Below are 57671 nucleotides of genomic sequence, written 5' to 3' on the forward strand. Positions count from 1 at the left end.
CAAACAACTTCGAAGTCAACCATCTGGTTTTGCGATCGCTGGAAAATCGATGACGTAAACGGCATACCGGCCTGACGGCCACCCCGATAGTCAAGGCGGCTTTCGAAGCCGATGTGTTTTTTAGGGATCGTCAGGCGCGACTCTCATCGTGGCGCGAAGGCTTTGTCTTCAAGAGACGNCGAATAGATTTGAGCAAGCCAAAAACAACATCGAAAACCAGCATTGCAAAAATGGGGGCGACCATAGATTTTGACTAACAACAAGCAAGAAGTGATGGAAGTGTTGACGGGACCGGAGCGCCGGCGGCGGTGGTCAGCCGAAGAGAAGCTGACGATGGTGCGAGAGAGTTTCGAGCCGGGTAAGTCGGTCTCGATGGTTGCACGCACCGTGCTGCCTTGGCCTTTTTGTTAACGGCACGCTTCGGTGATCCCGGAGGCACAATGCAGAGCTGATGACCCGCAGGACGAATTGACGATCCGGGCGAGGGATGAGTTCGAACGGCCTTGCCCTCAAAGGGCGGCGCGGCCGTATCACGGACCCGCTCAGTGTACTTCTGTCAGAACTTATGGCGGATGCCGACTGCGGCCAGTGCCTGCGTATCCGAACCGGAATTGACGCCGTATGAGCCAATTGAAGCGTTAGCAGCAATCACGCGTCCGGCGGCGTTGAGCGTCGTGCCACTGGACTTCTGATACCCCGCTAACGCATACAGGTCCGTGCGTTTTGACAGGCGTAGTCGTAACCGATATTGAACTGGTTATAGCTTGCCGAAGCAGCGCCGTCTGATTTCGTATAGTTGTAGCCGAACGCAGCGCGGGAGGCCGGCGTGAACTGGCACGCCACCAGTAATGCGACGGAATTGAATTTCTCCGTTTCTCTGAACGTCGACCGGGTAGCGACCGTATTGCATGTTGCTGTACGACAAACCCAGCGTCAGTGAGCCCAGCGTATAGCGCGCTCCAACCCGCGCGATCTGTATAGACCTTGCCGAGGCTTAGCCGCAAGCCCGCAGCGATGTATTTGCACTTGCGACCAGCGTCGTCTGGCAATCTGACCGCTCCTACGAGAGGGACGGCGTCAGTACACCGCCGATCTGCAGAGCGATCTGAAGTGCCGCAAACGCGACGATAGCGATGCTGCCGAGCAGAGCCACCGTTCGCTGCAAGTCCGCGACGCGGGGAGCATGACGTAGTGCAAGGCGCCCAACGCCGCGGTTCAGGCCGGATGCACAAAGACCGACAAGCGTGACCGTCACCGTGACGCCCAATGCCATAGCCAATGTGGCTGAGACGCCTGCCTCGGGCACGTGGGCGCCTACCGAAACGACGAGCACAAAGATCGCTCCCGCACACGGCAGCATGCCCGCGCCCAGCCCGGTCAGGCAGATCTGCAACAGCATACCGTTGGTCTTCAGGACGAAGCAGCGCTACCGTAACTGCCCGAGGTACACGACCTGCCATGCCTCGTGGAGCGTGGCTATCTGCTCCGCTCACTGGTGGTCAGCGTGCTCACGAGCGCATCAATCTGCTCAAGCGACAACCAGGGATATCGACAAAAAAAAACGGCAGTGCGAGACGCGGCTCGACCTTTTGTATCATGGCTGGCCCGTGCGGCGGACATTTCCTCGAAGTTGGCACCGGTTCGTCGGAGACGCCTCCATACCGCCTTTTTCAGCAGGCTCGTAGCCTAACAGTCATAGGCTCTCGCCATTCCGTCGCCGCTCGTATCCCCTGGAGCTACATTTCGAACAGTTTGACTAGCGGCCCGGTCAGTAGGATGAATCCTCTGGCGGGATGGTTGCGACCACGCTGCGTCTTCCGCAGACTCTCTTCCGCCTCGATCAATGGACATAGCCTGCGATTTCTGCTCGCTTACCAGCGAATGAATCGCAATTCAATGAACAGGAATTGCTACGTTGAAAATCAGCACCATGATTAAGCCCACCACAGCCACGATGGATTGAACCACTGAGATGGTTGTGGTGGCTTCGCCCATGGTCATGCCAAAGGATTCCTTGACCATCCAGAAGCCGGCGTGGTTTGCATAGTTGAAAAACAGCGAGCCGCAGCCAATGGACAAGGCCAGCAAAGGCAAGCTCAGGCTGGGATCGGCGCCGGCCAGCGGCGCGAGCAAGCCGGCTGCGCCCACGATACCCACGGTGGCTGAGCCGGTGGAGACGGAGAGCAGCATGGCGATCAACCAGCCCAGAATCAGCGGGGGAAAGGCAAACTGCTGCGTCAGATGCACGATGGCATCGCCAACCTTGGCACTGGTCAGCATTTGCTGGAAGGCGCCGCCTCCGGCGATAATCATGATGATGGAGGCGATGGGCTTGAGACTCGTGCTTAGCGCGCCGCGCAGCTTTTCGGTATCGCCTCCGCGCGCGATGACCAGAGCCGCGATGGCGAACAATACACCCAGAAACATCGCGATCAAGGGATCGCCCAAAAAGCCGGCCGCATGCAGGACCGGATTGCCCTTCGGCAGCACCATTTCAGCGACGGCGTGAACCAGCATCAAGATCGCGGGTAGCAAGGCTGCCAGCACGCCGAGCCCGACGCTGGGCCGCGGGCCACCGCTCGCCTTCTCGGTGAGGGTAAACTGATCCAGCAAGGCCTGATCGGGTTTGGTGCTCATGCGCGGCGAAATGAATGCGCCATAGAGCGGACCGCCCAGAACCATGGCCGGAATGGCGGCGAGAAAGCCATACAGCATGGTGGGGCCCACCGAGGTTTTAAGGGTGGCGATGGCTGTCAAAGGGCCCGGGTGGGGCGGCACCATGCCGTGCATCGCGGCGAGAGCCGAGATCACCGGAACGCCGACGTACACATAAGCCGAGCCTTTGAAACGAGCGTGGTTTTCCAGCTTGCGCGCCACGCTGAATATCAGAGGCAGCATGACCACCAAACCCACCTCGAAAAACATGGGAATGCCCACCACAAAGGCCACCAGCATCATGGCCCAAGGGATCATTCGATCCGAAGCATGCCTTAACATGGTTTCGGCGATTTGCTCCGTGATGCCGGCATCGGCAAGAATCTTGCCCAGCATGGCGCCCAGTGCGATCACGACCCCCACCGCGCCCAACGTTTTGCCCGCGCCGTTAATCAGGTGCTTGACGATGCTTCCGGGCTCCATGCCGGTTGCAAAGCCCACGCCAATGGAAACGACAAGCAGGGCTAGAAGCGGGTGCATCTTGAGGCGCGATACGATGAGCGCGACCAGCACCAACACGCTGACCAGCGCGGTCAACAACAGCTGTATATCTAGATGGGTCATAGACGAATTCAGGTCGATGGTGAAAGGGCTGTTTTTGGGGACAGCGGCAGTTATGTTGTTACCGCTACGAACAACGCATTTTTGATGGTGCAGATCGCTAGCGGATCTCCGCCTGATAGATGAATTCGCTGGCGGGTCCGCGCGAGCGGCGCCATTCGAGCGGCTGTCGGTCATAGCCGTACGCAAGACGCTCGATTACGACAGCCGGCGTACCCGGCTCAATGTGTAAGAGCCTTGCGTGTAGCGGGCCAACGGCCTCGACGGTCAGAGTTTCCGTGGCGGACGCCACAATCTGGTTGCACTGCGCCTCGTACACCGGATACAAGAGGTCACCGACTTCGCTCAGGTCCATTTGTGCAAACGCCGCAAAACGCACGTAGGGCAACCAGATTTCCTCAACGAGTATCGGCACGCCGTCGATCAGTCGCACGCGCGACATCTGAATCACGCGCGCGCTATTCGAAATCTGCAATATCGCAGCGACAGCCAACGGTGCGTCGACCACCTCGCGGCGCAAGATGCGGCTCTCTGGAATGCGGCGTTCGCCGTGCCGCGTCTGGAAGCGGAAAAAGCGAAATAGGGAACCGTCTAAGTTCGCTCGCCGCACGAACGTGCCTCTACCCTGAAAGCGCTCAAGCAGACCTTCCGCTACGAGCAGGTCGACGGCCTTGCGGACTGTCCCGATGGCCAGGCCGTAGCTTTTGGCGAGCGCCTGTTCCGTCGGAATTGCCTCACCAGGGCGCCAATGGCGAGCCGCGATAAGAGCGACCATCTCCTCCCGTAAGCGCTGGTAACGGGGCAATCGATTAGCGGCGTCCATCGCTGCCTCCTTTCAATTCATATATATGATTTCACATTTACGTCGTGTGCGGAACGGGGATAACCCTTGGTTACTCCCTTGATCGGCGGGGTTGTTGACGCTCGTAGCCAGCAAAGCGACCCAATTTGACGTATATATGAATTTGTCCGCGACGGATTCAAGGCCGGCGCCATGGCTGCCGAGCAGGCTGCCGTGAAGGGCATCAGCTGGCGGATGCCCCTACTGACCATGATGTTCCCGATAGCTACGTTCGCCGACGCGCTTAAGCGCGCCGGCGCGGCGGTTGCTGCTGGGTTGTCTACAACGACCGATCGCCCACGGAACATCGCGCAGCCTTACTCGCGGATGGCCAGCCGCCGCTGGGTTGCTGACCTGCTTTTGGTCTCGATAGGCCGGGCGGATGTGCCGTGCGCCACGACGACCTTGTCGACGCCAACAAGTGCGCCCGCGGGAGATGCGGAAATACATGGAAGGTCACCCCCCTCTCGGCCAGAAAGGGGCATTCGTCTCGCCCGCCATTTGGACATTCGTACGACCGCTTCGCTTCGTGAACGGCTGTTTGACCACCGACCATATGCCTCGCATCATCCGCCGGGGCCGACATTCGCGATAGCGCATTCTAAGCCGCGTCGGACGACCGTTTCCAAGACGATCGATCTCTCGTTTTCGATCCACTTGGGAAGTTCAATCGATCAACAATTCACCCACGACGTCTTCTCCTGAGTACGCACATCGCTGAGGAGGGGCGGTTCGCAACGACGAGCTTGGGGACGGTCAAGATGTGTTGACTACCCCATACGCGCAGTGAGGCTAGTCGCACAATTTCATCGTTGGCCGCCGTCAGCCACTTGTAGTAGCCCGAGATCGTCCCGGCTAAGATCCCTAGCGCCTCGAACTCCTGACTTGAATGTTTATCGTTTGCTTGACTGGCCTCGATTTCGACGTATTTGATTCGCTGCACATTCATCGTCGCGACTGCGGTTCCCGCTTGCCAGTCCGAATGAAGCATCAGGTAGAAGGCGATCTGCTTGTCCTTCTCCTGCGCGATCTCGTGCCCTTCGGAAAAGAAGCTGAGGGCGCTGATCGTGAAAATCGCTTGATTGTCGTCGCGGAGTAAGCCCGGGTGGCCGGGGTCCGCGTGGACGCGGCCAACAAAGGGAGGCATAGCTCACGAAGGATCTCGCCCGGCGTGTCTTTGTAGTAGAGGTTTTTTGTCGCTAGCCGGGAGCGCTGCCTGTATATCCTTGGGTAGCTTGGCTCAGTCGGTTTGATGCCCGGTGAACAGACGGAAGGCTTTATGTTGAAGGTGAAATGCGCTGGCGTGCGCTCTGCCCAAAGCACCGAGTTGGAGGGGCTCGGCATCGCGTAATTGCTCGAATCCACCTCAACCAACGGAAACTGCGTAGCGTAGAACCGCAACCGGGCCTCAGCACTGTGCAGCCAGGAGGATAAAAGCGCTTGCACGTGATCAGCGTCGGGTAAGTCCAACTTGCCGTTCCGACCGAAATAGTCATTGGAGTCTCCGTGTCATCAATAGTGTCGATGCACGCGGCGTCCTTGATCCTCGAACTACGGATCAATGCGAACCTGCACGACCGTCAGCCTGTTATCGGCGCTTCTTTGCATTGTCTCTTCCTGTCGCGCGCAGCCTTGGTCAGTCGGCATCCTTTAACATCGCACGGCTCACACGGGCCCGCGCACCCGTTGCGGTCCTGGCGGCTCCTTGCGGCGTGACCTGCACCGACCTTGCGATGCTGATCGTCCGGACCTCAAAACCAATCTTGGTCCTGAACGTCATTGCTTTGCCCGATCCCTGCCGCTGATGGGCGTTGCGTCCGAAGCGATCTGAGCGCGCGCGTATCCGCGCTGACATCAAATCCACGGGATTCACCATTGACGCCTGTGACCCTTGCGGCAGGCCAGGCTGACGGGGAGGTAGTGCCCGAAGTGGACGGGCGAATGCGCGAAAAGACGCCACTTGGGGGCTCTGATTGCCAGTTTGCGGCCGGGCGATTGCCGCTAAGTTTCAGCAATCGACATGCGGTTTGCGATGAACCAGGCATAGCTGCGGCGCGTTAGTAGGAAAACTAGCCGGCGCGTGTGCGTTCTGGCGGTAGCGCCATAACCCCACGACCGTCGCTCTGGCTCCGCCCGCATTTTCTACGGTGTGTGGTTTAACACTCTTTAATAGTTCTTTTCTGGCGGCTTATATATCATGCGCGAGTTCTCGCGAATCAATTACAAAATCTTTCCTCTGGAGTGCTGCTTCTGGCCGGGTACGGAGCGTGAGCTTCACATGTCGAGCCATGGTAGGCGCCTCCCCGAGGCAAGCAATCTCACGTCCGCGAGCGCACGAAGACCTACCCGTTCTCAGAAACTGCGCTGACGCATCAAGTACGTCGCGCTTGTCGCTAAAAAACGGTCTTTAACCGAATCGCATATTTGAGGGCGGTGGCGGCTAATAAGAAGCGTAGCCAACTACTGTCAAGGGGGAAACGCATGACCAGCAAATTAACGAGCTGTCAGTCTCGTGTCGGTCCACTGGATCGAATGCCGCAACCCTTGGGGGGAAGCGCGCTTCTGTGCCGCAACGAAGTGCGATCTGTCTTGCCGCGCTTGCGTGTATTGCGGCCGACCATCCCGTCATTGTCTTACGCCAATTGCGCGACGTCGAACAACGCGACGACTTGCGACTCGAGCACGCCGTCCCGGTGGACGACCACCATTGGGACCCGACCGACCCCTGCTTCAGGTGCCGCAGTAATAGTGGGTACAAACGCCCACATTGCAGTGGGCGATATGCATGGCGTCCTTTCGTCTTGTTGTGCAAAAAACCGGACGCTACCACCCACTCGGAATTCAACAAGGGCCATTTTCGAGTCTCAACTAACGGCCATAACCAACCTATGACCCTCCGAAGAAAACTTCCTACTCCTATTGGTCTGGCGATCCTGGTCCTCGCGGCTCCTGCGTACGCGCAATCTTTACCGAATGCAGGTTCGCTCCTGAACCAGCAGCAAATCGCCCCGCAACCGCGCGCACCGCAATCGACAACCCCGGAGGAAGTCATTCCGTCCGAAGCTGCACCGGGCGCAGCCGAACCGGAAGTCGGCCCGAGCGTGACGCTGAAGTCCATCACCTTCAACGGTGACAAGAGTGTGGCGGATGCAGAAGATCTGCAGTCTGTTACTGCCTCGATGGTCGGCAAGAAACTGACCCACGCGGGCTTGCAAAAAATCGCAGATACGATCACCCAATATCTGCGCGGACGAGGCTACGCACTCGCTTACGCCTACCTCGCACCCCAGGACCTGACGGCGGGCGATCTCGTCATCACGATCGTGGAAGGCCGTCTGGAATCGGGCAAGGATCGCGTAACCATCCATGGCAAAACGCGCAGCAGCAACGAACGTATCGCTGCTATCGCGAACGCGGCCCTTCCGACCGATCGCCCGCTGAAGAAGGAAGACCTCGAACGCGCACTTCTGCTCATCAACGACCGTCCGGGCGTGAGCGCCAAGGCTATCCTGCAAAAGGGTGCTCAACCGGGCACCAGTAAGCTTCTCGTTGAAACGACGCCGACCCCGATCGTCAACGGCCAACTGTCGATCGACAACTATGGCAACCGCAGCACGGGCATCGAGCGCGGCACGGCAACGTTCTTCGTGAATGATCCGCTCGGTCTGGGTGATCAAGTCACGCTCGGTCTGAGCAAGAGCCAAGGCACGGAAGTCGCCAACCTCGGCTACAGCCTGCCGCTGACGCCCACTGGCCTGACCCTGTTGCTGGGCGGCTCGTATCTGCATTATCGCGTGGTTCAGGAGGCTTACTCGGCCCTCGACCTGCGCGGTTCGGCTGTGACTGGTTCGGTCGGTTTGAATTACCCGATCATTCGTACGCGCACGCAGAACCTCAATGCGACCGTGATGTACGACTACAAGTATCTGAAGGACAGCGCGCTTGACGTGAGCCTGAGCAAACGCAAGCTTGACAACCTGACGTTCTCGCTGTCGGGCAACCGTTACGATGGTCTGCTGCAAGGTGGTGTGACGGAAGGCCGGGCCGCAGTGACGTTTGGTCACGTCGATCTGTCGGGCAACCCGGTCGATCAACTGGCGGACTCGATGACGGCGGGCACGCAAGGGACGTTCACGAAACTCACTGCGAACTTCGACCGTCTGCAAACCCTCGACCAGAACTGGAGCGTTTATGGCGGTTGGGCGGGTCAATTGTCGAACACGAACCTCGACAGTTCGGAAAAGTTCCTGCTCGGGGGGCCGACTGGCGTTCGCGGTTATCCGGTCGGTGAAGGTTCGGGCGACGAAGGCTGGATGGGGACGGTTGAACTGCGCCGCTTCGTGAATATCGGCGTTCCGTCCGTCAAGGTTCAAGCGCTTGGATTCGTGGATGTCGGCCAGATTCGTTTGCACCACACCGGTTACGCCGGTTCGCAAATCAACGAAGGCCACACGAACAAGGTGACGTTGACCTCGGCAGGTCTGGGCGTGAACGTGTGGAGCGGTCGCTGGAACGCACACGCGGCTGTTGCACGGACGATCGGCCGCAATGATGGCGCTTCGCTGGCGGGTAACAACGCCGATGGCCTGGATACCAGCTGGCGCGCGTGGCTCCAACTCGGTATGGCTTTCTGATCGATTCTAAAAGGACCTCAAATGAAGAAAGCATCACTGAATCACGTCTATCGGCTGGTATGGAATACCACGATTGGTGCATTCGTCGCCGTAGCAGAGAACACGAACGCTCGCGGCAAACGCAGCGCACGTAGCGCGGCCCTGCTCGCAGTCCTCGGTGTCGTTGCCGTGGCAGACGCAGCGTACGCAGCCCCGCCGCTTCCGACTGGCGGTCACATCGTGGCGGGCCAAGGCTCGATCACGCAAAACGGTTCGTCCATGACCATCACGCAGAATTCCGGGAAGATGGTCACGAACTGGAACGGCTTTGACATTGGTCAAGGCAATTCCGTCACGTTCGCACAACCGAACAGCGCGGCCGTTTCGCTAAACCGTGTCATCGGCGGTAACGGTGCCAGCCAGATTCTTGGCAACATGAACGCGAACGGCCAAGTATGGCTGATCAACCCCGGTGGCGTGGTCATCGGCAAGGGCGCGACCATCAACGTCGCGGGTCTCGTTGCTTCGAGCGCGAACATCAGCGACAGCGACTTCCTCGCGGGCAAAACGAAGTTCACCGGAGCAATGGGGAACATCGTCAACCAAGGCAAGATCAACAGCCAAAGTGTCGTCGCCCTGATCGGTCAGCAAGTCACGAACCAAGGCACCATCAACGCGAAGGGCGTTGCGCTTGCAGCCGGGCAGGATGTCAATCTGGACTTCGACGGCGACGGTCTGGTCAGCGTTCAAGTCACGAAGGGCGCTCTCGACGCACTGGTGAGCAACGAAGGTCAGATTTCGGCTGACGGCTCCGCAGTGGTCCTGACGGCGCGTGCTGCTGACGCGGCTATTAGCAGCGTCGTCAACAACACTGGCGTGATTGAAGCGCGTTCGCTGCAATCGAAGAACGGTCGTATCGTTCTGGACAACGACGCAGCAAACGGCAATACGACCGTGGCAGGAACGCTGAATGTCTCGTCGGCTGACGGCGTGGGCGGTAATGTGGTGATCGAAGGCAAGACCGTCGCGATCGACAATGCGGCGATCAAGGCGGATGGTGCATTGGGCGGCGGTACCATCAAGATCGGTGGTGGTCTCCGCGGTGAAGACACGACGGTCAACAATGCGACGACGGTCACGACGGGCAAGAACGTCGTTCTCTCGGCAGACGCCACCCAAAAGGGCGACGGCGGTACGATCGTGGCCTGGTCGGACGGCACAAATGCGTTCTCGGGCGAGATTTTCATCCGTGGCGGCAAGAACGGCGGTAACGGTGGTTTCGCTGAAGTCTCGGGTCTCGGTAGCCTGACTTATAGAGGCTATACCAATGGCTTGTCCGCGCACGGTTTGACTGGAACCCTGCTTCTTGACCCGACGCGCATTGATGTTTATGGCGGCTCCGATCCCAATGGCGGGACAAACGTCACGGGTGCTGCCGTTTATGAAAAGTCGCTCGAAGCCCAAGATGTGTCGGTGGTGTTGTCGGTAAACGCCAAGGGTAGCTCCACGATCACCAATGGTATTAGCGATGGCGCAGGTGCAGGCGTTATCGAGTTTCACGACCTGAATGGTAATGGTGGTGACGGCAAGATCACGATGAAGCCCAATGTCAGCTTCACGGCTCAAGCTGATGGCGGGGTTAATCCCTCGAACTCGTCCAATGGATTGGATACATCGAATAGAATTTTATTCGATAATTCGCACAACACCCTTGAAGTTTCGGGAACCGGTCACATCCTCATTGAGGCAGGTGCGCTCGGCGGTGGTGCCATCGGTAATGGGGGAAATGATCCGACTACCAATCGGGGCGTATTCAATCTGATCGCCCACGGTGGCTTGGACGCAACTGGCAAATCCACATCCACGAGCGCTTACGACAGCACCAATTGGGCGGGCGTGAATACGGCTACGCCGGGCGCAGGGACGATTACGCTTCTGGGCGCAGACGGTCTCGCCATTTCTGGCGACCTGACGACGTATTGCGGGTACGTCTACCTCCATGCTGATTCGGATCACGCAGGTGGCGGCAATCTGGTGGTCAGCAGCAAGATCAAGACCAACGGCGGCGATTTTAACTACGCTTGGGGTTTCAGCTCGGGCCAAACCGCCACGTTCACCTACGGTAGTGCCGTCGATCTGGTCTGTACCGATGGTAGCTGCTCTCGTCAAGCGGGCACGTTCCGGGCTGTTCCGGATGCAGGGGGTCCGGGTGGAACGAAACCCGCCAACACCACGATTCTCGGCGGTGATCTTAACGTAGGCGGTAACGTCAATACCTCTGGTTGGGAGATTCACGGCGGCGCTACGATCAAGACGGACAAGGACAGCACCGTCACGCTCGACTCGGGTACGAAGCTCGACCCGTCGGTTCTGGACAGGACCGGCGCGGCAACGACCACCACGGGTCTCGTCGGTCTGGAAGGTGGCACGATCGCAATCAGCCACACGGGCGTGACGGGCCTCACGACGACCGGTCTGCAACTGAAGTCGGCCGACAAGGGCACGAACATCTTCGTCAGCAACGACCAAGGTGTGGTCCTCGGTAACGGCACGGTCAACCGCGACGGTTCGGTTACCGGCAACACGACTTCGAGCACGTTCCTGAGCGCAAGCGATCTCGCTTATCTGCAACAGCAAGGCACGCCTTCGCTGGCGATCGGCAGCACTGATCATCTCGGTACGATCGAAGTCGGTCACATGGATGGTACGTCCTCGCCCTTCACCTTCAACGCATCCGGTCAAGTTGGCCTGATCGGTGGCACGGCTGTCGTGAATGGTGCGGTCACGAACAACAACGGTTCCGTGTTCATCCAGGCAGCGGATTCCGTTGACCACAACACGGCCAATGTCGGCAGCGATGCAAACGCAGACCAAACGGCAACGAGCACGGGCCGTGGCAACGTCGTGATCACGCAGAATGGCACGGTCACGGCCAAGACGAACGCGATCCTCGCAGCAGCAACGGCAGACCACAAGTCCACCGACGTGGAAGAGTCGCAAGGCGGCAACTTCGTGAACGACCGTGGCTCGGATGCGATGACAATAGGGACGGGCGGTCGTTGGCTCGTCTACTCCACGACGCCGGACAAGGATGTCGGCCGCGATCTGGACGTCGATTTCAAGGTCTATGAAGCCACGTATAAGGAGTCGGACGGCACGTACAAGAACGTCAACGGCGGATGGGTCGGCACTGACGTTGCATCGCTCGATGACCGTGGTCAACCGGACCTGAATGGTGCCATCACCGATCCGGTCGGCAATCGTGCGGACCTCGTTCAAATCCTGAACGGCGACCAGGCGGGCAAGAACGGTTACCTGTACTCGCGTTCGGCAGTCCTGACCGGTAAGCTTGTCGGCAGCGTCACGAAGACATATGACGGCACGACCGCCACGCAAACGAACACGACCGTTGTCACGGATGCCAATGGTACGCAAACGGGCAACACGGTTACGCTCGGTAACGTCGCGGTCTCGGGCCTGATCGGTATTGACGGCGACAACGTTCCGCTCGCAATCCTGAATGACGCGAACCTGGCGAACGCACAATTCAGCGACAAGAACGCAGGTACGGACAAGACCGTTACGCTGTCCGGTGTGAAGCTGGGCGTCGCGCAGAACCAAGGCAGCACGAACCCGGACGGCTCGAAGGTCGTGCAGGTCTATGGCTACCGTCTCGCGGAAGACACGCTTTCAGGTGACATCGGCACGATCACGCCGAAGGCCCTCACGAGCGTTACGACCGTGGACGGCAAGGTCTACGACGGCAACACGGCGACCACGGCTCACACGACCGTTACTGGCGTTATTGCTGACGACAACGTGAGCGCGGCTGCAAGCGGCCAGTTTGCAGACAAGAATGCGGGCGTCGGCAAGAATGTGACGGTCACTACGTCGCTGACGGGCAACGACGCGGGCAACTATGTACTGGCCTCGGGTTCGCAGGACGCAACGCTGCAGATGACCGCCGATATCAGCAAACGCGCAATCACGGGCACGGCTGCTGCGCAGGACAAGGTTTACGACGGCACGAACCGTGCGGACCTGACGAACGTGGCACTGAACACGGCTGGCATTGTTGAGCACGATGACCTGTTCATCTCGGGTAATACCGGTTCGTTCTCTGACAAGAATGCCGGTGCGGGCAAGTCTGTTGTCGGTTCCGGTCTGTCGCTGGCTGGTGCAGACGCACAGAACTACGATTTGACGACGACGGTCACGGGTGCTTCGATCACGCAGAAGACGATCACGGCAAGCGCTACGGCCCAGAACAAGGTCTACGATGCGACGACCACGGCCACGATCGGTGCAATCACGCTGAATGGCACCATTAACGGCGACAACATCGATTCGACTGCGACGGGCGCTACGTTCGAAGACAAGAACGCAGGTACGGGCAAGGCTGTCCACGCAACGGGCCTCGGTCTGACGGGTGCCGACGCCAACAACTACGTTCTCGCGAACGACGAGGTTGCGCACGCCAACATCGATTCGAAGGTCATCACGGCTACCGCGAACGCAAAGGACAAGACCTATGACGGCAACGTCACGGCTGACCTGAGCAACGTGAAGCTGCTTGGTGTCATCGGTAACGATGTTGTTGCCGCAGACGGCACGACCGGCAAATTCGACACGAAGAACGTCGGGAAGTCCAAATCCGTCAACGGCGAAGGTCTCTCGCTCGTGGGTGACGACTCGGGCAACTACGTTCTGGACACGAACCACGAAGTCGCTACGGCAAACATCACGCCGAAGTCGATCACGTTGACGGCTACCGCATCCGATAAGGTCTACGACGGCAATACGGTCGCAGACCTGACGAATGCGCACGCCAACGACGTCGTGGCAGGCGATGATCTGCGTGTGGACGGGACGGTCGGTACTTTCGCAGACAAGAACGCAGGCAAGGGCAAGTCGGTCAACGGCAGTGGCTTGACGCTCGCAGGCGAAGACGCGCAGAACTACGTCTTCGATAACAAGGCGGAAGTCGGTAAGGCTGCGATCACGCCGAAGTCGATCGAAGCGTCTGCGAAGGCCGATAACAAGGTCTACGACGGCAACACTATCGCTCAGCTGTCCGACGTGAAGCTCTCCGGTCTGGTGGACGGTGACGACATCCGTGCAGAAGGCTCGAACGGCGACTTCGACAACCGCAACGCAGGCAAGAACAAGTCGGTGAACGGCTCCGGTCTGGTCCTGACCGGCAACGACGCAAATAACTATTCGCTGGACACGTCGAAGGAAGTTGCGAAGGCTGACATCGGCCAGAAGGTCATCACCGCGACCGGTTCTGCGGAGGACAAGTCGTATGATGGCAGGACGGTTGCAGCAGTGGGCGATCTGGCGCTACATGGAGTGCTTACGGGCGATCAGGTCTCGATCGTCGGCAATACCGGCAGGTTCGACAACAGCAACGTCGGCACGAACAAGCCGGTGAACGGCGAAGGTCTGTCGTTGGCTGGCGCGGATGCGGGCAACTACATCCTCGACACGTCGGCTGTCGTCGCGCAAGCAGACGTTCGCCCGGCCTACAATCCGTCCGTGCTCGTTGCTGACGCCACGGGTGTGAACGGTACGGCGCAGGCCACGAAGAACGCAGGCAAGGTCGTCAGCGACCAGGCAATCGCGAAGACGGAAGTTCCGGCGCTCATCGTTGGGCTGCCGGTGACCCCGGCTCAACGTGGCGATGCAGTCGATATCGCTGACGGTGCGCTCTCGACTTCGGTCCTGCGTATGGACGGCAAGGCGAGCCTGGGGCTGAATGACGAACGTGAAGAACGCGCACAACGTAATACGCTCGTTGTGTTCCGCTCGGATCGTCCTGAAGCACTGGACAACCGTGGCACGTTCCACGTGGTCGATCGCGGCAACGCCATTGAACTGGAAGGTACGCCGAGCCTGAGCGACAAGACGCCGGACCTGAAGGGCAAGGGCAGCGACTGGAAGAATGGCACGGTTGTTCGTGCAGACGGCGCGGTGACGGAATACCGCGTTCGGATGCTCAACGACGGTACGCTTGTCGTCATCGTCCCGAACGGCGTCAACGACAGCGACGAAATCGCTGCGAGCTACGGTCTGGCCGTCGCGAAGAAGCAACTCGGTATCGGCGTCAAGGCAGTGAAAGCCGTCGTTATCGAAGCACGCAACGGTAACGGCGCGAGCAACGCCTGACGCTGTAACCGCTGAAACTTAGCGGTCCCCGAAGCCCGGCGAGAAATCGCCGGGCTTTTTCGTTTGATTTTTTCTCAAATGATGAACGGGAAATTTGTTGGCGTTCCGGGGCCGACAGAAGCGCAGCGGAGATCGCTGGTCAGCCGCACACGACGCCCGAACAGTTCATCGAAGAGCATCGCCTTCTCTTGACGTAAATGTCACCGCCGGCAGACGACCCGGAGCGCTGCTGCGTCGTAACCAGTTGACCGAGCGTATCGGTGAGAGGATTTCGGCATTCGCGGCAGGGGTCCTCCCGGACCGAGCGATCGGGCACCAAGGTGTGCGGCGAACCACTGGACGCGTCGCGCAAACATGGCGAAAGTGGTGCGCATAGACGCCCGTTAGGCATCAGAAAGCGGCCATTGCGGCCTTGCTGGCCCGATGGCGGCTACGGGTCGCATGTTGTCGATTGAGATCGAGAGAGGTCGAGCCGACGATGCGGATTGCATGAGGCAGTGCGCGGCCAACTCCGGCCGTTCGAACGAACTTCCATGACTGTCCGCTTACGGAAGGACTTGAGCCGTTAGTGTCTGGCGGTGTGCGAAACTTCTGGCGGCACAGCACACATTTTTTGTGCGGCGTCGACGGCAAACAAAGTCCTACGGCGAGTCAATCGGTCTACAGTCACGCTGTCACTACGATCGGTTCACAGGGCGCTAACGCGACGTTCAATGGTGACCTCAACGATGGGCTGCAACTGCAGCGTCACCTAGCGGACTGGCGTGCCCATCACCTTCATTACCGCGACCGACGATGAGACTGTTCGTGGGAAGGCTCTAGCGCGAGGTGCGGCGGGATACCTGAAAAAGCCGTTAAATAGCGCCCTATTAATGAGGGCTGTACAAATGGCACTGGGACTACCGGATCCCCGTAAAGCGCCACATCCCTTGGTCGCCTCAGTACCCATAACGGGGCTGCGTCCACTTCAGGGTTCTCTCCCGCTCGAAATCCGTGGCAACTGGCGCGTAAGATGGGTGCATTAGCCACTCCCATCACACCGATTTGCCGAGGAGACGCATAGATGCGACTTGCTGACTTCATCTCGCGGGACATGGAACGGATTCTGGCGCAGTGGGAAGCATTCGCAGCTACGCTCCTGCCAGCGGCGGAAAATATGGGGCCGCTGGCCTTACGCAACCACGCGCAACAGATTCTGCAAGCCGTGGCGAAGGATCTGCAGACTTCGCAAACCAGGGAAGTGCAACGCGAAAAATCAATGGGGCAAGCCCCAGAGCTGATGGAGGCGACCGAAACTGCTGCCGAGACTCACGCTGTCCTAAGGGCACAGGCCGGCTTTAACATTAATCAGCTCGCCGCTGAATACCGTGCACTGCGAGCGAGCGTGCTTCGCCTTTGGATGGACGATTGCGCGCCCGAGGCGCCTGATCTGAACGACATGGTGCGCTTCAACGAAGCGATCGACCAGGCACTTGCCGAATCTGTCTCCTTTTTCAGTGGACACGTTGAACAAAGCCGAAACCTCTTCTTCGGCATGCTGGGCCACGATATGCGCAGCCCGCTTCAGGCGATACAGGTGACTGCGTCCTACCTGGCGGCGCTGAAGGCCGGTGAGAAGGTGTCGGACGCTGCGACCCGTCTCATACGCAGCGGAGCCCGAATGCAAGCGCTGCTTGATGACCTGAGCGATTTCAGCCGAACCAGACTGGGTCTCGGCATCAACGTGACGCGCACCAATATCAATCTGGCGGACATCGTGACGGACGAGCTGGACGAGTTGCGCGCAGTTCATTCAGACCGGCAGATTGACTTACATGTGAGTGGTGATTCGCAGGGAGTCTGGGACGCAAAGCGTCTGCAACAACTGCTCCAGAACCTTGTACTCAACGCCATCAAGTACGGCGGACAGGACGCGCCAGTACGCGTGGAGGTGACCGGCTACTCAACCCATGTCTGCATCGACGTTAGAAACCGCGGACCTGCCATTGAACCTGCAACGCTTGGCTGCATGTTCAATCCCTTAGCGCGGGGGCCGGACCATCAAAGCAAATCCGACAAGGGAGAAAGCCTCGGACTAGGCCTGTATATCGCCAGCGAAATCGCCAAGGCCCATCACGGTTCGATCGAAGCGCGATCCAACGAAAGCGAAACTTCCTTTTCCGTGTCGCTCCCGCGCGAATGAGACCATAACAGGGCGTTGATGGCTCATTGCAGAGGAAGCTCGAACCGCGCCATACGGGTGTCGCGGTCACCTGTTGCCATGAAAGCGGTCATGCATCTAATGAGGTCTGAAAGTCCGCTTCGGGTCGGACTGGACCGGCCGCGATTCGTCACGGTTCGGCCAGACGGGGCCGTTCCGCGGAGGCGGTTCGACGGAGAAGGTCAGATCGTCGACAACGAACGGGCCGGTCCATTTTCGCCATAGATGTATTCCGAGGAGAACATGCAAGCTGATTACGCATTCCCGATACACACTGCGTTGCATGGCTATCTAAGCGCGATTGGCCTTCCTTGGAATTGAACTGGAGTTCATCAGGTTACTCGATGGCGATGTCGGCACCAAGTATGGATGGATCGGCCGCTCAGGCGACTGTTCTGCGCTGATTTCTTTCAGTTCGGAGCTCTACGTAGTTCCGGTGGAAGATGTCGTTCAACTTGAAGTTGTGCGAGTATGCCCCGCAAAGGGACCTGGTGGCTCGTGGCTGCAGGTGCGGTGCCGAAGTAAAACATTGCAGAATGAGCTCAAAACTCTCACGATCTGCGAGGCGGAAGGGCCTGACGATCTGAGTGAACTTGCTGCGACGATAGCAAGCGCCATCGGGAAGCCATTCGCGTTGCTGCCTTACGCCTCCGACTGCTAAACGTGCATAATCGACGAGCGACATGGTGGAGAGCATCACGCCGAAGGACGAATCGAGCGTGCTCATCACGGTCACGTCGAATGGACACACGGGGATTTACATCGAGACCATCGACGACTTCCGCTCGCTGGCAGGCGCCTGATAGCAAGCGCCATTCGATGCACGCGCTAACACGGCGGGCCAGCAGGCGGGCGCGTAGCAGCGCCCGCCGCGACTTTACTGCTTGATGCCTTCGGCCTGAATGTGCAGCGTGGTCTGCATCTTGAAGCCGTAGGTCTTGCCGAAGTCGACGCCAAAATCGTCGCGATTGAACGTCGCCGTGGATTCCGTGCCGCACACTTCGCGCTTGAGCATCGGATTCACGAAACACTTGAACGACTCGATCTTCAGGTTGACCGGCTTCGTCACGCCATGCATGGTCAGCGTGCCGATCACCTCCACCGGCTTGTCGCCGTCGAAACGGATTTGCGTGCCCTTGTAGGTAGCGGTCGGATACTTGGCGACATCAAAGAACTTCTCGCCGACCAGTTCCGAATCGAGCTTGTCATTGCCGATATCCACCGAGCTCATGTCGATCGTCACGTCGACCGTGCCGGTTTTTGCCGCGCGGTCGAGCACCACGCTGCCGCTGCTTTTCCTGAACTTGCCGCGCCAGATCGACAGGCCGCCGAAGTGGTCTGTTTCGAAGCTCGGGTACGTGTGCGTCGGATCGAGCTGGTAGGTGTCGGCGGCCATTGCGTTAAACGACAATGCAGCGGCGAGAGCGCCGACGGCGAGCAGGAATTGTTTCTTCAAGATGTTCTCCAGGTTTCGAAAAGTGCTGTGACGGTTAAGTGTTTTTGCTTTGATATTTCCAATTACTTTTTGGAAGCGACGAGGTGAAATTTGATGACGACTTCGTCCGCGACCACCGACGTGTCTTTCCATTCGCCGGTACCGACATCGAACTGTGAGCGTTTGATCGGCAGGGAACCGTCGAACGTCTGCGTCGAACCCTGGCTTGCAATCGTGACGGGCACCACCACCGTTTGCGATTTACCCTTGATGGTCAGCTTGCCGGTGATCTTGTACTGATTGCCGCCCGCTGGCGCAATCGCGCTGGAAACAAAGGTCGCGGCCGGATACGCGGCGCTGTCGAACCATTCCTTGCCTCGCGCCTGCTTGTTGTAGTCGTCCGCGCCGAGGTCGTAGCTGCCGGTGTCGATCGACACGTTGGCGCTTCCTGCCGCCGGCCTCGCCGGATCGAACGACAGTTGCGCGGAAAACTTTCTGAACTTGCCGTCGACGGGCACGTTCATCTGCTTCGTCGTCGCAATCACGGTGCTTCTGGTCGTGTCCACATCGGCGTGCGCGAGGCCCGCGCCGAACAGCGAAAGGGCGGCGACGCCGGCGAGAATGGAGCGATGGAATGTACTTTTCATGGTGATACGCATCCTATCGAACCCGTGTGCACGGATTGGGCACAGCGGGGAATTTGACTGCCAACAGGCCGTAGTGAATCGGCGCGAATAGCTGTTTGTTATTTAAGGGAGGGCATCATTCCCGCGAGCGGTTCGTCGCGCGCGGAATGTCCGTCATGATCCAACCGGGATAAAAGCCGCCGACGACCAGCGGGGCAACCAGCCAATCCAGGGCGATTGCAGCGCTGTGGTAACGGCCGGCATCGATCGGAGGCCATGTGGTTCATAGTCGCTGGTCGTGCGTTGTCGTCGTGACTGCGAATAGTAGGCATGTCAATCGACCCTGAATAGACGGGCGCAAGAGAACAGATCGTTTTACGGGTGACCTTAATGCCGCCCAGGCTCGCCCTTTGCAACGGTCAGGAGAACCGGGGCGTGGCCCTGTTGGGTTATCCTGCGCACCGGGCCTCGCCCACATGCAACCATCCATTCAGGGCTTTCGTTGTGACTTCGATTTTCCTTTCATGGGGTATCGCCGCGTTCGCGACGGCCGGCGTCATCGCCCGTCCTTTCAAATGGCCCGAGGCCGTGTGGGCCGTGGCCGGCGCGCTTCTCCTAGTCTCGTTCGGGCTGCTGCCCGTGCCTCTCGCGATGGAAGCCGTCGGCAAGGGAACGGACGTCTATCTGTTCCTGTTCGGCATGATGCTGCTTTCCGAAGTGGGGCGCCGCGAAGGGCTGTTCGACTGGGTCGCGGTGCTTGCGGTCAACCATGCGCAAGGTTCGCCGCGCAAGCTGTTCATGCTGGTCTACCTGGTCGGCGTGGTCATCACTGCGTTCCTTTCGAACGACGCCACCGCGGTCGTCCTTACGCCGGCTGTGTTTGCCGCCGCGAAGAAGGCGAAGACCGATCCATTGCCGCTGCTGTTCGTTTGCGCGTTCATTGCAAACGCAGCCAGCTTCGTGCTGCCGATCTCCAATCCGGCCAACATCGTGCTCTACGGCAATCACACGCCCGCGCTCGCACCGTGGCTGATGCGCTTCGCGCTGCCGTCGCTGCTGTCGATCGCCGCCACGTATGCGCTGCTGCGCTGGACGCAGCGCGAGGCGCTTGCGGGCGTCTGCGAGGCGAACCTCGAACCGCTTCGGCTGTCTTCGAGCGGACGGGTGGCGCTTGCGGGCATTGGGGTAACGGCCGTCGTGCTGCTCGCAGTGTCCGCGTTCGACATTCAGTTGGGTCTGCCCACCGCGATACTCGGCGCGGCAACCGCGCTCGTCGTGCTGATCCAGGAGCGCAAATCACCACTGCCGATGATCCGCGAAATATCGTGGAGCGTCCTGCCGCTCGTCGCCGCGCTGTTCGTGCTCGTCGAAATGCTCGACCACACCGGCGTGATCCGCATGCTGGCCGCGTTGATGCAGGCGGCTGCGGCGCACAATGAAGTCAGCACCGCGGGGTGGGCCGGCGCAGCCATCGCAATCGCCAGCAATCTGATGAACAATTTGCCGGCCGGCCTGATCGCGAGTTCGACCGTGATGCAGGCGCATAGCCCGGAGCGCGTGATCGACGCGCTGCTGATCGGCGTCGACCTCGGGCCCAACATGTCGATCACCGGTTCGCTCGCGACCATTCTCTGGCTCAATGCAATCCGCCGCGAAGGCGAGGACGTGAGCTTCATGAAGTTTCTGAAGGTGGGCATCGTGGTGATGCTGCCCGCGCTGATGCTGGCACTCGGCGCGCGCATCCTGATCGGCTGACGCGCACGCTCGTCACGAGGGCCGCCGCGCGCGCGACGCTGAGCGGCCCCGGGTGCTTTGCCCGCTCAGCGATGCCCGTTGATTTCCGGCGCAATGGCGGCGTGATTGAGCAGCGCCACCAGCGACATCCCGCCGACTGTATTGCCCACGAGCGTCGGCACCAGAAAGCGCAAGAAGTAGTCGTGCAGGCTCGCGTCGCCGCTAAAGAACGCGTAAGCCACCTCTGTCGATCCCGCGATGATGTGCGACAGGTGGCTGACGGCGACCACATAGGTAATCAGCAGCACGGTCAACAGGCGCCCCGAGCGGGCGCTCGGCAGCAGCCACACCATCAATGCGATCAGCCAGCCCGCGAAGACTGCTTTCACCATCGTCGGCAGCATGTGCTCCGAGCCGACCGCCGCGCGTGACACCTCACTGAATGCATTTACCACCGAGGGGGCGAACACATCGGGGATGCGCAGCATCGCCGCGAAGATCCATGTGCTGATGAGGTTGAAGACGAGCACGACAGCCCATAGGCGCATGGCCTTGAGTAGCGTGAGCGGATCGCGCCGCGTCAACACGGGCAGCACCACGGTCAACGTGCTCTCGGTAAAAAGCTGCTGCCGCCCCATGATGACCAGCACGAAACCCATCGAATAGCCGAAGCTCGATATCAGATGTCGCCACGACGTGTCCGGCAAGCCGGCTTCAAGCACGGCTTGCGTGAGAAACGAAAAGCCCATCGACAGCCCCGCGGCGAGCGACGACCAGATCAGCGCGCCAATGGTCCGCTCGAGCGCGGCTTCGCCCTCTTCACGGACGATCTCATGCAGCACGAGCGCATGCGGCGCGGTGTGGTGCGCCGCCTGATCCTGCTCGCCTTCGTTCAGATGCGGCGAGTCGGCGCCGGCGTCTTCGGCGCGGGGCGCGCCGTTGCGGGCGGTCGCAGCGGGTGCTTCCTGTTGCGGGTCATTCGTCGCTCCGGTCATGAACGGCCGTCCTTCGAGCGCGGGTCAGGCGCTTCGCAGACGGCTTCTTCCGATTCCCGCAGTGCGCAAAGCATGGCTTCGAGACGCGCTAGCCGGGCTCGTTGCGCAGGCATCGGCGACGCGCGAGACAAGAGGCGCAGGCGGTTTTCCCAATACGACAGCGGGATGCTGCCGTTAGCCGAGACCCGCCCCAGCACAAATTCGAGATGGGCGATCTCCCTGTCCAGATTCTGGTAGCTCATCTGACGTATCCAGCAAAGAGGTGAACGACAAAACGGCTCCGGCACTACATCCGTGGGTGAGCAAGTAGTGTTCCCCAATTCCTGGGACAACGGGAATTCACCAGGCGTTCTTGCCGTCAGCATGTCGTATGCTCAAACAGCAGTCAGTGTTCCTATCGGTCTGTGCGATCCCGCGGTGGCGCGAGGTCAGAATTACGCAAATCGCCGCCGAATGGCAGCAACCAATGATTTCATTCGATGTCGCGCTGCGCCCTCACGCGGCGATATACGGCGGCACAGGAACACGCGGGAATACGCTGGAACACGCGGCGATAGACGGCAACAGACGGCCGCGCCCGGCGCATCCACTGCGGCCGGCGATTCATGACATTGAACGACATAACTCTGCAATTGCTTTGCGGCACCGGTTCCACAAGAATTCGACCTGTCATTGAACGGATCGCGGCATAAGCAGGCGACGCTCGGTGCCTTATCGAAGGAGTCAGTCATGAAAAAGTTGCTCGCCGCCGTCCTGCTGTGCTGCGCGTCCACCGTCACGTTCGCTCAGGCGGCGCCCCAAAGCGGCAATCCGCAGCGCATGGAGCGCATGGTTGCGCAGCTGCAAACGCGTTTTGCGAACGCCAATACCACGCACGACGGCAAGCTGACGAAGGAACAGGCGGCGACCGGCATGCCGATGGTCGCAAGCCACTTTGACGAGATCGACACACAGAAGCTCGGCTACGTCACGCTGCCGGAGATCGAGGCATATATGCGCGAACGCGGTGCAGCGCACTGAGCGGTGCACCGCAGCCCGAATCGCACGACGCCGGCGCCGCGCTTCTCCCCGCCCTCACTGAACCCTTCACTCAGCCATTGACGCCCGATACGCGCGATGAAACCTGCCACGTCCAGCTGTTTGCGTCTCGTGAGCGCGTCGATCGTCGTGTCGATGGGCGCCGTGCTGAGCGGTTGCATCAGCGTCGGCCCGGACTTCAAGCAGCCTGATCTCACGCTGGAAAAGCAGTGGCTGGAAAGCCTGCCGCCTACCGCGCAGAGCGCGCCCGCCGCTCAGGCCGCGTGGTGGAAAGCGTTCAACGATCCGGTGCTCGGGGCCCTCGAACAACGCGCCTACGAGCGCAACCTGTCGCTGCAAGTGGCGGGCCTGCATATTTTCAAGGCGCGCGCGCAGCTCGCGATCAGCGCGGAAAATCTGCTGCCGCAATCGGGCAGCGTGTCGGTGGGCGCTAACCATATCAATACGAGCGGCGTCGGACCGTTGCCGCCGACTCATTTATGGGCCGAGCATCTTCATGTGAACGCGGGTTGGGAGATCGATTTCTGGGGCAAATACCGCCGGCAGATCGAATCGGATCGCGCGCAATTGCGCGTGTCGGAGGCGGCATACGACAACGCGCTCGTCTCGATGTTCGCCGATGTCGCGAACGCATACATCGATCTTCGCGCGTTGGAGCAGCGTATCACCGTGGCGCGGCAGAATCTCAAGTCCGTGCAGGATAGCCTCACGCTCTCGCAGGCGCGCTATAAACGCGGCGCGTCGAGTCAGCTCGACGTCGAGCAAGCCGCGACACTGGTCGCCGAAACTGAGGCGCAGATTCCGCCGCTCATCAAGGCGCGCGCGCAGGATCGCGACACGCTCGCGGTGCTGCTCGCCGATCCGCCTGACGCCGTCGACGCGCAACTGAAGGGCAGCAGCGCGATCCCCGTGCCGCCGACGCAAATCGATGTTGGCATTCCCGCCGATTTATTGCGGCGCCGTCCCGACGTGCGCCAGGCCGCGCTCAACGCGGCGGCGCAGTCGGCGCTGATAGGCGCGGCGAAGGCAAAGCTGTATCCGTCCTTATCGCTGACGGGACTGTTCGGTTTGTCGTCCGGCGAACAGCATGGCATTGGGTTGTCGCAATGGGGCAGCAAGACGATCGGGCTGTTTTCGGCGGGGATTTCGCTGCCCATATTCGACTGGGCGCAACTGAAGAACGCGGTGCGAATTCAGGACGCGTCGTTCCAGGAAGCGGTGCTTGATTATCAAAGCACAGTGCTGCAAGCGCAGAAAGAAGTGGAAGACGCGATTGCCGCGCTTCGCACATCGCTCGATGCGCTCGCCGCGTCGTCGCGCGCCTCCGATGCATCGCAGCGCGCATTGCGGCTTGCCAACGCGCAATATCGCTCGGGCTACGTCACCTACGACTCGGTGCTGGACGCCTCGCGTTCGGCGTTGCGCGACGGCGATTCGCTCGCGCAGAACCAGGGACTTGCCGCGCTCGCGGCGGTATCGTTGTATCGCGCGCTCGGCGGAGGATGGGAAGTCGCGCAAGGTCAGCAGGTGGTGAGCGAACGGATCGCCGAAGAGATGGCGCGGCGCACGGATTGGGGGCGGCTGTTAAACCCGCCTGCCAATTCCGCGCTGGCGCGTGCGAGCGCGGACTCGCCGCGAGACAGTAAATAACGATGCGGGGAATAACAACATGACTAAACAAAGCGAGGTGAGCGGGGACGCGGCGAATACGTGCGCGCGCGAAAAGCCGCAACGTCTGGCGTTTAGCGTTGGGTTGTGGCGCCCGTCGAGCGCGTTGTCTCGCATCGCCTCGTTCACGGCCTTGTTCGTGGTCTTTGCGGCCATCGTGGCTTTGAGTGCATGCCACGACGGCAATGCGCCGGCCGTACAGAATACGCCGCTGCCGCAAGTGAGCGTCATGCGTCCCGAGTCACGCGAGGTTCGTGAGCAACTCGATCTGACCGGCAGCGTCGCACCATCGGCAACCGTCACGCTGGTCGCGCGTGTGCAGGGCGTGTTGAAGGAAATCGGCTTCACAGACGGCGCTAATGTAAAGCAGGGACAGCTGCTGTTTCGCATCGAGCCGGACACGTACCGCGCGCAACTCGTCTACGACCAGGCCGCGCTCGATAACGCCGACCAGGAACTCACGCGCCAGAAGCAGCTCACATCGGACAACGCGACTTCGGAGTCGTCGCTGCAAAAGGCGCAGACCACCCGCGACCAGGCGCTGGCGAAGCGCGACATGTCGCGCATCAACCTCGGCTATACGGAAATACGCGCGCCGTTTGCGGGCCGCATTGGCGCGCGAGCGTTCGACGTCGGCAATGTGGTGGGCGGATCGGACTCGACCAGGCTCGCCACGCTCGATCGCATTCAACCGGTGTACGTGAATTTCACGCTGAATGAGCGCGACGCGAATCGTATCGGGCTCTTCACGCGGCCACCACGCAGCGTGCGCGTCAATGTGGCCGGCGCGACGCCGCAGCAGGGCGAGGACGCCGCGCTCGAATTCGTCGATACGCGAGTTGACCCGGCGAGCGGCGCGATCAAGCTGCGCGCCGATATCGCGAATCGGGACGCGCATCTGATCCCCGGCATGTCCGTCGAGGTGCATATCCCCGCGGGTATTCCGCAAACGGTGCTGCTCGTGCCGGATACCGCGTTGCTGCGTGAGCAGGCCGGCGCTTCGGTGCTGGTTGTGAACGCCGCGGGCGTGATCGAGAAACGCGGCGTCACGACGGGCGGCCTGTACGGTTCACTGCGCGCGATCAAAAGCGGGCTCGGTGCGTCGGACCGCGTCGTGACGGGCGGGGGCCTCGCCGTCGCGCCGGGCATCAAGGTGCGGACAGCCGATGCCGTCGCGCCGGGCCGTTCATGATCCGCTTTTTCGTCGAGCGGCCCGTATTCGCCAATGTGATTGCATTGATCGCGATGCTGCTCGGCGCGGTCGCGCTGATCAATCTGCCTATCGCGCAATATCCGCCGATCACGCCGCCTACCGTGCAGGTGGTCGCGCACTTTCCGGGCGCGAGCGCGACGACCGTGATCGATCGCGTCGCGTTGCCGATAGAGGCGCAGGTCAACGGAGTGGAAAACGCGCTGTACATGCAGTCGACCAGCACGAACGACGGCACCTACACGCTCACTGTCACGTTCGCCGTGGGCACGGATGTCGACAAGGCGCAGGTGCTCGTGCAGAACCGCGTGTCGGCCGCCACCGCGCAACTGCCGCAAGCAGTGCAGCAGCAGGGCGTGACCGTGAGAAAGCGCTCGACCGCGATCCTGCAGTTATACACGCTGCAATCGCCCGATCCGAAATACGATTCGCTGTTTCTCAGCAATTACGCGGTCATTTATCTGCGGGACACGCTCGCGCGTTTGCCGGGCGTCGGCGACGTCACCGTGTTCGGCACGGGACAGTACAGCATGCGCGTCTGGCTCGATCCGCAAAAACTCAGTGAGCGTGGTCTAAGTGCAGCCGACGTCATGCAGGCCATCCAGAGCCAGAGCAAGGACGTGAGCGCGGGCCAGCTCGGCTCGGAACCGAACGCGGGCGGCCGGGCATTCCAGCTGACGGTGACGATGCGCGGCGTGCTTTCCGATCCGCATGAATTCGACGACATCATCGTAAAAGCGGATTCGAACGACGGCGGCCATTTCGTGCGCATTCGCGATGTCGGGCGCACCGAGCTCGGCTCGTCGAGCTATGGCCAGTTCTTTAACCTCGACGGCAAGCCAGCGGCGGGTATCGCCATCTATCAGTTGCCCGAAGCAAATGCACTGGAGGTCGGCAACGCGGTGAAGGCGACCATGACGCGTCTCGCGAAAGACATGCCCAAGGGCGTCAGCTATCAATTGCCCTTCGACACGACGACCTTCGTACGGCAATCCGTGATCGACGTGTACAAGACGCTCTTCGAAGCGGCGTTGCTCGTGCTCGCGGTGATCCTGCTGTTCCTGCAAAACTGGCGCGCGATGCTCGTGCCCGCCACGACGATTCCGGTGACGATCGTCGGCACGTTCGGCGCGATCTACATGATGGGCTTCTCGATCAATCTGCTGACGTTGTTCGCAATCGTGCTTGCGATCGGCATTGTCGTGGACGATGCGATTGTCGTGGTCGAAGGCATCACGCAGCATATCGAGCGGGGCAAGACGCCGAAGCAGGCCGCCATCGACGCCATGCACGAATTGCTCGGCCCGATCATCGGCATTACGCTTGTGCTGGTGTCGGTGTTTCTGCCTTCGGCGTTTCTTGGCGGCGTCACAGGCCAGATGTACCGGCAATTCGCGCTGGTCGTGGTCGCGACCACCGTCATCAGCGCGATCAATGCGGTGACGCTCAAACCGGTGCAGAGCGTGCGCTGGCTGCGGCATCAGCGGCCGGGCAAGCCGAACGTGGTGTACCGCGTATTCGACCGCGCCTATGCGCGCGTGGAAACGGGCTACGTGGGCGTGGTTTCGTGGTTCGTCGCGCGTTGCAAGCTCGCGCTCGCTATCGCGCTCGTGCTCGGCGCAGCCTCGGCATTTTTGCTGACGCGCGTGCCGACAAGTTTCATCCCGCTCGAAGATCAGGGCTATATGCTGATTGCCGCGCAACTCGCGGATGCAGCATCGCTCGGACGAACACGCGAGGCGAGCACGCAAATCGAGAAGCGGATCGGCGCGATCCCCGGCGTGAGTCACGTCGTGTCGATTGGCGGCATTTCACCGCTCGATAACAACGCGTCGTTGCCGAACTCCGCGCTGATCTACGTGACACTCGACGACTGGAGCAAGCGCGGCAAGGGCGAAGACCTGCGCTCGCTGTATGTGCGCATGAATAGCGAACTGGCCAAACTGCCCGACGTGCGCTCGGTCGTGATCGTGCCGCCGCCGATTCAAGGCCTCGGCAACAGCGGCGGTGTGCAGATGCAGGTGATGCTCACCGACGGCTCGCAGAACTATCGACGCCTGCAAAGCGCGACGGATGCGCTGATCGCGAGCGTGTCGAAACGTCCTGAGTTGCAGCGCGTGTTCAGTCCGTTTCGTTCGTCGGTGCCGACAGTCGAACTGACGCTCGACCGGACCAAGGCCGAATCGCTGCAAGTGCCGGTCGGCAATGTATTCGATCTGCTGCAAGACTACGTGGGATCGAGCTACGTGAATCAGTTCACCGCGTTCAATCACACGTTCCCCGTCTTCGTGCAGGCGGACGGCGCGTTTCGCCGCGAGACCGACGACATTCGCCGCTTGCAGATTCGCAGCAACAGCGGCCATATGGTGGAACTGGGCACTTTCATCGACGCCCATACGAGCGTCGGTCCCGCGGTCGCGACGCTTTATAACCTTGCGCCTGCGGCGGCCATCAACGGCAATCCGGCGAGCGGCTACAGCACCGGCGACGCAATCCGGGCCTTCGAGCAGGAAGCCGCGCGCGTCCTGCCTGCCGGCGTCGGCTATGAATGGACGGCGATGTCGTATCAGGAGAAGCTGGTGGGCAACTCCGCTTACTGGGTGTTTGCGGTCGGTGTGCTGCTCGTGTTTTGCGTGCTCGCCGCGCAATACGAAAGCTGGCTGCTGCCGGTCGCGGTGGTGCTCGCGGTGCCGCTCGCGTTGCTCGGCACGGCCGGCACGCTTGCATTGCTCGGCGCCGCGAATAATCTGTACACGCAGATCGGCCTCGTTCTGTTGATCGCGCTGTCGGCGAAGAACGCGATTTTGATCGTCGAGTTCGCGCGGCATTTGCGCTCGCAAGGCGTAGGCATTGCGGAAGCTGCCGTCGAGGCGGCGCGCCTGCGGTTTCGGCCGATCATGATGACGTCGTTCGCGTTCATTCTCGGCGTCGTGCCGCTCGTGATCGCAACCGGCGCGAGCGCGAGCGCGCGCCGCTCGCTCGGTATCGCGGTGTTCTCCGGTATGCTCGCTTCGACCTGTATTGCCGTGCTGTTCATACCGTCGTTTTACGTGCTGTTGCAGCGCCTTGCCGAACGGCAGGCCGCACGCAAGATGCGAAACGATGTCTGAAACGAGGAGCTTTCGCATGGATCGCCCCGCAAAAATCATCGTGCTCGACGACGAAGTCGAACTGCGCAACATGCTGCAGCGTTTCTTGCGCGGCCAGGGCTTCGACGTGAGAGTCGCGGAAGACGGCAAGCGGCTCGACCGCTATCTCGAGCGCGAGCCGTTCGATCTGCTGGTGCTCGATCTGATGATCGGCGAAGAAGACGGGCTCGCGATTTGTGCGCGCCTGCGCGAGCAGGGCCAGACCTTGCCGATCCTGATGCTGACCGCGAAGGGCGATCCGCTCGACAGGGTGCTAGGTCTCGAAACCGGCGCCGACGACTATCTCGCGAAGCCGTTTCTTCCGCGTGAACTGGTCGCACGAATCAATGCGCTGCTGCGCCGTCAGAAGATGGCGTCGGGCGAAGTGACGGTCACCGCGCAATGCGTGCGCTTCGGCGAATTCTCGCTCGATGTCGGCAAGCAGCAACTGATGCGCGGCGGTGCGGTGCTGGAGATTCATTCGGCGCAAATGCTGCTGCTGATTGCGCTCGCGTCGTCGCCGAACCGGCCGGTAAGCCGCGACAATCTGCTCGCGCGCGCGAGAGGGCGCGACCATGATGCGCTTGATCGCAGCATCGACGTGCAGGTGCTGCGCTTGCGGCAGGTCGTCGAGGACGATCCGGCCAAGCCGCGCTTCATCAAGACGGTATGGGGCGTCGGCTACATGCTGATCGCGGACGTCGACCCATGACCCGCTCGCTGTTGCAAAGCGTGCTGCCGAGGACGCTGCTTGCGCGCAATATCGCATTGCTGATCGCGCTCGTCGTGTTGAGCCAGGTGTGCTCGCTCGCGGTGCTGCTGCATTATGTTCAGCGACCTCGCGTGGAGCGCGCGGCCGCAGTGTTCGCTACTTATGTGACGACGCTCGATAACCTGCTGCAATCCACGCCGCGCGCCGCGCGCGATGCGTTGGCCGCGCGTCTGGACGCGCGCGCACGGCTTCCCGGTGCGGCTCTGGCGGAGCCGCCTGCGAGTTTGTTGCGCGGATATCGCAACTATCAGCGCAAGCTGTTTCTCGCGAGTCTGCGCGAGCATCTTCCTGCCGGCATGGAGGCGCGTTGGCAAACGGAGGGCGGCCAGCGCCTCTGGATTCGCATGCATGCGCCCGCCGATGCGTCTGGCGACGATGCAGCGGGCGCTGCTGCGCCCGCCACGCCATACTGGATCGCGTTGCCGATTCCCGAAGACGCGCAGGGCAGCGGGCTCGACGCGGCGATCTTGCTGTCGCTGGGCCTCGCCGCGCTGGCTGCGTTGACGGGCTACGCAATCCAGCTTCATCTGAACCGGCCGCTTCAGGAGTTGACGCGCGCGGCGCGGCGCCTGAGCGACGGCGACGCCCCACCGCCGCTGCCGACCGAAGGTCCTCTGGAAATCGCCGCGGTGAGCCGCGCCTTCAATCAGATGACGCAGGCGTTGCAGCAAGCCGAGGCGACACGCGCGCTGATGCTTGCGGGCATTTCGCACGACATCCGCACGCCGCTGACCAAGCTGCGTCTTTCGATGGCTCTCGCGATGCCGGAGAGCAGCGACAGCAGTTTCGTGGTGGCGGCCGAGTCGTACCTCGATCAGATCGAAACCATCTTGCAGCAGTTCATGGACTACGCAGGCAGCGGCGAGCGCGAGCCGGCCGAGCCTGGCGATCTGAACGCGTTGATCGAGCGGCTTGCGGGCGACTTCGCGGGACTCGGACACGAGTTCGAGTTGTCGCTCGCACGCTTGCCGCTGATCGCATATCGTCCCGTGAGCATGATGCGGCTCTTGATGAACCTGATGCAGAACGCGATCGTGTACGGCGGCAGCGGACTGGCGGTGCGCAGCTGGGCCACGGACGACGCTGTGTATGTCGCGGTCGGGGACCGCGGCAAAGGTTTATCGGCGGAAGAACTGGAGCAGTTGAAGGCGCCGTTCCAACGTGGCCGCAACGCGCGAGCGCATAGTGGCGGCACAGGCCTCGGGCTCGCAATTGTGGAGCGAATCGCGCGGCTGCACGGCGGCAGAGTGGAGTTTCATGCGCGAGAGGGGGGCGGGCTGGAGGTGTGGGTGGTGTTGCCGAGGCAAGCCGGCTAGTCCGCAGCGGTGAAACCCGCGGCCTCGTTCTCTCACTCGCGATCGAGCCACGCATCCAACCCTACACGAAACGCCACGCCGGCAATGACCGGTACCGTCAGCATCAGAATGATGCCGAAGTTCGGAATCGGGTCGCCGTACGCGATCGGCTGGTACAGCACCACGCCCGCGACTATCGCGAAGACGAGTACGCCGACGGCTACCATCAGAAGATTGCGCGCCGTAATGGACAGCCCTTTGCGCGTGGCCTTGGCAGGGCTTGGGCTGGCAGCGGGGGCGGGGTCGTGTTGGGCAGGCATGATGGCTCTCGTGACAAAAAAGCGGCGGAAGGTGAGGCGCCCATTCAACGGCAAAACAGGCGCGCCCGGCATCATACCAGGGCGCGCGCGGGCCGCCCATTTCGCGCTGCCTGTGGCTTCATCGATATAAACCAATATATGCCGCATTCCGTCGGGCAGTGCAAAAAGCGCACGCCCCGGCATAGCGGCGCCTGGCTTCACGAGGCGGCTTCAATCGGATCGAGCCACTGCGCGAGCTCGCGCCGCAATTGAGCAATGTCGAGCGGTTTGCCGAGCATCCGCGCGCCGGGGATGCTGTCGCCGATCGGCGCGTCCGTGCCGTAGCCGGACACCAGCAGCACTCGAACATCCGGCTGCTGGCGCAGCACCGCGCGTGCGAGGTTATCGCCCGACATGCCGGGCAGCGTGATGTCGGTGCAAAGGATGTCGTAGCGTTGTGCCGGCACGAGCGGCAGCGCTTCTTCCGCGCTCGCCACCGACGTGCAATCGAGACCCAGCGCGCCGAGCAGGCTGCTCAGCGCCTCGCGCGAATCGGCGTCGTCTTCGACGAGCAGCACGTGAGCCGGCGAGCGCGCCGCCACCGCTTCTGGGGCGACTTCGCGTTGAGTCTGGCCGCCGCGCGTGGCGACGTCCACCGTAGCGACGTCCACCGTAGCGACGCCCACCGTAGCGACGCCCGCTGTGACAACGTCCGCCGTGCTGGCTCCCGGCATGTCGACGCCTGACGGGTCGTAAGCCACGGGCGGCACGCACGCAGCGATCTCCCTGTCGGTGATCTTGCCGACGGGCGTCGCACCAGTGGCCGGCCTTGCCGCGGCGCGCAGAACGCTGCGCACCTTGCGCGCGAGGTCGTCGCGGCGGTACGGTTTCGACAGCAGCGTGATGCCGGCGTCGAGCTTGCCGTGATGAACGATTTCCTCGCGCGTATAACCTGATGTGAACAGCGTCGGCACCGCGGGCGAACGCGCCGCCGCGCGCCGCGCGAGTTCAACGCTCTTGATCTTGCCGGGCATCACAACATCGGTGAACAGCAGGTCGATCGGCACATCGCTGTGGATGAATTCAAGCGCCGCATCGCCGCTCGATGCAGTGATTACCTTGTAGCCGAGTTGCGCGAGCATTTCGACAGCGGTCAGGCGCACGTCCGCATCGTCTTCGACAACTAGGATCGTTTCCCCGCCGCCGGCCGGCGTGCTGGTCTGATCGACGGCTTCCGCGGTTTCGGGCTCGCAGCAGCGCGGGAAAAACAGCGACACGGTCGTGCCACGTCCCACCTCGCTTTCGATCAGCGTATGGCCGCCGCTCTGCCTGACGAAGCCGAACACCATGCTCAGGCCGAGGCCCGTTCCATGACCGTTGGGCTTGGTCGTGAAAAATGGTTCGAACGCGCGCTCAAGTACATCGGGCGGCATCCCCGCTCCGGTATCGGCGACGGAAAACACCACGTATTTGCCCGGCGAAAGCTCAGGCTTGTCGCTGCAAAAGGTCGCATCCAGCATACGGTTCGCGGCGCGCACGGTCAGTGTGCCGTCGGCCTTCATCGCGTCGCGCCCATTGATCGCGAGATTGAGCAGCGCGTTTTCGAGCTGGTTACGATCGACCTGCACGTGCCACAGATCGTCGCTCAATATCGTTTCGATCCTGACGGTCTCGCCGAGCGCACGATGCAGCATCTCGCTCATGCCTGCAAGCAGCCGGCGCGGATTGAGCACGGTGGGCGAAAGCGGCTGGCGGCGCGCGAACGCGAGCAGATGCGCGGCCAGCTTCGCACCGCGCTTCACCGCATCGGTCGCCGCCGACAAACGGCGCAGCGTGGCGGGATTGTCGCCGGCGTCGGCGGCCATCATTTGGAGATTGCCGTTGATCACTTGCAGCACATTGTTGAAGTCGTGCGCGACGCCGCCCGTGAGGCTGCCGATCGCTTCCATCTTCTGCGCCTGGCGTAACTGCTCTTCGGCGAGCGCGCGCGCGGCGAGCGCATCGGCGACCCGCTGTTCGAGCGTTTCGGTCAACTGACGCAGCGACTGTTCGGCGATCTTGCGTTCGTGAATGTCGATCAGCACGGCGGGAAAGCGGGTCGGCACGCCGTTTTCGTCGAATTCGCACTGGCCGTTCGCCTGCACCCATACGTAGTCGCCGTCGGGCCGGCGGATTCTGTATTCGGCGCGAAACGGTCTTCCGCCGCACAGCGCATCGGTGCTCAGACGTTCGAGCAGCGACTGATCGTCCGGATGAATCATTTTTGTCGCGGCGCTGTGGTCGACGCCTCTTGCGGCTTCGTCCACCGGCAGCGAAAAAGTACGGGCGAAGCGCTCGTCGCCAGAGATCTTTTCAGTGCGCATGTCCATGACGCAGGTGCCGAGCACGGCTCCGGTATTGAGCGCGAGTTGCAGGCGTTCGTTGGTCTCGTGCAGTTCGGCTTCGGCGCGTTGCCGCCAGCGCTCGGTCAGCACGCGCCCCGTTGTCTCGACGACGATGGCGAGTACACCCGCCGGCGCGCCGCTGTCGTCGGCGACGGGGCTGTAGTACAGATCCATCCACACGTCCTCGGGCTTGCCTTCGCGCAGCAGCACGAGCTCCTTGTCGCGATACGACAGCGTGCCGCCTGCAAGGCACGTATCCATCACGCGACGATTGAATTCGGCGACCTCGGGCCAGCCTGTCTCGACGGGACAGCCCAACAGATACGGATGCCGTCCGCCTGCGAACACGGCATACGCGTCGTTGTAGATCATGTAGCCCGATTTGCCCCACAGCAGTACGAGCGGCACTGGCGAGGCAAGCAGCAGCTGGACGGTCGCAGTGAGGCTGCGGGGCCAGTCCTGAATCGCGCCCACGCCCGTCGCCGACCAGTCGAATTCACTGATGCGCCGTGCCATCTCGCCGCTCCAGCCTGGACAGCCGTGATCTTGTGCCGGAAATGGCATGCTGCGCTCCACAGAGGTCACGTCGATGAGTGGGTCTCCAGTCTGCCGGTTCACGCTAAGCGCGTAAAGGGCCAGCGGCAGGGCCAGCGCAGGGTCCGCGCAGCGTCGGCGCGCTTTAATGTTAGCCGCACCTGCGCGCTCGCAAGTTTTACCTGCGCACTTCGATAAGGCGCGGTCCGAAGCGGAAAGAAGCGCCTACGCGGATCCACTAAAGACAGCATCGCAAGGTTTGCTTTCGCGACTTTTTTATCTCCGGTGGCTATCGTTTGAGTCGTGCGTGTCCTTACAGAATGCTTCAGGCGATAGGCGCGATTCCTGCTGAATGTCATTGCTTGCGTGCGTAACGATGCGCGCGACAAGCGCTGGCGAGGACGAATACCACGCCGGCTTCGTATGTCGATAAGAGCGGACCGCACGATGCCGAACAAGCCCGTCGCAACAAACAAGCTGTCGAAGAAGCCTCCCAGCAAGCGGCTGAAGAAGCTCCCCGAAGCCGAAGCACGCCAGCCGATTCTGACCGCGCGCCGCAACGCGAGAATGGCGCGCTCCGCGCACGCGTACGTGCGCGGCAGCACGAGCAGGTTCTATGAGTGGCTCGACGGAATCGAGGGTCATTCGCTACCTGAAGGTCCGGCTGTGTGGATCTGCGGCGATTGCCATACGGGCAATCTCGGGCCGGTCGCCGATGCACGTGGCCGCGTCGAGATCCAGATTCGCGATCTCGATCAAACGGTAATCGGCAATCCCGCGCACGATCTGATTCGGCTCGGGTTGTCGCTCGCGACCGCCGCGCGCGGCTCCGACCTGCCGGGCGTGACGATCGTGCGGATGATGGAGGCGCTGGCCGATGGCTATGAACGCGCGTTCGACGAAAGCGCGGGCGAGGCCGACATTCACGCAGAGAAACCGGAGGCTGTGCGCGTCGTGATGAAGGAAGCGGTGCGGCGTTCATGGCGCCATCTTGCGGAAGAACGTATCGAGGATGTCGAGCCGAGCATTCCGCTGGGTTCGCGTTTCTGGCCGCTTGCCAAAAACGAGCGGCGCGAGATCGACGAACTCTTCAATAAGACATCGGTAGCCGCACTCGCAACCGCATTGCGTGGCACAGGCGCCGAGGCGGACGTCGAAGTACTCGACGCCGCATACTGGGTCAAGGGATGCAGTTCGCTCGGACGGTTGCGCTACGCGGTGCTGCTCGACATCGACGGCGCCGCGGTGGGTGGCAATGACCTGTGCCTGATCGACATCAAGGAAGCGGCGCAGGCGGCGGCGCCGCGTTACTCGGGCGTCAGAATGCCGCGCGATAACGCCGAGCGCGTGGTGGAGGGCGCGCGGCATCTGTCGCCCTCGCTTGGCGAGCGAATGAGATCGGCACGCCTTGCTGAGCGCGCGGTAGTATTGCGCGAGTTGTTGCCGCAGGACATGAAGCTGACGATCGAGCAACTGACTCGCGACGAAGCGACGAAAGCCGCACGTTTTCTAGCGCTGGTAGTGGGCAAGGCGCATGAGCGGCAAATGGATCTGGCCGAACGCAGGGCATGGCTTGCCGAGTTGCGCAAGAACCGCTCGAAGACACTCGACGCTCCCGGCTGGCTCTGGAAAAGCATCGTGCAACTGGTGAGCAGTCACGCCGCCGGATATCTCGAGCATTGCCGAAAATATGCGACTGGCGCCGACGGAAGTTGAAATGCGCGGGCCGCGGCGGCGTTCGAGCGGACGCGGCCGGTCCGCCAAGGCACACTCATACGCATGATGCGGGCGTGACGAATCCTAGTTGGACAGCGACAAATACGGCGAACTGAGCGGCGTCGGCGGGAACGGTTGCAGGCCGTTCTGTTTCGTGAAGCTGTAGCGCATATACACCGCGGCAAGCCACTCGCGATATTGGTAAGCATTGCCGAGCGAAGCGGTTGCGCCGAACGCCAGTTGCGGCGCGAGTTGATATTCACCCACTGCGCTCAGCGAATACGACACGCCGGTTTTGCTTTGCCCTGGGTACTGCGCGCCGCTATCGACGCTGCTGCCGATCAGCTTCGCCTGTCCGGCAGCCGCCGTTTGCAATCCGCCTGAGTCGCCAAGCGGGAAGTAATTCGACGCGTCCTGCCGGTAATGCTGCACGCCGATCGATCCCTTCACGTCATACGTGAAGGCGCCGTTGCGGCCGGTCCATTCGATCGGCAAATTCAGGATCACGTACTGTTGAGGACTGAAGTAGCCGCCCTGACCATACGTGAAGTACGACAGATTCTTGTCGTAGCCCATCAGCGTCGTGTTCACACCGACGGTGAACGTTTGATCAGCGTCTTTGAAGAGACGCGTGTAGATTCCGCCGCCACCCTTCCACGCGGTGTTTTTCACGACGTTGTGTCCATCGTAGTACTGGAACGCGGCGTTCACGTATAGACCGTTGGTGCCGTCATCCCATGCAAGACTCGCGAGACCGCCGGTCGATGTAACGCCGCCCCATTCGAGACCGGATGCCGCGTCGCGCGTGCCCGCATACGACAGCAGGCTATCGGTCACCGCGCGCCGCGCGACGGCGAGCGAGTACGACACCTTGTCGGTGATCCCGCCGTTGTACTGTCCGCCGCCCACTAGGTTCGTCTCGCGGAAGCCGATCGGCGTCACGCCGATATCGCCGGACAACTTGCGGCTTTCGTAGCCGACCGAGAGGCCCACGCCGCTCGCCGTCTGGCTGCCGTAGTTGTTGGTGCCCGCAACGGCCGCCGCTGCCGACGTGCTGTTCGATAGCCCCGCGCCGAAACGCGCGAGCGTCGAGACGTTGCCGGCCGCGGTGCCCGCATCGAGCGTGACCGGGGTCGCGGTCACGACGACATGGCCGTTGCCTGCCTTGATGCGGCCTTGTATCGGCGCTTCGATGTCGGTGAGCGTGGACAGGCCGTCCTCGCCGCTTCGATTGCGAAACACGAGGCCGCCCGAAATAGTGCTAGCCTGCTCGCGGTTGACCTGCGCCAGTTCCTCGGCCACGCCGAGCGTCTGCGTGTTGGCGACGTTCGGCTGCGCGTAGTTCGCGCCATTGCCGCCATTGCCGTTCATGCCCGGCTGTTGCGGGTAATACGCTTGCGCGTAGCCGGTGGGCGGCTGCGGAATGTACTGCTGTTGCTGGCCGTAATAGCCCTGATTGCCGTAAGCCTGCGGCTGCGGCGGATAGGGTTGATAGGGCTGAGGCTGATACGTCTGCTGGCCGTACGTCTGCTGCTGCGGATACGACTGATAAGGCTGTTGCGCGTAGCCTTGAGGTTGCTGCTGCTGCGGGTAGGCTTGCTGTCCGTAATACGGTTGTTGCTGTTGCTGCGCATAACCGGCCGCGTTGCGGCTGTTCTTCGACGTGCCTTGCTTTTTGCTCGCGGTGCGTTTGCCATTGGCCGCGGCCGCCATCGTCGAGCCATACGGCTGCGGTTGCATTGCGCCGACACTGGCCTGCGCCTGTCGTGCGGCGGGCGACATGGGCCACGGCGTCGGCGCATAGCTATCCGCCGCGCCGTACTGCTGCTGCGGATACGGCGCCTGCTGCGCCTGTTGCCCGTAAGCTGGGCTGTATTGCTGCTGCATCGGCGGCATAGGCTGCATCGGCGCCTGCGCCTGCCCTGCCTGGCTGCTTTGACCAGGGTAGGGCTGCAACGGCGCGCCGGACTCGCTTGAACCATAGCTGTCCTCGCCGTAGCCGCCTGCGTCGGCGCCCTGGCGCGGCGCGTTGTACGGCAGAGCGGCGGGCGCGTTGTTCGGCGCATAAGGCTGCGCATTGGGTTGCGCATAAGGCTGCGTACGGGACTGCGTATAAGGCTGCGCAGGCGCGGTATAAGGCGCGACGTACGGCGCGGGCTGCGTGGGCGGCGGATAGTTCGGCACGGTCTGTGTCGGCAGGGAGGACTGCGAGTACGGGACGGAAACGCGCGCGGCATTCGCAGAAGCATTGAAGCCGGGCGCGGCGTTATCGGCGTCGGTCGGCGCGAGCGTCGCGGTTTTTCCTTCGAAGGGATTGGTGCCGGGCAGCGGCGTCGCGCCGATACGGCGCATCGCCGTTTCCCAGCCGCGCGGCACATTGCTCGCCGCGCCAGCGCGCGGCGCATTCGCCATCAACGGCGTATTGGCGGCGACGAGCGAGCGTTGCAGGTACGTCGACGCGAGTGACAGCTTGCCTTCCGCGCGATACATGCGGCCGACGGTGGCAAGCACGCCCGGATCGTTGGGTGCCGCATTCAACGCCTGCTTTGCAAGCGATTCGGCGTAGCCGAACTGCTTCGCGCCGGACGCAGCGGAGATCGCCGCTTGCAGCAGGTTGAGATCGTCGGGCTTGCGCCGCAACGCCACGCGATAGCTTTCCAGCGCGTTGCGGTCGTCGCCGGCCGTCGCATACAGGCGGCCGAGCGCGGCCTGCAAATCAGGATTGTCCGGCATCGCCGCAAGCCACGGCGCGATCACGTCGTAGGCGCTCGCCAGATCGCCGCGCTGACGCACCGCGTCGCATTGTTTGATGACGATACCGAGGTTCAGATTGCCGAAGTCGGTGCGCTGCTGCGGCGTCAATTGCATCGACGCGAGCCGGCGCATCACCATGCCGAGCTCTGCTTGCTGCTGCGTCGCCGACAGAATGCCCGCGTATTGCAGCAGCAGATCGGTGTTGCCGGGCGCCGCGTTCATCGCGCCGCGCACCAGGCTGAGCGCGCGGTTGGAATCGCCGGCCTGCTGGTAAGCGGCCGCGATCACGCCGATCAGTTCCGGGCTGTTGCCCGCCACCGGCTCGGCGGCATGCAGCGTCGCGAGCGCCTGTTGGGTCTGACCGCTGCGCGCCATGCGCGTGGCGAGTTCCGCTTGCTGATGCACCCACAGCCTATGTTGCAATGCCGCCATCGCGTCGGTGCGTTGCGCGGCGGGAATGCGTTCGAGTTGCGCAAGACCGGCTGACCAGTCCTGCGTTTCCGCCGACAGCAACGCGCTCGCATAGAGCGCGTCGGTCATGTCGGGATGAGCGGCGAGCAGACCGTCCATCATGCTGCGGGCGTTCGCGACCGCGCCCTGGCGCACGTAGATGCGCGCGAGATCCAGCCGCAGCCACGGGTCGTCGGGCGTGTTGAGCAGCGCGTCTTCGAAAAGACTGCGCGCGCTACCGAGATCGCCGCGCGCTTCGGCCGCGCGCGCCTGCGCTGCTTGCGCTTCGCCGCGCAGACGGTTGATGCCGCCGGCCTTCGACTGTTGCTCCGTGTTCAGGCGATTGGCGAATTGCAATGCTTCGTCGCCGCGGCCTTGCGCGGCCAGCGCGCCGACGAGTCCGCGAATCGCGTCGGGGTTGTCGGCCTGGCGGCGCAGCGCCATCCGATACGCCTGTTCGGCGCCGGCCGCGTCGTGGTTCGCGAGCAGCATTTCGCCGAGCAGCACTTGCGCGGTGACATCCGAAGGATTCATCGCGATAGCGCGCTCGAACAGCGACTTCGCCTTCGCAAATTCACCATTGCTGCGCGCGCCGATCGCATCGCTCGTGTAGGTCCAGTAGGTCGCGCTGTCGAGCGCGGTTTTCCAGCGCGTCGGGTTGCCGTTGCGCGACGCGCGCTCCAGATAGTTGCGCGCTTCGGCAAAGTGCTCCTGCTTCAATGCGGCGATGCCCATGCCGCCAAGCGCGTCCGTGTCGTTCGGGCTATTGGCCAGCACCGACGAGAACTTCGCGCGCGCCGTGGCGGCGTCGTTGCGATCGAGCGCGGCGAAACCGTCGGCGACGGTGCGCCCGCGTGCGTCGACGCTGGCGTTTTCCTGTGCGCGCTCGCGCGCCGCCTTATCCTGCTGCACCATCGAATCGAAGCGCGCCTTGACCGCGGCGTCGTCGTTGGCGCTTTGCAGATAGGCTTGATACAGCGCGGAGTCAGACGGCCGCGCGTCGAGCCAAAGCAGCGCCTGACGCCAACTCTTTTTCGCTGACGCGCCCACGGTGCTGTCGCCCGCAAGCTTTTGCAACCGCGCAATACCGTCGCGGCGCGTGACGTCGCGATAGGTCAAATGCTGAGCGTAGGCGAGCGCGTAGTGCGGATCGTCGGGGTTGTCGCGCGCCAGTTGCTCGAGCCCGCGACGCGCCTGATCCCAGCCCTGCGGCGTCGCCGACAGCGCCTGGTAGTACTCGAGCTGCAACGCCGGCGTGGCGGGCTTTCCGGTCAATGCGCGCTGATATTCCTGCACCGCGCTTGCGCTCTGGCCGCTTTGCGCGAGCCGCCGCGCATCGTTCACGGTCTGGTCGCGCAGGCTCGACTCGCCGAGCCGCCGGCCGAGTTCATCGAGGCTCGGATAGTTCGGCGCGACCGCCTTCAAACGCGAAAGGTACTGTTGCGCGCCCGCGCCGTCCTTGCGGTCGGCGAGCACCATGCCCATGCCGAACAACGCGTCGGGCTGTTTCGGGTCGATCCGCAACACTTTCAGCCAGGCCTGCTCCGCGAGGTCGCCGCGCTGATGCGATTGCCAGTACTTGCCCTGGTCGATCAGCACGCCCATCGGATCTTTCGATGCCTGGCCCTGCGCCTGTGCCAACGCATCCGGCGCGGTTGCCGCCACGCAACAGGCGGCCGTGACGTTCAGCGCGAAGCGCAATGACAACGCGAGGGCGCTCAATCGCATGCGGTTCTCCAACTCGGCACGAGACGTCCGCTTTCGTCGAAGCGATAGCGCCCGTCGATAAAACCCGTGCCGAACAAGCCCAGCACTCTGTCGTAGTAAACCGGGTCGTGACCCGGCACATTCGCGTCGAGCGCGGCCAGATGCGTGTGCGCGAGGCCGAGGCCGTGCGCGTCGCCGAGCGCCTTGAAGTACGGCGCGAGCGCGGCCCAATAGCTGAGCGGGCCTTCGCCGCTTGCCGAGCCGTCGGTCGATGAAACTTTCTCGGGCGGAAAGCCGCTTTGCGCGACCTGGTTGCGCATGCCGCCGAGCGCCGCGAGCCACGGCTTTGCGAGCGGATCGGCGGACGAAGTCAGACCGGCCCACAGATAGACGCGGATCGCGTCATAGCTGCCGGTGTCGCCGTTTTTCGGATCGACCACAAACTGGCCGTCTTGCCACGCCGCCCAATCGGGCGCGAAGCCTTGTGGCGCGGTTGTCTTGACGAGCTTGTAGGCGCTCTCCGGGAGCTTCGTCCACGGACCGTTCGGCATCTCGTGGGCGAGCGCGCGCAGCACGGGCAACGGCAGGTAGCTTGGATTCAGACGCGTCACGCCGCCGTTTTTGAAGCCTTGTGGCCCCGGCAGCAGCATGGGGCCGACGCCCGGCAAACTGGTCATCTCATCGCGGGCGATGCGCGCCGCCAGCGCCTGGCCGAGCTGCGTATAACTCGCGTCATGCCACAGGCGCCCGGCTTGCAGCAGATCGTAGGCGATCCACAAATCGGAGTCGGACGCGGAATTCGGATCGAGCACGCCGTACGAGCCGTCCGCTTTTCTGCCCCATTGCCATGACGGCAAGCGCACGTTTTGCGGATCGAACTGATTGCCGGCGAGATTGGTGCGGGTCCAGTTCAGAAGCCGGTCGAAAGTGGCGCGGTCGTTCGCGACGAGCGCGAAGAAGAGGCCATATGACTGGCCTTCGGAGGTGGTCTGCTGTGCCGGCGTCGAGTAGTCGATCACGCGGCCGTCGGCCTGCACGAAGCGCTCGACGAAAGCGCGATAGCCGTCCCAGTCGCCGCACGCGCCAGGCGCGGCTGCATTCTGCGCGATCTTGACCACCTTTGCGCAGCCCGCCGATGCGGCAAGTCCCAGCGTCAGCGAGAGCGCCACTGCTACGCCTCGTTTCCTGTTGATTCGAGCCCGCATGTCAGTCCTGTTAGTCCTTCAAACGGCGCGCCGCGACCGAGCGCAGCATCCGGTAGAACAGCGCCGCGATGATCAGCGCCGCGAGCACGCCGGCCAGCATCAGCAATAGCGGATGCGACGACAGCGCCCAACGCAAATACTCCTGCGGCGACAAATGGCCGACATAGTACGCGTCGCCGTTCGACGTGATCGTGACGGTGCGGCCGTGGATCACGGCCATCGCGCCTTGAATCTGCGGCAGCACGTCGGCGTCGAGCAGGGCGGCCGACAGATCGGCGTCCGACTGGCCGGCCGCGCTCACGAGAGCCACCGCGCTACGGGTTTTTTTCAGCGGCGATTCGAAGCCGCTCAGGAGCGCGTCGCCGTTCGAACTCACGAGTGTGAGGTCGGCGCGCGCGGGCAGGCGTTCGACGCCGCGTTCGCCATGCCACCAGTCCTCCAGCTTGAAGACGATGTCGGACAGCTGGAAGGTGCGCGAGTCGCCATCGCTCGAGAAGGGCATCGACTTGGCCCAGCGTTGCAAGAGCGGCTGCTTGCCCGGCGCGCCGAAGATCAGCAGGTCCTTGTCGGCGTATTTGTCGATGTCGTCAGCGGTGCCTACTGTCACGCCCGCCACCGGATAGCCGGTCGATGCGCCCATGCGTCCCATCGTCAGCAGATACAGGCTGTAGTCGCTCGAATCGGCGTCGTTGGGCAGGATCACCGCGGTTTCCGACAGGTCCGCCATGCGCGTAAACGGAAAGCCGCTGTTCGCGAACGCTGCGAGGTCGGGCAGCGCCATGTAATGCGGAAACGACGACAGATCGATCGTCGAATTCGGATCGACCGCGCCGATCACGTTCTCCAGCAGACGGCCGTGACATTCTCCGGTATCCGGAATGTCGTAATAGAAGTGCAGACGCAGTTGCGCGCGCGGCGTCAGCAACAGCGGCGGAATATGCAACGTGCGGCGAGCCTCGGCCGTCTTGTCGGGCAGCACGCGCGCAAAGTAACGGCTCAGTTCGAACACCGAGCTCGATTCGGCGGGAATCGGCAGCGCCTGCACGAAGCCGTTGTTCACGCTCACGTTCAGCGACGAGCGGTCGCGCTGCGGCCGCACCGTGTAGCGGTAGCGCAGGTCGATCGGCGCGCCCTTCGTGTGCCACATGAACAGATCGGGCGGCACGCGCAGATTCACGTGCACGGCGTCGGCGTCGTAGCCGGATACCGTCAGGTCGCGCGCGTCGGCGAGCTCGCCAAAACGCACCGGACGATGGGTCGGCAGCCAGTTCGGCGCGTCGTACGGTGCGCGCTTCGCCAGGTCGGTGAGCCGCGCAATGGTCACGCTCTGACCGGTCAGCGTGTTCTGCCCTATGCCGAGCGCGCGCGCGGCGACCTTCAGTTCGGCGTCGGTGCGTCCGAGCACCAGCAGCAGCTTGCCGCGCGCCGGCGCATCACGGTCGACCACGGCGATGGTCGGGCCGGAAATTGCTGGAATCGTGACGCCGGTTGGGCGTTGGTCGTCGGTGGCGAACACGACCGCGTTGCCCGACAGCGGCACATTGTCCTGCTGCGCGGGAAAGAGCGCCCCGCGATAGCCGGCGAGCGCGCCGAACCACGAGGCCACGATGCCGCCGGCTTCGAGCGTGCCGGCGGTCGGCTTCTGCGGAAAGACGAACGGCAGTTCGAGGCGGCGCACGTCGCGTCGGTCGAAGAACGGCTGGGGCAAAGCAGCCAGATCCGGCTTGCTGGCGAGCGACGCATACGTGAGATCGAGCGAGCTCGCATTGCTGACGGTGGCCCACAGCGACGAATTCGCCGGGTCTTCGCAGTTCGTCGTGTAATGGCCGATCAACTGCACGTTCAGGTGATTGAATTCGGTGACGAAGCGCGGATCGATCGACACATCGCGTGCGACCAGCATGCCGGCCTGTTCGCGCGGCACGGGCAATGTCGCCGCGACCTCGCCGTTCACCAGCACCTTGAGTTGCGAGATGTTCGGCAGCAGAGCGGGCGAGTAGCTATAGATCAGATGCAGGATCGCGCCTGTTACCACCTCGTCGCCGCGCACGGAGAACGCGACGCCGTTCTGGCCGTCGGTGCCGCGCAGTTGCAGCGGATCGAGCGCGCCCAGGTCGGCGAACGTGAGCGTCTGGCGGCGGCCGCCCGGCACTAGCGTGCCGGGCTCGGCCGTGGTCGGCGTCTTGACGCGGAGCGCTTTTACGGCGGACGCGGCGAGCGCAGGCGTCGGCGTGGCCAACGGTGCTTGCGCGATCATCGTCGGATCGTAGGGCACGGCGGGGCTCGGCGCAGAGCCGTTGCCGTTGCCGGTGGCCGCATGCGTGGCCATGTTTGCGGCCGCAGTTGCCGACGGCGCTGCCTGCGTCTTTGGCGCGGCTTGTGTGCGTGGCGCGGCGGTGTCGGCTGCGTCGGTCTTCTCGAGCGTGTTCATCGCAACGCCGCCCGACGCCGCAGCGGCGGCTTCGGCCACCGACGCGAGCGGTGCCGCCAGCGCGGTCTGCAACGCGAGCCAGCACGCGACGCTGCGCATCAGCCGTGAAGAGCGAGGGCGTTGCGTCTCGTCGTGCGGCTGCAAGCCTGTGTCACTGCGCGTCTCGTTGCGCTCGTGAATCGAGCGTTCGATGCTTTTCTTCGCCATCCAGTTGCGCATAGATCAGTCTTTGGTCTTTAGCTTCTTGACGTCCACCGGACGGCTTTTCATCGAGCTTCGCAGGTCGTTGTAAAGGTGCTCGAAGAGGCCCGCGATGCCGCGTGCGCCGACCGTCAGCACGTGCGAGAGGCCGCGCAACGGCGTGTCCTGCTGGCGTCCTTCGGCCCAGCCGGTCCAGGCGTCGGCGCGTGCAAACGTGGTCTTGACGAACTCGTATTCCTGCTCGCGGGTCATCGCGGAGAAGCGCAGGCCCACGCGGCCAGGCGCCGTGAAACCAACCGTCGCCGGGAACGTGTATTCCTCATCGCCGCGAAAGAGCGACACGGTGACGCGCTCGTGCATCGGCACCTGAATGGCGGCGGGCAGCGCGACGCCCACGCCGCCTTCCGAGTAGTCGATCGTTTTGCATGCGAGCGTGCGGCCCGTCGAGAACTTGAGCATCACGGGCATTTCCATCGCCACGCGGTGCACCGCGCGAATCTGCCGCCGTTCGCTCGCGGCGGCCACGCTCGCGCCGAGAATCAGCATGTTGTACGTGGTCCAGCCGAGGTTCAGCACGGTGGTCTGCACGACGCTGCGCGTATGCCAGTTCAGATAGATATGCACGACGCCCACGCAGAAGCCGATCAGGTTCAGCAGCAGCAGGAACAGATACGGCCGCGAGATCGCCCAGTCGAAGTAGTTCTTCTCGATCTGGCCGCCCTTGGCCGTCACGTTGAACTTGCCGAGCTTCGGGTTGATGAGCGCGAGCAAGGTGGGCGCGGTAATGTACGACGCCAGCACCGATTCATACACCTCGGCCCAGAACGAATGGCGAAACGAGCGCTGCATGCGCGAATTGGTGATGCTCGCGTGCATCATGTGCGGCAGCGCATAGATTGCGATGGTGCTCGCGGCGGCCTCGATCACGTGCGCGCCGAAGAACAGATACGACAGCGGCGCTGTGAGGAACACAAGACGCGGGATGCCGTAGAAGAAGTGCATCATCGCGTTCAGATAGCAAAGCCGCTGGCCGAACTTGAGGCCTTTCCCGGTGAGCGGATTGTCGATCCGGAAGATTTGCGTCATGCCGCGCGCCCAGCGGATTCGCTGGCCGATGTGGCCTGACAGGCTTTCGGTCGCGAGCCCCGCGGCTTGCGGAATCGCCAGATAGGCAGTGGTGTAGCCGAGGCGGTGCAGCTTTAGCGCCGTGTGTGCGTCTTCGGTGACGGTTTCGACAGCGATGCCGCCGATTTCTTCCACCATCGTCCGGCGTAAGAGCGCGCAAGAACCGCAGAAGAAGGTCGCGTTCCACAGATCGTTGCCGTCCTGCACGAGTCCGTAGAACAACTCGCCTTCGTTCGGCACTTTGCGGAACGTGCCGAGATTGCGCTCGAACGGATCGGCGGAGAAGAAGTGGTGCGGCGTTTGCAGCATCGACAGCAGCTTGTCGCGCAGGAACCAGCCGAGGCCGATCTGCAGGAACGAGCGGGTCGGAATGTGATCGCAGTCGAAAATGGCGAGGTATTCGCCCTGCGTGATCTTCAGCGCCTCGTTGATGTTGCCGGCCTTCGCGTGACGATTGTGCGTGCGGATCGTCCAGTTGACGCCGACTTCCTCGCAGAACGCCTTGAACTCGGGACGGCGGCCGTCGTCGAGCACGTGGATGGACAGTTTCTCGGCCGGATAGTCGAGCGCGAGCGCTGCGTAGATGGTCGGCTTGACCACTGAAAGCGGCTCGTTATAGGTGGGAATTAAGACGTCGACGGTCGGCCATTCGTCGCGCGAGGCCGGCAGCGGCATCGGCTTGCGCTTGAGCGGCCACGCGGTCTGAAAGTAGCCGAGCAGCAGCACGAGCGTCGAATAGACTTCGGCCGACACGAGCAGCAGACCCCATGCGGCGTCGAGCGGATGCTCCCAGTAAGTCGTCGACGTGAGGCGCCAATACATATAGCGGCCCGACGTGACCACCGAGAGCATGATCATCACCATCGTCGCGTAACGGCCTTGCAGACGGCGAAACAGCAGCGCGGTGATGAAGCAGCAGGTGGCAAAGGTCAACTGCTCATAGAAAGCGAGCGGCACCGTGAACACGAAGTACAGCATCACGAGCGCGAGCAGCGTGACGAGACCGGTGACGATGCGGCTGTTCCAGAAGCGTGCGTCGACGAAACCTTCGAGCCGCGACGGTTCTAGCGCTTCGATGCCCTCGGACTGAGGTGTGCTCATGCGACATTCCTTGGCGAGACAGCAATCGCATCGAGCGCCGACATGAGCCAGGTGCCGCAGGCGCGGAGGTCGGCGGCGGCCTGGCTGAGCGGATCGTAGTGAATGAGCGTGGTGTCGCAGGCGAGCGCTTCGCTCACGCCTTCGTCGAGATGGATCACGCCTGGAAAGAGCTTCTCGCCCAGCATCTGGCGCAGCACTTTAAGCACGTCCTTGGTCAACTGGCGCGACTGGTCGATCTGGTTCACCACGTAGCCGACGCCGCCGAATTCGGCGCGCGGCGTCGCGTAGGTGTCGATCAGCCGCTCCATCTGCGGGATCGCCGCGTAAGAAGCGGCATCGGCGAGCACCACGTTCAGCGCGAAGCTGGCCGCGCACAATGCAGCGCGCACATAAGCGGACGAACCCGGCGGCGTGTCGACGACCACGATGTCGGAGGCATCGAGCCGCAAGGTCCGCAACGCGTGCGCGAGCCACAGCGGGTCCTGGTCGACATGCGCCTCGAAGCGGCGGCGGTCGTCTTCGAGCACTGCGCCGTAGGGCAGCACGGTCACGCCGTCGACGCCGTCGAACATGACCGACTGCCATGCGTCGCCCGTCAACGTGGCGCGCGAAAGGCCGTCGATGCTGTCGAGCGGCACGCCGAAGTGCAGGCGCAGCGCGTTCTGCGGATCGAGGTCGAGCGCGATCACGCGTCGCCCGCCCGCGGCCAGCACGGACGCGAGATTCGCGGCGAGGGTCGTCTTGCCGACGCCGCCCTTGGCGGACACTACCGCGATGACTTTCATGAGCGACGAGGGCCGTTGACGAGCCACGAGTGGGGGGCGGCGTGTCCGGCGGCGCCCGCTGACGCGGCGGCGGTGCCGCGCAAGCGATCGAATAGCGATTGCAGCGGGACGGGTTGCGTGACGGGCGCGGACGTGCGCGGCGGCGCAGGTGGTACTTGCGGGGCGAACAGTTTGCCGAGGATCGACGTCGGTTGTTGCGCGGGCGTGGCCGTGGCCGTGGGCGCAGGCGTGACGTGCTCCGTGGGCATGGCGGGGCGCGCGGGCGTGGACGTCGGCGTGACCTGATGCGTCGCGGCGGCGCCCGGCGGGATGCGGACAGTTGTCGGTGCTTGCGCCCGTGCCGTGGCAGCGGCGGGCGTTCGCGCCTCGACTACGGGCGCTATGCTCGCAGCAGCAATAGCCGACGCAGTAGGTGTCGCTGGCGGCACCGTAGCGCCGACCTTCCCAGCCGCATTGTCCGTTTCAACCGCACCGAAGCGCGATGCGCCGCGCGGCATGGCCGGCGGCGGCGCCGCAACGGCAACTGGCGGAATGTCACGCCGATGCGAGCGCGTGAAAAGCGGCGCCTTCGCCCGCGTAACAGAGGCGGCGTCTTTGGGTGCGGCGATGTCCTGACGTTCGCCGGTCACCGAGGCGGCCTCGTCGGCCACCGCTTGAGGTTTTGCCAGCGCGCGCTGCCCGATGGCGGGAATCGGCGGCTGTTTAAGATCGAGCGTCACCAGCAGCGGCCAGCGCGTGCGCGCGGAGTGCGCCTCGTTCTCGCGGCCGATCTCCTGGTACGCATTGGCGTCTCCGCCGAAATGATCGAATAATTTTTCGATGTCGCTTGATGAACTCATGATGCCGCCATTCTTTTCGTGACTTGCGTTGCCCGGTCCCGACCTTCGGTCGCGGCGCAAAACCAATGCCCAACCAGGCCGTCTGTTGCTCGCGCGCACTGGTCGTGCGCGCAGTTCGATCCTGCTTCCTGTTCTCGCATCACGCCGCATGACGGCCGAGACGGAACTCGAGCGCCGTATCGTCCGCATACTCGCTGGTTTGGGCGACCGACAAACCCTGCGCGCCAAGCGCGCTCAACCACGTCTGATACGCGCCCTCGAGAAACGCCGGGGTCCAGGCGAGCGCGTCGTTGCCGAATGCCGGCAGCGGCGCGCAGTAATGGACGATGCGCAGCGACTCGGCCTCGTCCGCCAGTTCGACGTATCCCCAATCGATTTCCTGCCAGCGCGCATTCAAGGTCCGCGCGAGATCCGCGGTCGAATCGCAAGCGGGCAGTGGATGGGCGGCGGCAAAGCGGCTGCCCACGCGGTGCATCAGTTGACGCAGTTCATCGCGGCCGATTTGCGCCTCGAACTCCGAGGCCAAGGCGCTAAGCATGCCTCGCCATTGCGGCGACATCTGGCGTTCGAGCAGGTAATCGAGAATTGGAGGCATGTGTTCTGGAAAAAGGCCGTCGATGCGAGCCGGGTCAAACAGACGCCGAGGGCCCGGGTGCAGGAAAGGTGCTCGTGTAAATCGGGCGTTGTCCGGGCGAAGGCTAATTTTTACCGGATTACCAGGCGCTGCCGCACACTTCGGAGCAGTCTACTTAAGACATTAACATTTAGCCACTTTCGGTCAGCTGTCCGATACATGCGCCCCTTTCCTGCGGGCAAATTTGCAACACTTGCGTCGGCCTAGGGGTCGCGGGCGCTCCAGCGAGCCCTTCGACGTTCCAATCAGAAGCGGGCTCCTGTTTAACGGCCGTATCCATCGTTGTTTGAGCTTTATTCTTCGTACGTGCCTGTTGCACTGGGCGGCCGCCGCCTTACAGGTCACTAGTAACCGGAATTAATTTCCGGAGCCTACGGTATCATCGCGAAGCCCGCCCACCGCTGTAAGCGAAAACGCATATGCCGCGTCAATCGGCGCGTCCCGCGTTGTTCGCTCGATGCGGGACATGTATTTATTGCCGAATCTTCCCGAAGGGCTAAATATTCATCAGACTTTTGCCGATATTCATGGATAGAGTGACCGGACCCGCCTGCTAGCCATCCCATGCTCCTCACTTCGCCGCAGCACTCCTCCGATGCCGGCCTGCGCAAGCGCTTTCACCAGCGCTCGCTGGAACATCAGCGTCCGCTGTCGACCGTGACAATGGCGTTCACGGTCGTCGCGTTTCTCTGTCTCGTGGTGGCGCGCGGCTTCACCGATGCACCGGCGCAGCCGCTCGCCTACCGGCTTGGCTGCGCGCTCGTGCTGGCTCTGCTGGTGCTGGCGATTCCGCATGCGAAGTCGACGTGGACCTTCGGCGCGATTGGCGTTGCATTCTCGCTCGCGCTGGTAGGCGGGCTCGCGCTGAACGTTGCCGGCGTGCAGCAACCGCTGCTGTGGACGCTGCCGGCGATGGTCGTGATCCCGGTTTGCGCCGCGCCGTTGTGGCTCACGCCGACGCATTTTTTCGTCGGCAGCGCGCTTTTCTATGCAACGGCGATCGCGATGCTGCTAGGCGCGCCGCGCACGTCCGATGTCGATATCGTCGTGTGGATGTGGGTCGCGGCGATTGGCTTGCCGACCTCCGTCGTGTTTCATTTCGGCTTCTACTCGTTCCGGCGCAATCACTTTCTGCTCGAGGACCAGTTGGCTCAACTGGCAGCCACCGATCCGCTGACCGGGCTGCAAAACCGCCGCGCGTTCGTTGCCCAGGCGGAGCGGCGTCTTGCCGACGGGGCGCAGAGCGGGCAGGTGAGCGCGATCTTTCTCGACATCGACAACTTCAAGTCTCTGAACGACGGGTTCGGTCATGCGGTAGGCGACCTTGCATTGCGCGAGGTCGCACAAGTGCTGCTGGACGGAACAGCGGCGACCGACAGCGTGAGCCGGATCGGCGGCGAGGAATTCGCCGTGCTGCTGTGCGACGGCCTTAGCGGCGCGCTGCGCCTTGCCGAGCGGCTGCGCAGCGCGATTGCCGCAATCGAGCGCCCGGACGGTAATCTGACTGCAAGTTTCGGCGTGGCCGAGCATCGCGGCGGCGAAAACATCATGGTGCTGCTCGACCGCGCCGATGAAGCTTTGCTGCGCGCCAAGCATTCCGGCAGAAACCGCGTGTGTGCGGAGCGCCCGCTGCCCGACGCGCCGCTGCAACTGCTGATCGAGGACGCCTGCGGCGCGGCTCGCGCGACCGGCTCGCGACATAGGTGGGAAGACTATTACCTGACCTCGCATTTTCAGCCGCTCTTCAGCCTCTCGCATCAGAAGCAGGTCGGATTCGAGGCGCTGTTGCGCGGCGAACTCGACGACGGCACGCTGCTGCCGCCCGCGGTGCTGTTCGCGCCCAAGCCGTCCAGCGACGAAGGCGTGCTCGACCGCGCGAGCCACGCCGTGCATCTGGCCAACGCGCGCGCGTCGCTGCCCGCGGACGGCTGGCTGTTCCTCAACATTCTGCCGGCCACGTTCGTCGCCGAGGGTTATGCCGATGAACTCGCCGCGATTGTTCGAAGGGTAGGGCTCGTCACCGAACAGGTGATTCTGGAGATTCTGGAATCGCACGGCGGCAGTGTCGACGAGATGTCGCGCGCGGCGGCCTTGTACCGCGAACACGGTTTCCTGATCGCTGTCGATGACTTCGGCGCCGGCCAATCGAACCTCGACCGGCTGCTGCGCATCCGTCCGGACATCGTCAAGCTCGACGGTGAACTGATACGCGCGACGGGGCACGGCACCGAACAGCCGATCTTGCCGAAGCTGGTGTCGCTGTTGCATCAGGCGGGCATGCTGGTCGTGGTGGAAGGGGTGGAAACAACCGAGGAGCTGATTCTCGCGGTCGAATCGAACGTGGACTTCGCGCAAGGCTATCTGCTCGGGCGGCCCGCAGCGCAGATTGCGCCGCCAGGCTCGGTGCATCTGCGAATCGACGATGCATTCGACGTGATCGCGCAGGGCCGCGCGCATCAGCATGCGTTGTTCGAATCGGTGGTCGAGCCGTACCGCGTCGCGTTGCGCGAGGCTGCGGATGCATTGCGTGCGGGCCTCAAGATGAATCGCGCGTTCGCCTCTCTCGCGACGTTCGAGCGTTGCGTGAGCTGCTTCATTCTCGACGCCTGCGGACGCCAGGTGGGTCCCGAAGTGCCGGGGCCGGCGTGGAGCATGGAAGGCGCGTCGCTGCATCCGGTGGCCAATCCCCGGGACGCGCGCTGGGATCATCGGCCCTACTATCGCAATGCGGTTCTGTTGCCGGGTGTGGCAATCGCCAGCAATCCTTATCTTTCGCTTGCAAGCGGCAGACCGTGTATTGCGGTGACGCTGGCCGTGCAGTTCGCAGATGAGCGTTCGGTGATTGGCGTCGAACTGGATTGGTCGGCGCAAGGGTTGCCGTGGCCGGCGGGGGAATGAGGCTTCGGGCCGTGATGTTGACGCGCCTTGGCGCCTCGGCTTTACTCTTTGGGCGTATTTCTGTATTTCTGTATTTCTGTATTTCTGTATTTCTGTATTTCTAATACCCGCCCTTCGCCCCTGCCCCCGCCTGCACATTCCCCTTATACGAACTCGCCAGATCCGCCGCCGCGCGGCTTAGCAAACCGGTATCCGTCCCGACCGCCACAAACGTAGCGCCCGCTGCGAGATATTCTTCGGCGATTGTCCGATCCGGCGCGAGCACGCCCGCCGCCTTACCCGCGCGCCGCACGCTTTCGATGCCGCCGCGAATCGCCTCGCGCACGCTGGCATCGCCCGGCTTTCCAAGCAGGCCCATCGACGCGCTCAAATCAGCGGGGCCGAAAAAGACACCATCGACGCCGTCCACCGCGGCGATCGCCGGCAAGTTCTGCATGCCTTGCATGCTCTCGACCTGCACGAGCACACACAGTTGGTCAGCGGCCTTGTTCAGATAGTCGGGTATGCGATTCCAGCGCGAAGCGCGCGCCAATGCGCTACCCACGCCGCGAATGCCCTGAGGCGGATAACGCGTTGCCGCAACGGCGTCAGCGGCCTGTTCGGCGGTGTCGATCATCGGCAGCAACAGAGTCTGCGCGCCGATGTCGAGCAACTGTTTGATCAACGCGCTATCGCTTCGCACCGGGCGCACCACCGGATGCGACGCATAAGCCGCCACCGCCTGCAATTGCGCAAGTGTGCTGCGCACGTCGTTCGGCGCGTGCTCGTTGTCGATCAGCAGCCAGTCGAAACCGGCTGTGGCGAGCAATTCGGTCACGTACGCGTCGGCAAGCGCGGCCCAAAGGCCGAATTGCGGCGTACTTTCGCGCAGTGCGCGTTTAAATGTGTTCTGTGGCACGGACATGTGTGTACTCAAATGAAGTTCAGGCCGATGCCGCCGAGCGGACCATAGTCGACGTGAAAAGTGTCGCCGGCCTTGGCGGTAATCGGGCTCGTGAACGAACCGCTGAGGATCACGTCGTTTGCGTTGAGCATTTCATCGTAAGGGGCGATCTTGTTGGCGAGCCATGCAACGCCCGTAGCCGGGTGATTCAATACGGCCGCCGCGAGTCCGCTTTCTTCGACGGCGCCGTTCTTGTAAAGCAACGCGCCGACCCACCGCAGATCCACGTCCATCGGACGAATGGGCCGTCCGCCCAGCACGATGCCCGCATTGGCCGCGAAGTCGGAGATCGTGTCGTAGACCTTGCGCGGCGCACGCGTCTCACGATCGAATTGCTCGATGCGCGCGTCGATAATCTCCACAGCTGGCGTGACGTAAGCGGTTGCATCGAGCACATCGAAGAGCGTGACACCTGGGCCCTTGAGCGGCTTGCTCAACACGAACGCCAATTCGACTTCCACGCGCGGCGCAATGAAGCGGTCTGCGCGAATGTCCTGACCGTTTTCGATAAACATGCTGTCGAGTAGCGGCGCATAGTCCGGCTCGTCGATCTGCGACGAACGCTGCATCGCGCGTGACGTGAGGCCGATCTTGCGCCCCTTGATCACGTGTCCCTCGGCGAGCTTGAGCTTGACCCATTCGCGCTGGATCGCGTAACCGTCTTCGACGGTCATGTGCGGATAGGCCGCGGAAAAGTGGCGCAATTGCGTGCGGGTTTTCTCCGCGTTATCGAGTTGCGCGGCGAGCTCGCGAATAGTTTGCTGGTCTAGCATGATGGGTTCTCTTTGAGCCGATGCGGGCTGCTTGCGGCTTTTTTTTGGCTGGTTCCGGGTCGCTATTGCGCTTTGAGCCGCGCATGCAGGTTGTTGTGCTTCCATGTACCGGCTTCGCTGAATTCGTTGATTTCCAGCGACAACGCGAGCCCGCTCTGTTCGAATTCATCGGCGAAGTGCTGCTTGATGAGTTCGAACAATGCGTCGCCGGTTGCCTTCTTGATGAGATCCGAACGGCCCGCGGCAATCTTCAGGTTCGCATGCAGAAATGCTGCGTCGGCGCGTCCATCGGCAATGCAATAGTGTTCACAGCGCAGCGCGCGTACGCGAATGCCGCCGAGCGGATAGACACGCACTTCGTTATCGCGCTGTGCGGCGAGGCATTGAGCGAGCGTATTGCACAGACGGCCGATACTTTCTGCGTCAGCGAGATTCGCGCTGTACTCGAGTGTCAAATGCGGCACGGTAGACTCCTTCGATCGATCTCAGGCGGGCAGTTCAGTGACCGGGAAAATCGCATTGATCTGCCCGGTTCCCGAACTGCCGAAATATGGCGTGACGACTTCCACTTTGCCGTCATAGCGGTCCCAGCCGAGCGCGCCTAGCAGCATCGCCGTATCGTGCATGCCGCCTTCACCCCAACATTTCTCGCTATAAAGCGGCAGCATTTCACAGAAGGTTTTCCAGTCACCGGCCTCCCATAAGTCGACCACTCTGCGGTCCATCTGTTCGAGAAAGGGACTCCAGACCTTGTGCATAAACTGCTCGGCCGTGCCGTTGTTGGCAAAGTGGTGACTGAGCGAACCGCTCGCGAGAATCGCCACAGTGCCGTCATAACGCTCTTCGATCGCCTTGCGCACCGCTACGCCAAAGCGCGCGCTCGTTTCAAGGTCGTGCCACATGCACCAGCCCGCTACCGACACCGCCTTGAAATGCTGATCGCCGTTCATATAGCGCATCGGCACCAGCGTGCCGTATTCGAGTTCGAGTGTGGTCTCGCTATGCGCGCGGCTTTTCACGCCCATTTCGTTCGCGACTTCCGCCATCAGATTGCCGAGCCCGACATTGCCGGGATACGCATACGGCATGTTCTTGATAAAATGAGGCAGTTCATTGCTCGTGTAAACGCCTTCGAATTTCGGCGCGCAATTGATGTGGTACTCGCTATTGACGAGCCAGTGCACGTCGAATACGACGATCGTGTCCACGCCCAGTTCGCGGCAACGCCGGCCGATTTCATGATGGCCGTCGATCGCGGGCTGACGGCAGCCTTTATGCGGACCGTCGAGCTCGGACAGATATAACGACGGCACGTGTGTCACTTTTGCTGCCAGCGCGAGCTTGCCCATCGCGGTCTCCTTGGTCTATGTCGCGAGACGCAGTTGCGTCTCACGCGTGAAATGCCGGCGTGTCAGACGCCCCAGCGCGGAATGTGATGGGAACCCAGCGACACGCACACGTTCTTCGGTTCGAGGAACACTTCGTAGCTCCATGTCCCGCCTTCGCGACCAACGCCCGATGCCTTCGTGCCGCCGAACGGCTGGCGCAGATCGCGCACGTTCTGGCTGTTGACGAAGCACATACCGGCTTCGACGGCGGCCGCCACGCGATGCGCGCGCCCCGTGTTCTCGGTCCAGATGTAGCTGGACAAGCCGTAGGCGATATCGTTTGCGAGCCTGATCGCGTCGGCTTCGTCGTCGAATGGGATCAGGCATGCGACCGGGCCGAAGATCTCTTCCTGCGCGATACGCATGCCGTTATCGACATCGACGAATACCGTGGGCTTCACGAAGTTGCCTTTGCACATGGAGTCGGGCAGCTCAGGCATGTCCAGCCCGCCGCATGCGAGCGTTGCGCCTTCTTTCGGCCCGAGCTCGATATAGCTGCGCACTTTCGCGAGATGTCCCTGGCTGATCATCGGTCCGACGATTGTGCTATCGGAAAGCGGATCGCCCACCGTCAGGCGCTTTGCACGTTCGATAAAGCGCTCGGCGAACGTTGCGTAGATCGACTTCTGCACGAGAATGCGCGAACCGGCGGTACAGCGTTCGCCGTTGTTGGAGAAGATCATGAAGACGGCGGCATCCAGCGCGCGTTCGAAATCGGCATCGTCGAAAATCACGAATGGCGACTTGCCGCCCAGTTCCATCGAGAACTTCTTGAGCCCTGCGGTCTGCACGATGCGGTTGCCGGTCGCAGTCGATCCGGTGAACGAGATTGCGTGCACGTCCGGATGCGCGACGAGCGGCTCGCCGGTCTCCTTGCCGAAGCCGTGCACGACGTTTAGCACGCCAGCGGGAATCCCCGCTTCCAGCGCGAGATTGCCGAGCATCGACGCGGTAAGCGGCGACAACTCGCTCATCTTCAGAACGGCTGTATTGCCGAACGCGAGGCAGGGCGCGACTTTCCACGTGGCCGTCATAAACGGTACATTCCACGGCGAAATCAGCGCGCACACGCCGACCGGATGAAACAGCGTGTAGTTCAGATGCGTGTTGGTGGGGTATGTATGGCCGTCCACGCGCGTGCACATCTCGGCGAAGTAACTGAAATTGTCGGCCGCGCGCGGCACGAGTTGCTTGCGCGTCTGAGAAATGGTCTGGCCTGTATCTTTTGTTTCGGCTTCCGAAATATCTGGAACATTCTTCGCGATCAGTTCACCGAGCTTGCGAACCAGCCTTGCGCGTTCCGCGGCGGGCTTGCCGGCCCACGCTGGAAACGCTTCTTTTGCCGCTCGCACCGCGGCGTCGACTTCTTGCTCACCACCGCGTGCGACTTCGGCGAGTACTTCCTGCGTCGCCGGATTGACCGTTTCAAAGTAGTCTTTCGCGGCACCCGTCTTGCCGTTGATAAGATGTTCGATTCGCATTGCGTAGTCCCTTACTTTTTTACTGCCGCTCAGGCGCGGTTGAAGTCCGCGTCGGATGCAATCGTATTGACGAGACGGCCCAAGCCGTCGATTTCGCACGCCACTTCATCGCCCGCATTCACGTTGACGATGCCCTCCGGCGTGCCGGTCAGAATCACGTCGCCTGGCGCGAGCGTCATGAAGCTGCTCAGATATTCGATCAATGCGGGAATATCGGTCACGAGATCGCGTATATTGCCGTGCTGTTGCAGCGTGCCGTTGACGAACGTGCGCAATTCCAGTTGCGCCACGTCTTCAATGTCGGCTGCATCGACGAACCAGGGGCCGAGCACCGTGCCTCCGTCGCGATTCTTCACGCGCAAGTTGGGGCGATAGTAGTTTTCCAGGTAGTCGCGGATCGCATAGTCGTTGGCGATCATGTAGCCGGCCACGTGCTGCATTGCGTTTTCGCGCGTCGCGTTGCGCGCGGTTTGCCCGATTACGACAGCGAGCTCGCACTCGTAGTGCATGAAGGTGACATCGGCCGGGCGGCGCGTGAAGCCGCGATGACCGAGAACCGTGCCCGGTCCCTTGAGGAATACGAGCGGCTCTTCCTGCTTGCCGAACTGCAATTCCTTTGCGTGGTCGGCGTAATTCAAACCGAGCGCGAAGATAGTACCGACATCAACGGGTGCGAGCCACACGACCTCGTCTTCGCGGCACACGCGTCCGTCGGCAAGGACGACGCCCTGCGCGTGCGGACAGGCTTCGTGAACCGCGCCTGCATACGCTACACGGCCGCGCATCATTGCTGTTCTCCCTGTGTTTGCGTCGAACCGACGAACGACACGTGAAGCGGTGGCAGCGCTCCGACCGACAACGTCGCCGTGTCGCCGATATGCGCGATGGGCGAGCCGTGCGGCACGCCCAGGGTGATCACGTCGCCTGCGGCGAGCGTCATGAAGTCCGTGACATCGGCGAGTAGCTGCGCCACATGACGTATCGACGAGGCGGTGTTCGCCGCGAACGTCTGCGCACCGTTAAG

The 57671-nt window shown here is 62.3% G+C and carries 36 protein-coding genes and 3 pseudogenes (1 of these 39 running past the window's edge); 13 read left to right on the top strand and 26 right to left on the bottom strand.

Annotation, left to right across the window (positions count from 1 at the left end; translation table 11 throughout):
- Nucleotides 1-273 precede the first annotated feature (273 nt).
- A pseudogene (locus F759_RS41370) lies at nucleotides 274-384 on the top strand (transposase); the annotation flags it as partial.
- A gap of 172 nt (nucleotides 385-556) precedes the next feature.
- Here F759_RS41370 and F759_RS44385 read toward each other — a convergent pair.
- The 6 genes and pseudogenes from F759_RS44385 to F759_RS41375 form a co-directional block, all read right to left on the bottom strand.
- Nucleotides 557-994, bottom strand: a pseudogene (locus F759_RS44385) (porin); the annotation flags it as partial.
- 66 nt (nucleotides 995-1060) lie between these two features.
- A complete protein-coding gene (locus F759_RS0127730) occupies nucleotides 1061-1399 on the bottom strand; it encodes a hypothetical protein (RefSeq protein WP_027802732.1) in 339 nt (112 codons plus the stop codon).
- 494 nt (nucleotides 1400-1893) lie between these two features.
- Nucleotides 1894-3279: a GntP family permease gene (locus tag F759_RS0127735; protein WP_027802733.1), complete on the bottom strand. Its 1386-nt coding sequence runs from the start codon at nucleotides 3277-3279 to the stop codon at nucleotides 1894-1896.
- A gap of 97 nt (nucleotides 3280-3376) precedes the next feature.
- On the bottom strand, nucleotides 3377-4099 hold the full coding sequence (locus F759_RS0127740; RefSeq protein ID WP_027802734.1) for a GntR family transcriptional regulator: 723 nt from the start codon (nucleotides 4097-4099) through the stop codon (nucleotides 3377-3379).
- Between the two features lie 700 nt (nucleotides 4100-4799).
- Nucleotides 4800-5264 carry a hypothetical protein gene (locus tag F759_RS43435; protein WP_027802735.1) on the bottom strand — a complete coding sequence of 155 codons (465 nt, stop codon included), beginning with the start codon at nucleotides 5262-5264 and terminating at the stop codon, nucleotides 4800-4802.
- Nucleotides 5264-5613 (bottom strand): annotated as a pseudogene (locus F759_RS41375) (DUF72 domain-containing protein); the annotation flags it as partial. The pseudogene F759_RS41375 and the gene F759_RS43435, both read right to left, overlap by 1 nt.
- A gap of 1305 nt (nucleotides 5614-6918) precedes the next feature.
- Here F759_RS41375 and F759_RS0127760 point away from each other — a divergent pair.
- The 3 genes from F759_RS0127760 (at nucleotide 6919) to F759_RS0127770 (ending at nucleotide 17080) form a co-directional block, all read left to right on the top strand.
- A complete protein-coding gene (locus tag F759_RS0127760; RefSeq protein WP_244438927.1) occupies nucleotides 6919-8751 on the top strand; it encodes a ShlB/FhaC/HecB family hemolysin secretion/activation protein in 1833 nt (610 codons plus the stop codon).
- 21 nt (nucleotides 8752-8772) lie between these two features.
- A complete protein-coding gene (locus F759_RS0127765; RefSeq protein WP_027802738.1) occupies nucleotides 8773-14898 on the top strand; it encodes a YDG domain-containing protein in 6126 nt (2041 codons plus the stop codon).
- Between the two features lie 1063 nt (nucleotides 14899-15961).
- Nucleotides 15962-17080, top strand: a complete 1119-nt coding sequence (locus F759_RS0127770; RefSeq protein WP_027802739.1) for a sensor histidine kinase — start codon at nucleotides 15962-15964, stop codon at nucleotides 17078-17080.
- 895 nt (nucleotides 17081-17975) lie between these two features.
- On the opposite strand, the gene F759_RS0127785 is transcribed toward F759_RS0127770, so the two are convergent.
- Nucleotides 17976-18554, bottom strand: a complete 579-nt coding sequence (locus F759_RS0127785; protein ID WP_027802741.1) for a YceI family protein — start codon at nucleotides 18552-18554, stop codon at nucleotides 17976-17978.
- Nucleotides 18555-18616: 62 nt separating this feature from the next.
- Nucleotides 18617-19180 carry a YceI family protein gene (locus F759_RS0127790; protein ID WP_027802742.1) on the bottom strand — a complete coding sequence of 188 codons (564 nt, stop codon included), beginning with the start codon at nucleotides 19178-19180 and terminating at the stop codon, nucleotides 18617-18619.
- Nucleotides 19181-19663: 483 nt separating this feature from the next.
- Here F759_RS0127790 and F759_RS0127795 point away from each other — a divergent pair, with 483 nt between their 5' ends.
- Nucleotides 19664-20914 (top strand): arsenic transporter, encoded by a 1251-nt coding sequence (locus tag F759_RS0127795; RefSeq protein ID WP_027802743.1) that lies wholly within the window; start codon nucleotides 19664-19666, stop codon nucleotides 20912-20914.
- A gap of 65 nt (nucleotides 20915-20979) precedes the next feature.
- Here F759_RS0127795 and F759_RS0127800 read toward each other — a convergent pair whose 3' ends face one another.
- Entirely contained in the window at nucleotides 20980-21888 is a 909-nt protein-coding gene (locus F759_RS0127800) for a formate/nitrite transporter family protein (protein ID WP_027802744.1), read from the bottom strand.
- Nucleotides 21885-22130, bottom strand: coding sequence for a hypothetical protein (locus F759_RS0127805; protein ID WP_027802745.1), 246 nt, complete (start codon nucleotides 22128-22130; stop codon nucleotides 21885-21887). Before F759_RS0127805 ends, F759_RS0127800 begins: the two co-directional genes overlap by 4 nt.
- Nucleotides 22131-22617: 487 nt before the next feature.
- Between F759_RS0127805 and F759_RS0127815 the strand changes: the two genes are divergently transcribed.
- From F759_RS0127815 to F759_RS0127840, 6 genes are all read left to right on the top strand, one after another.
- Nucleotides 22618-22908: an EF-hand domain-containing protein gene (locus F759_RS0127815; protein ID WP_027802746.1), complete on the top strand. Its 291-nt coding sequence runs from the start codon at nucleotides 22618-22620 to the stop codon at nucleotides 22906-22908.
- Nucleotides 22909-23004: 96 nt separating this feature from the next.
- Nucleotides 23005-24576, top strand: coding sequence for an efflux transporter outer membrane subunit (locus F759_RS0127820; protein WP_027802747.1), 1572 nt, complete (start codon nucleotides 23005-23007; stop codon nucleotides 24574-24576).
- A 19-nt stretch (nucleotides 24577-24595) separates the two neighbouring features.
- Nucleotides 24596-25786 (top strand): efflux RND transporter periplasmic adaptor subunit, encoded by a 1191-nt coding sequence (locus F759_RS0127825; RefSeq protein WP_244438928.1) that lies wholly within the window; start codon nucleotides 24596-24598, stop codon nucleotides 25784-25786.
- A complete protein-coding gene (locus F759_RS38740; RefSeq protein ID WP_036025417.1) occupies nucleotides 25783-28914 on the top strand; it encodes an efflux RND transporter permease subunit in 3132 nt (1043 codons plus the stop codon). The genes F759_RS0127825 and F759_RS38740 overlap by 4 nt, the downstream gene beginning before the upstream one ends.
- Nucleotides 28915-28930: 16 nt before the next feature.
- Nucleotides 28931-29644 (top strand): response regulator, encoded by a 714-nt coding sequence (locus tag F759_RS0127835; RefSeq protein WP_027802749.1) that lies wholly within the window; start codon nucleotides 28931-28933, stop codon nucleotides 29642-29644.
- Complete coding sequence (locus tag F759_RS0127840; RefSeq protein ID WP_027802750.1) at nucleotides 29641-31020, top strand: ATP-binding protein; 1380 nt, start codon at nucleotides 29641-29643, stop codon at nucleotides 31018-31020. The genes F759_RS0127835 and F759_RS0127840 overlap by 4 nt, the downstream gene beginning before the upstream one ends.
- Before the next feature lie 32 nt (nucleotides 31021-31052).
- Here the strand turns inward: F759_RS0127840 and F759_RS0127845 are convergent, their stop codons facing one another.
- Together F759_RS0127845 and F759_RS0127850 are read right to left on the bottom strand one after the other, a co-directional pair.
- Nucleotides 31053-31319 carry a hypothetical protein gene (locus tag F759_RS0127845; protein ID WP_027802751.1) on the bottom strand — a complete coding sequence of 89 codons (267 nt, stop codon included), beginning with the start codon at nucleotides 31317-31319 and terminating at the stop codon, nucleotides 31053-31055.
- A 197-nt stretch (nucleotides 31320-31516) separates the two neighbouring features.
- Nucleotides 31517-34246 (bottom strand): hybrid sensor histidine kinase/response regulator, encoded by a 2730-nt coding sequence (locus F759_RS0127850; protein WP_027802752.1) that lies wholly within the window; start codon nucleotides 34244-34246, stop codon nucleotides 31517-31519.
- A gap of 417 nt (nucleotides 34247-34663) precedes the next feature.
- Between F759_RS0127850 and F759_RS0127855 the strand changes: the two genes are divergently transcribed.
- The gene (locus F759_RS0127855; protein ID WP_027802753.1) at nucleotides 34664-35932 is read left to right on the top strand and encodes a DUF2252 domain-containing protein; all 1269 of its coding nucleotides are present in this window, start codon (nucleotides 34664-34666) and stop codon (nucleotides 35930-35932) included.
- 84 nt (nucleotides 35933-36016) lie between these two features.
- Here F759_RS0127855 and F759_RS0127860 read toward each other — a convergent pair whose 3' ends face one another.
- The 7 genes from F759_RS0127860 to bcsD form a co-directional block, all read right to left on the bottom strand.
- Nucleotides 36017-40864 carry a cellulose synthase subunit BcsC-related outer membrane protein gene (locus tag F759_RS0127860; RefSeq protein WP_027802754.1) on the bottom strand — a complete coding sequence of 1616 codons (4848 nt, stop codon included), beginning with the start codon at nucleotides 40862-40864 and terminating at the stop codon, nucleotides 36017-36019.
- Nucleotides 40855-42048: a cellulose synthase complex periplasmic endoglucanase BcsZ gene (bcsZ, locus tag F759_RS0127865; protein WP_027802755.1), complete on the bottom strand. Its 1194-nt coding sequence runs from the start codon at nucleotides 42046-42048 to the stop codon at nucleotides 40855-40857. Before bcsZ ends, F759_RS0127860 begins: the two co-directional genes overlap by 10 nt.
- Nucleotides 42049-42058: 10 nt before the next feature.
- A complete protein-coding gene (bcsB, locus tag F759_RS0127870) occupies nucleotides 42059-44698 on the bottom strand; it encodes a cellulose biosynthesis cyclic di-GMP-binding regulatory protein BcsB (protein ID WP_027802756.1) in 2640 nt (879 codons plus the stop codon).
- Between the two features lie 3 nt (nucleotides 44699-44701).
- Complete coding sequence (gene bcsA, locus F759_RS0127875; RefSeq protein ID WP_027802757.1) at nucleotides 44702-46906, bottom strand: UDP-forming cellulose synthase catalytic subunit; 2205 nt, start codon at nucleotides 46904-46906, stop codon at nucleotides 44702-44704.
- Nucleotides 46903-47691 (bottom strand): cellulose biosynthesis protein BcsQ, encoded by a 789-nt coding sequence (bcsQ, locus tag F759_RS0127880; protein WP_027802758.1) that lies wholly within the window; start codon nucleotides 47689-47691, stop codon nucleotides 46903-46905. The genes bcsA and bcsQ overlap by 4 nt, the downstream gene beginning before the upstream one ends.
- A complete protein-coding gene (bcsP, locus tag F759_RS0127885; protein ID WP_027802759.1) occupies nucleotides 47688-48530 on the bottom strand; it encodes a cellulose biosynthesis protein BcsP in 843 nt (280 codons plus the stop codon). The genes bcsQ and bcsP overlap by 4 nt, the downstream gene beginning before the upstream one ends.
- Before the next feature lie 139 nt (nucleotides 48531-48669).
- The gene (gene bcsD / locus F759_RS0127890) at nucleotides 48670-49125 is read right to left on the bottom strand and encodes a cellulose biosynthesis protein BcsD (RefSeq protein ID WP_027802760.1); all 456 of its coding nucleotides are present in this window, start codon (nucleotides 49123-49125) and stop codon (nucleotides 48670-48672) included.
- 603 nt (nucleotides 49126-49728) lie between these two features.
- Between bcsD and F759_RS0127895 the strand changes: the two genes are divergently transcribed.
- A complete protein-coding gene (locus tag F759_RS0127895) occupies nucleotides 49729-52062 on the top strand; it encodes a bifunctional diguanylate cyclase/phosphodiesterase (RefSeq protein WP_027802761.1) in 2334 nt (777 codons plus the stop codon).
- A gap of 100 nt (nucleotides 52063-52162) precedes the next feature.
- Here F759_RS0127895 and hpaI read toward each other — a convergent pair whose 3' ends face one another.
- From hpaI to F759_RS0127930, 7 genes are all read right to left on the bottom strand, one after another.
- A complete protein-coding gene (gene hpaI / locus F759_RS0127900) occupies nucleotides 52163-52966 on the bottom strand; it encodes a 4-hydroxy-2-oxoheptanedioate aldolase (protein WP_027802762.1) in 804 nt (267 codons plus the stop codon).
- Nucleotides 52967-52974: 8 nt separating this feature from the next.
- Entirely contained in the window at nucleotides 52975-53778 is an 804-nt protein-coding gene (gene hpaH / locus F759_RS0127905; RefSeq protein WP_027802763.1) for a 2-oxo-hept-4-ene-1,7-dioate hydratase, read from the bottom strand.
- Nucleotides 53779-53840: 62 nt separating this feature from the next.
- On the bottom strand, nucleotides 53841-54242 hold the full coding sequence (locus tag F759_RS0127910) for a 5-carboxymethyl-2-hydroxymuconate Delta-isomerase (RefSeq protein ID WP_027802764.1): 402 nt from the start codon (nucleotides 54240-54242) through the stop codon (nucleotides 53841-53843).
- Nucleotides 54243-54263: 21 nt separating this feature from the next.
- On the bottom strand, nucleotides 54264-55127 hold the full coding sequence (gene hpaD, locus F759_RS0127915; RefSeq protein WP_027802765.1) for a 3,4-dihydroxyphenylacetate 2,3-dioxygenase: 864 nt from the start codon (nucleotides 55125-55127) through the stop codon (nucleotides 54264-54266).
- Nucleotides 55128-55189: 62 nt separating this feature from the next.
- Entirely contained in the window at nucleotides 55190-56647 is a 1458-nt protein-coding gene (gene hpaE, locus F759_RS0127920) for a 5-carboxymethyl-2-hydroxymuconate semialdehyde dehydrogenase (RefSeq protein WP_027802766.1), read from the bottom strand.
- 29 nt (nucleotides 56648-56676) lie between these two features.
- The gene (locus tag F759_RS0127925) at nucleotides 56677-57435 is read right to left on the bottom strand and encodes a fumarylacetoacetate hydrolase family protein (protein WP_027802767.1); all 759 of its coding nucleotides are present in this window, start codon (nucleotides 57433-57435) and stop codon (nucleotides 56677-56679) included.
- A protein-coding gene (locus F759_RS0127930; protein ID WP_027802768.1) for a fumarylacetoacetate hydrolase family protein crosses the window boundary here: on the bottom strand, nucleotides 57432-57671 show its end. Its footprint extends 534 nt past the window's final position; only the last 240 of its 774 coding nucleotides appear in the window; its start codon lies beyond the right edge, outside the window; its stop codon occupies nucleotides 57432-57434. Before F759_RS0127930 ends, F759_RS0127925 begins: the two co-directional genes overlap by 4 nt.

It is taken from the genome of Paraburkholderia dilworthii, assembly GCF_000472525.1.
Taxonomy (GTDB): Bacteria; Pseudomonadota; Gammaproteobacteria; order Burkholderiales; family Burkholderiaceae; genus Paraburkholderia; species Paraburkholderia dilworthii.

Excerpts from the sequence above, each read along its gene's own strand:
- F759_RS0127730 (WP_027802732.1), bottom strand. The coding sequence starts at position 1,399 with ATGCTGTTGCAGATCTGCCTGACCGGGCTGGGCGCGGGCATGCTGCCG.
- F759_RS0127735 (WP_027802733.1), bottom strand. The coding sequence starts at position 3,279 with ATGACCCATCTAGATATACAGCTGTTGTTGACCGCGCTGGTCAGCGTG.
- F759_RS0127740 (WP_027802734.1), bottom strand. The coding sequence starts at position 4,099 with ATGGACGCCGCTAATCGATTGCCCCGTTACCAGCGCTTACGGGAGGAG.
- F759_RS43435 (WP_027802735.1), bottom strand. The coding sequence starts at position 5,264 with ATGCCTCCCTTTGTTGGCCGCGTCCACGCGGACCCCGGCCACCCGGGC.
- F759_RS0127765 (WP_027802738.1), top strand. The coding sequence starts at position 8,773 with ATGAAGAAAGCATCACTGAATCACGTCTATCGGCTGGTATGGAATACC.
- F759_RS0127770 (WP_027802739.1), top strand. The coding sequence starts at position 15,962 with ATGCGACTTGCTGACTTCATCTCGCGGGACATGGAACGGATTCTGGCG.
- F759_RS0127790 (WP_027802742.1), bottom strand. The coding sequence starts at position 19,180 with ATGAAAAGTACATTCCATCGCTCCATTCTCGCCGGCGTCGCCGCCCTT.
- F759_RS0127800 (WP_027802744.1), bottom strand. The coding sequence starts at position 21,888 with ATGACCGGAGCGACGAATGACCCGCAACAGGAAGCACCCGCTGCGACC.
- F759_RS0127805 (WP_027802745.1), bottom strand. The coding sequence starts at position 22,130 with ATGAGCTACCAGAATCTGGACAGGGAGATCGCCCATCTCGAATTTGTG.
- F759_RS0127815 (WP_027802746.1), top strand. The coding sequence starts at position 22,618 with ATGAAAAAGTTGCTCGCCGCCGTCCTGCTGTGCTGCGCGTCCACCGTC.
- F759_RS0127820 (WP_027802747.1), top strand. The coding sequence starts at position 23,005 with ATGAAACCTGCCACGTCCAGCTGTTTGCGTCTCGTGAGCGCGTCGATC.
- F759_RS0127825 (WP_244438928.1), top strand. The coding sequence starts at position 24,596 with ATGACTAAACAAAGCGAGGTGAGCGGGGACGCGGCGAATACGTGCGCG.
- F759_RS38740 (WP_036025417.1), top strand. The coding sequence starts at position 25,783 with ATGATCCGCTTTTTCGTCGAGCGGCCCGTATTCGCCAATGTGATTGCA.
- F759_RS0127835 (WP_027802749.1), top strand. The coding sequence starts at position 28,931 with ATGGATCGCCCCGCAAAAATCATCGTGCTCGACGACGAAGTCGAACTG.
- F759_RS0127840 (WP_027802750.1), top strand. The coding sequence starts at position 29,641 with ATGACCCGCTCGCTGTTGCAAAGCGTGCTGCCGAGGACGCTGCTTGCG.
- F759_RS0127845 (WP_027802751.1), bottom strand. The coding sequence starts at position 31,319 with ATGCCTGCCCAACACGACCCCGCCCCCGCTGCCAGCCCAAGCCCTGCC.
- F759_RS0127850 (WP_027802752.1), bottom strand. The coding sequence starts at position 34,246 with ATGCCATTTCCGGCACAAGATCACGGCTGTCCAGGCTGGAGCGGCGAG.
- F759_RS0127855 (WP_027802753.1), top strand. The coding sequence starts at position 34,664 with ATGCCGAACAAGCCCGTCGCAACAAACAAGCTGTCGAAGAAGCCTCCC.
- F759_RS0127860 (WP_027802754.1), bottom strand. The coding sequence starts at position 40,864 with ATGCGATTGAGCGCCCTCGCGTTGTCATTGCGCTTCGCGCTGAACGTC.
- bcsZ (WP_027802755.1), bottom strand. The coding sequence starts at position 42,048 with ATGCGGGCTCGAATCAACAGGAAACGAGGCGTAGCAGTGGCGCTCTCG.
- bcsB (WP_027802756.1), bottom strand. The coding sequence starts at position 44,698 with ATGCGCAACTGGATGGCGAAGAAAAGCATCGAACGCTCGATTCACGAG.
- bcsA (WP_027802757.1), bottom strand. The coding sequence starts at position 46,906 with ATGAGCACACCTCAGTCCGAGGGCATCGAAGCGCTAGAACCGTCGCGG.
- bcsQ (WP_027802758.1), bottom strand. The coding sequence starts at position 47,691 with ATGAAAGTCATCGCGGTAGTGTCCGCCAAGGGCGGCGTCGGCAAGACG.
- bcsP (WP_027802759.1), bottom strand. The coding sequence starts at position 48,530 with ATGAGTTCATCAAGCGACATCGAAAAATTATTCGATCATTTCGGCGGA.
- bcsD (WP_027802760.1), bottom strand. The coding sequence starts at position 49,125 with ATGCCTCCAATTCTCGATTACCTGCTCGAACGCCAGATGTCGCCGCAA.
- F759_RS0127895 (WP_027802761.1), top strand. The coding sequence starts at position 49,729 with ATGCTCCTCACTTCGCCGCAGCACTCCTCCGATGCCGGCCTGCGCAAG.
- hpaI (WP_027802762.1), bottom strand. The coding sequence starts at position 52,966 with ATGTCCGTGCCACAGAACACATTTAAACGCGCACTGCGCGAAAGTACG.
- hpaH (WP_027802763.1), bottom strand. The coding sequence starts at position 53,778 with ATGCTAGACCAGCAAACTATTCGCGAGCTCGCCGCGCAACTCGATAAC.
- hpaD (WP_027802765.1), bottom strand. The coding sequence starts at position 55,127 with ATGGGCAAGCTCGCGCTGGCAGCAAAAGTGACACACGTGCCGTCGTTA.
- hpaE (WP_027802766.1), bottom strand. The coding sequence starts at position 56,647 with ATGCGAATCGAACATCTTATCAACGGCAAGACGGGTGCCGCGAAAGAC.
- F759_RS0127925 (WP_027802767.1), bottom strand. The coding sequence starts at position 57,435 with ATGATGCGCGGCCGTGTAGCGTATGCAGGCGCGGTTCACGAAGCCTGT.